This window comes from Streptococcus mitis SK564 (assembly GCF_000148525.1).
In the GTDB taxonomy this organism is placed as follows: domain Bacteria; phylum Bacillota; class Bacilli; order Lactobacillales; family Streptococcaceae; genus Streptococcus; species Streptococcus mitis_H.
Genome location: NZ_AEDU01000006.1, coordinates 56,745 through 114,415, shown reverse-complemented (window position 1 = coordinate 114,415; position 57,671 = coordinate 56,745). Strand labels below are relative to the sequence as shown.

Here is a 57,671-nt window from a genome sequence, read left to right as displayed (position 1 = left end):
TACCATAAGAGATTATCCCGTCACCTATTTGATTTAGTCGTAATGATACAGTTTTTCCTGAAAGTTCAATTAAATCTTCCCACTTCGTATTTTCCTCGTTTTTATTATAGTAACTATTGATTACTTCTACCTGCTTAATCGAATCCTCCCTGTGTAAGTTTATAAGATTCATAGTGTCTAAAAATGCTGAGGTAGAAATATCAAAAGAATTCTCAGGTAAGAGTCCCAACTGAACAAGTTCTATAGCGCTAGAAAATTTTACAAAAGAATAGTTAAAAATATCATCGATATCCTCAAATAAATCATTTATAATTTGTTTATTCCTGGATAATAAAGAATTTACAAGGGTAGTTTTTCCCGAACCATTTTTCCCAACAATACAATATACAGAGTCAATTTCATCGGTATAATTTAATCTAGTTATTGGGTTCAATTTCTTATATCTCATTTCAAATTTCCTTTACTATACACTCAAAGTGAACCGTTTGACAATATAATTCTAGTCTACTTAAAACTACTTCTACATCACTCATGTCAATTTCACCTACATCTGGATATCTAGCAGCATTATCTATAGTTACTTTTAAAGAACCTTGAAATGGGCCTTTTCTCAACTGTTTTCCAATAATATATCTAAAATCAAGTTGACTGTCCATATTATCATAAATGTTCAGTAAATGTCTAATACTTGATAATCCAGGGGAAAGTGGGTGCTCTTGACACCACTGTGTAATATCTCCATCTACAGAGTATGGAATGAAAATTCGAAGTACATCTTTCAGTATAATTTTATATCTCCAGGTTTGACGCCCTGCCCAAATAAAATCTAAATTCTTAGCTTCGATCACCTTAAATACAGTGGCTAAATAAATTGCAGCATTTTTATTAGTTATAAATATAATATCCCCTGACTTTGGTGAATTACTTTTCAAATTATTATCACGCTCACTATATCCCCAAACAGAGTACAATTTGTTTTTATCTTCCTGAATTTCCATTATATCGTCCTTATTATCAACATTTTCATCTTCTAGTGCTGATATAATACTAGACTTGGAAACCTTTTTCTCTATTGTATTCGCATAGGGGTTTGTTAATCCAGCGCCTCCAGCTAATACAAACACATTTATACCGGACATCATTAACCTCATATTTCTAAAGTAATAGGAACTTATTATTGCTAATAAAAATTATATCATAATATTTTATGTTATTTCTAATGAAGTTTCGTTTTTTTCCGAATTTAATAATCTTTTATTTAATAATATTTTATTTGCCTTTTTGTTTTCCTTTTGAACAGTTCAGCTTAAATTCTTGTCAATTGAGAATTTTCATCTCAAAGGCTCATTTTTCTTTGCTAAGATATATATAATTTAAAAGAAAAAATATTCAAAGGATATTATGACATAGTAAAAATCATTGTAAAAATATAGAGAATAATTTAAAAATGAATTGAGTAAAACTGAGTTATTTCACTTGAAATATAGTGTTGAAATACTAAGTCTAATTTTAAATAATGAAGAGTCCTATCCAAATTTGGATAGGGAAGAAGTATATTGAAGAATCCAAACCTAAAAATCATAACTCTAGATTTCTCAAAGTTAAGTTTCCGAAAAATTAATTTAAAAACAACTAAAGGAAATAAAAAAACTCTTTTTAAAGCACCAATTGAATTAATGGAGCTTCTAGCAAATTGGAAAGTTAAACAACAAGAAGAGCTCAAACTTTTCGGGCTGAGGCAAACACAAAAACAGTTTGTTTTTACATATAATGACAGGAATAATAACATTAATCTTCCTCTCCATATCGACTATCTAAACTATAGAATGAAATCAGTTAGACATAGACATCCCGAATTAGCACCTGCATCTCCTCACAAATTGAGACACACAGGTGCCACATTAGCAAAACTAGCTGGAGTTTCTCTTGAAGAAATTTCTGAAGCGCTAACCCATAGTGACAAGGAAATTACAAAGACCTATGTTAACACTAAAGATAAAGTTAATCAGACCGTAGGTGATATTGCATTTCGTAGCTTAAAAAATTGATGGGGTGAAATTTAGATTTTTGAAACAAAAAAGACATCCAAGAGAAAATTTTTGAATGTCTGTAAACGTTGATATAATCGTATTGATTAACGTCTTGAGAATTGTGATGCTTTGCAATCTTTCTTATGATCTGGTTTCCTAAATACTTTGAGTACACTTATGGTATTGATGCCCCTAAGCATCTAAAAACTCTGGTGGAAAAAGGTTATGTTCTTGTCGAAACTGCTTTTGATTCACTTGACCATCTGAATGCTACTATGAAAAAGAATATTCTGAAAAGCAAGGGAATTACAGGCCTTTCTAAAATGAAGGCTGCAGATTTGGATCAAGCCCTTCATGCCAACTTTTCAGAAGAGGAATTGGCAAGTCACTTTTCGATTCGTGGCTACAAATTAACTCCAAAAGGAGAGGAAATCCTGGAACAAAACCAGGACATTGTCGACCGTCATCCAAAGAAAAATCTTTAAGTAAGCCACTTTTTGGTTAACCTCCTCTTGAACTACCTTGTCACTAATATTTGAAATCCACTTCCTTTTAGGGTACAATGGTAGAAATGAATTTTTGAGAGGAACAGAATGAAAAAACTAGCAACCCTTCTTTTACTGTCCACTGTAGCCCTAGCTGGATGTAGCAGCATCCAACGTAGTTTGCGTGGTGATGATTATGTGGATTCCAGCCTTGCTGCTGAAGAAAGTTCTAAAGCAGCTGCCCAATCTACCAAGGACTTAAACGATGCTTTAACAAACGAGAATGCCAATTTCCCTCAACTTTCTAAGGAAGTTGCTGAAGATGAAGCCGAAGTGATTCTCCACACAAGCCAAGGTGATATCCGCATTAAGCTCTTCCCTAAACTCGCTCCTCTAGCGGTTGAAAACTTCCTCACTCATGCAAAAGAAGGCTACTATAACGGCATTACCTTCCACCGTGTCATCGATGGCTTCATGGTTCAAACTGGAGATCCAAAAGGGGACGGTACAGGTGGTCAGTCCATCTGGCATGACAAGGATAAGACTAAAGACAAGGGAACTGGTTTCAAAAACGAGATTACTCCTTATCTCTATAACATCCGTGGTGCTCTTGCGATGGCAAATACTGGCCAACCAAACACCAATGGTAGCCAGTTCTTCATCAACCAAAACTCTACAGATACCTCTGCTAAACTCCCTACAAGCAAGTATCCAAAGAAAATCATCGAAGCCTATAAAGAAGGGGGAAACCCTAGTCTAGATGGCAAACACCCAGTCTTTGGCCAAGTCATTGACGGAATGGATGTTGTAGATAAGATTGCTAAAGCCGAAAAAGATGAGAAAGACAAACCAACGACTGCTATTACTATCGATAGCATTGAAGTGGTGAAAGACTACGATTTCAAATCTTAAAAATCAAAAATACAGTACCCACATTCGGTACTGTATTTCTTTTATATTCATTTTTAAGTTAGCTTGTTAAAATCCCAGATTTGATCCATCCAACCTTCATAGAAGTCTGGTTCGTGACAAACCATAAGAATCGATCCCTTGTATTCTTTGAGAGCACGTTTGAGTTCATCCTTGGCATCCACATCCAAATGGTTGGTCGGCTCGTCCAGCACTAAAACGTTGTTTTCACGATTCATCAAGAGACAAAAGCGAACCTTGGCTTGTTCCCCACCTGACAAGACCTGAATTTGGCTTTCGATATGCTTGGTTGTCAAACCGCAACGAGCAAGGGCTGCACGAACTTCAGCTTGGTTAAGGGCAGGAAAGGCATTCCATACAGCCTCTAGGGGTGTTTGACGATTGCCCCCTTCTACTTCTTGCTCAAAATAACCAAGTTCTAGGTAATCACCGCGTTCAACTTCCCCAGCAATTGGCGGAATAATCCCCAAGAGAGACTTCAAGAGAGTTGTTTTCCCGATACCATTGGCACCGATAATAGCAACCTTTTGATTGCGTTCAAAGGTAAGATTTAAAGGCTTAGTCAGAGGACGGTCGTAACCAATCTGCAAATCCTTGGCTTGGAAGATAAAGCGCCCTGGTGTACGAGCCGGTTTGAAATCAAAGGATGGTTTTGGTTTCTCACTTTGGAGTTCGATAATATCCATCTTATCCAATTTCTTCTGACGGGACATGGCCATGTTTCGTGTTGCAACACGCGCTTTATTTCGAGCAACAAAGTCCTTGAGGTCGGCAATCTCTTTCTGCTGACGTTCGTAGGCCGCTTCTAGCTGAGATTTCTTCATGGCATAGACTTCTTGGAATTGGTAGTAGTCACCAGAGTAACGCGTCAACTGTTGATTTTCCACATGATAGACGATATTGATCACGTCGTTCAGGAATGGGATATCATGTGAGATAAGGACAAAGGCATTTTCATAGTTTTGGAGATAGCGCTTGAGCCAGTCGATATGCTCGGCATCCAAGTAGTTGGTCGGCTCGTCCAAAAGCAAGATATCGGGCTTTTCAAGGAGAAGCTTAGCCAAAAGCACCTTAGTTCTTTGCCCACCTGACAAAGAGGTTACATCTGTATCCATGCCAAAGTCCATGACACCAAGGGCACGCGCTACTTCATCAATCTTAGCATCCAAGGTATAGAAATCACGACTCTCTAAACGGTCTTGGAGTTCTCCCACTTCTTCCATGAGAGCATCAACGTCCGCTCCATCTTCAGCCATTTCCATATAGAGGTCATTGATACGGGCTTCTGCTTTGAAAAGCTCATCAAAGGCTGTACGGAGAACATCACGTACCGACTGCCCTTCAGCAAGGACGGAGTGCTGATCCAAGTAACCGGCAGTCACATATTTGGACCACTCAACCTTCCCTTCATCTGGCAGCATTTTACCAGTCACGATACTCATAAAGGTTGATTTTCCTTCACCATTGGCACCGACCAGACCGATATGTTCTCCCTTGAGGAGACGGAAGGACACATCTTCAAAAATTGCACGGTCACCAAAACCGTGACTCAGATTTTTAACTTCTAAAATACTCATTTTAATTCCTTATCTTGTTTTTATGTAATCGTTTATATAGGAGCCAAGCCAGATAGCCACCCAAGGTATTGGTCCACAAATCATCAATTTCAAAGACGCGATTAAAATCAAAGAAAAAGTCCAAGACTAACTGCGTACACTCGATTCCAAGACTCACTAGAAAACTGAAAAGAAGAACTCTTTTTGTTTTCCTTAAGTTTGGAAAGAGATAAAGGAGTTGAAAGATCAGAGGAAAAAGCAAGAAGACATTGAGGATATTTTGCAAAAAAATCCAATATAATTGTCCCATATCACCCACTTCGCCCAGTTTCCAGAAAGAATTGAAAGGAGTCAAAAGAAAAACCAGGCGTCCAAGATGCTGAATACCTGGAGTTTCCACTCCCACGGGAGAATGTTCTTGAGGAGTAAAACAAAAGTAGACGATACAAATGCTATAGAAAATGACCCCCAAGACCAAAATATGATTATGAGTTTTCTTCATCATTAAGGATTGACTGCTGCGACTGCTTTCTGGCGGTCACGTTTCATTGTGTTAGAGCGCAATTGTCCACAAGCTGCATCAATATCAGTACCGTGCTCTTGACGAACCACACAGTTGACCCCTTTTTTCTTAAGCGTATCATAAAAGGCCAGGACGCGCTCTTTCGGACTACGGCTATATTGGTCATGCTCACTAACTGGGTTATAAGGAATTAAGTTTACATAAGACAATTTCTTGATATTCTTGAGCAATTCAGCCAATTCCAAGGCTTGTTCTACACCATCATTGACTTCATTGAGCATGATATACTCAAAGGTCACACGACGATTAGTTGTCTCAATGTAGTACTCAATAGCAGCAAAGAGTTTTTCAATCGGAAAGGCACGGTTAATCTTCATGATGCTTGAGCGTAATTCATTGTTAGGTGCGTGAAGAGAAACGGCAAGATTGACCTGAACTCCTTCATTAGCAAAATCTCGAATTTTATGGGCCAAACCTGAGGTTGAAACCGTAATGTGACGAGCACCGATTGCCATTCCCTTATCATCATTAATGGTACGAACGAAATTCAAGACATTATTGTAGTTATCAAAGGGCTCACCGATTCCCATGACAACGATATGGCTGACACGCTCATCCTGACCACGCTCATCAAAGTATTTCTGAACCAGCATGATTTGCGCTACAATTTCACCGTTATTGAGGTCACGTTGCTTCTTAATTAAACCAGAGGCACAGAAGGTACAACCGATATTACAGCCGACCTGAGTGGTCACACAGACAGATAAACCGTAGTGTTGACGCATGAGTACTGTCTCAATCAGCATTCCATCTGGCAATTCAAAAAGATATTTAACTGTCCCATCAGCAGACTCTTGAACGATACGCTGTTTCAAGGGATTGACCACAAACTGGTCATTAAGCTTAGCAATCAAATCCTTGGAAAGGTTGGTCATCTCTTCAAATGACTGGACACGTTTACGGTAGAGCCATTCCCAGATTTGATCTGCACGGAATTTCTTTTCTCCTTGCTCTAAAACCCATTCCTGCATGGTTTGACGTGTTAAACTATAAATTGACGGTTTCATTTCTTCTCCTTATTCTCTACTCACTTCTGACGAATGACAAAATGACGTTGCCCCTTGTCCTCTTTCTGAGAATGCTGGTCTTTCTGACGACGTCTATTTTTCTTATCTGCATTCGGTTTTCGTTTGGTTTGAGTCGGTTTCTTTCCTTTTTTAGAAGATGTTTCTTCTTCCTTCTTACGCATTTTCTTGTCAAATGATGCTCGCTTAGGGGCTTCATTTTCTAAGACAAAATAGGCACAACCATAACTACAATACTCTAAAAGGTAGTCTTGTAAACGACTGATTTTTTCAAGTTTTTCTTCTGTTCGATCATCCTTGTAAAAACCTCGTAGGCGAAGCTGTTCGTTGCTCCAGTCTCCCACGATATAATCAAACTTGGTTAAGACTTCTGAAAAACGCTGATTAAAAGCCGTCACATCAAAGGCATCCTTGATATTTTCCACCAAGGAAAAAACTATCCCTTCCGTTTCGACCTTGTCCCCATGTAAATGGAACTCAGGACCAGGAAACTTGTTATAGTTGTATAATTCAGGTGCAATTTCTTTTCGCATAGATATCCTTTTTCCACGATTACTTAATACTTTATTCTACCATAATTTCTAGCAGTTAGCACGTTTCTCATAAAAATGAAAAAAGTCTGACGATTTTGTCAGACTCGAATCATATGACCTAAAAAAATCATATAACCTAAAAAAGAGAAGAACCATTCTTCCCTCCATATACCATTATTTAGCGGCTGCGTACAATTCATCTACTTTGTTCCAGTTGATCACTGAGAAGAAAGCTTTGATATAGTCAGGACGTACGTTACGGTATTTCACGTAGTAAGCATGTTCCCAAACGTCCAATCCCAAGATTGGTTTTTTACCTTCTGAGATTGGTGTGTCTTGGTTTGCTGTTGAAGTCACTTCAAGCTTCCCTTCTTTGTTGACAACCAACCATGCCCAGCCAGAACCAAAACGAGTTGTTGCTGCTGCAGTGAAGGCTGCTTGGAATTCTTCAAATGAACCAAATGTTGCATCGATTGCTGCTGCAAGTTCTGCTGAAGGAGCTGTTTTCTCAGGAGTCATCAATTCCCAGAAAAGAGCGTGGTTCAAGTGTCCACCACCATTGTTGATAAGCGCTTGACGGATATCAGCTGGGATAGATTCTACATCAGCAAGCAAGGCTTCAAGATCTTCACCGATTTCAGGGTGTTTTTCAAGAGCTGCATTAGCATTGTTGACATAAGTTTGATGGTGTTTGTCATGGTGCAAGTGCATTGTTTCCGCATCGATGTATGGTTCCAAAGCGTCGTATGCATATGGAAGATCTGGTAAGATAATAGCCATCTGTAATACCTCTTTTTCTTTCTATATGAAAATGATAACGCAAACATTCACTTTTTTCAAGTTTTTTGCTTATAGATGAAGAAATCACTGAAATACTTTCTAATCATACTCTTCGAAAATCTATTCAAACTGCATCAACGTCACCTTGCCATACGTATGGTTACTGACTTCGTCAGTTCTATCCACAACCTCAAAACAGTGTTTTGAGCTGACTTCGTCAGTCTTATCTACAATCTCAAAGCAGTGTTTTGAGCTGACTTCGTCAGTCTTATCTACAATCTCAAAGCAGTGCTTTGAGCAACCTGCGGCTAGTTTGCTCTTTGATTTTCATTGAGTATAAAACAAGCAATTCAGTAAGAAACCCACGACAAGATAATCTTGACGTGGGTTGTAGTTTCAAAAATAGTATCAATTTACCTGACTAGCAATCTGTAAGAGTGCCTTTTCAAAAAGGAAACCTTTTTCATAAAGACCTGTCTTAATCTGATAGTCTGTCTCAATCAAATAGGAAATAGCTTGCTTCAAAAAACTCAAGGAAAGTCCTCGCGAATCTCTTAATGCAAACTTGATTTGATAGGGATTGGGAGTGCGTCCTAGATAACTACCTAAACTATTTGCAATCTGCGCTTCTATTTGGCCAGACTCCGACAAAATTTTTACCTGAGTAAAAGTCCGAAATTGTCCCAGCATGACTGCAATCAACTTGATTTCGTCTTCCCCTTGCAAGGTCAAGTCTCTAACCAAGTCGCGAGCCTGGTCCATCTTTTTAGTCAGAATAAACTGAGTTAAATCAAAAATATTGTCCTGTAAGGTCTTGGGAATAGCGTTGACAATATCCTCTTCCTCGATAACAGAATCCGCCTTATAGGACTGTAAAAAGAGCAGATTTTTCTGGATTTCGCTAAATTGAAACCCCGACTTTACAAGGAGATTTTCAAAAGAATGATTGGCAAACTGCAGACCTTGTTTCTGACTCCACTTTTGGAAATACTGGCGCAGTTCTTGTTCTTTGGCTTCTACTGCGTCAAAAACCTTGGCATCACGCTTAAGTAATTTGACCAACCGTCTTTTGCTATCCAGCTTTCCTTCCGCAAAGATCAACAATTTGGTTGTTGGAGAAGGATTGTCAAGATATTCCTCAAACGACTTGAGCTCATCATCTGTTAAAAAGCGCTTTTTAGCAGTTGTGATATCGACAAAATGGTCTAATATCACGATTTTCTCATCCGCAAAGAAGGGAAGGCTGACCAACTCCAGTTCCACATCCTTGTAGACCACTTCTTTCATATCAAAGTAGGCAAAGTTGAGGTCAGCAGAATCATAACCAATCTGTTTCAACACTTGACTCTTCATCACTTCAAACTGGCCCTGATCTGTCCCTGTAAATAGGCTCAGACTCGGTAAATTTGCTAAAGTCAACTTCTGACTTTCTTCAATGGCTAGCATCTTCTCTCCTTTCTTCTGATTTTTTGATTTAATTTAGTCAATATAGCGCAATTTTCCACGGAAATCTTCCAAGCTCTCGTACCCTTTTTCCGCCATGATTGCTTTCAGTTCATTAGTAATACGTTCAAAAGCACCAACTCCTTCTTTGTGAAGGGTGGTTCCTACCTGTACCATACTCGCTCCACAGAGAATATGTTCAAAGGCATCACGACCAGTCAACACGCCACCTGTTCCAATGATTTGAATTTGAGGATTTAAGCGTTGATAAAAGGCATGAACATTAGCTAGAGCAGTCGGTTTGATATACTCTCCACCGATGCCACCGAAACCATTTTTAGGACGAATAACAACAGACTCATCTTCTATATAAAGGCCGTTTCCGATAGAGTTAACACAGTTGACAAACTTGAGTGGGTACTTGTTGAAAATAGCTGCCGCTTGATCAAAGTGAACAATATCAAAATATGGTGGCAATTTAATTCCAAGAGGTTTGGTGAAGTAGGCAAATACTTCTGTCAAAATCCGGTCTGTTGTCTCAAAATCATAGGCAATCTGAGGTTTACCTGGAACATTTGGGCAAGAAAGGTTTAGCTCAGTCAGACCACGAAAGTCACTCTCTTGGACTTTTTTCAAGATAGTATGGGTTTCCTCTGGAGACATGCCGACCAGAGATAGGAAGAAAGTTCGATTTGACTCTTTTTCTTGCAAATCCAAAAGATAGTCCAGATAATAATCTAAGCCATTATTTGGCAAGCCCATAGAGTTGATAGAACCAAGTGGAACATCTTGATAGCGTGGCTCAGGGTTCCCCTGACGAAAGTCCAAGGTCGCTGTCTTGGTCACAAAAGTTCCTGCCTCTGAGTTTTTAACTCCTTCCAGCTCCTCTATCGTCATACAAGCCACACCTGCTGCATTCATCAAACAATTGTCAAACTCAAAACCAGCAATTTGTGATTTTGTTGATACCATGATTCTGATCCTCCAGATTCCTTTTATTGCTAATATTATACCATATTTTCAGCTTTTCTCTGTGAGAAAGTCATTTATAAGAAAAATGTTCGTTTTTTATCCACTTTCAAAAAATTCCAATTTCAAACAATCCCAAAAATCAAATTGAAAGAATTTTTAGAAAATTTTTGTTTTTCTCTTTACAGTTAAAAAAAATTCTGCTATAATGACACACATAATTAAATTAGAATTTAAGGAGAACGATATGACATCTGCTAAAGAATATATCCAAAGCGTGTTTGAAACTGTAAAAGCTCGTAACGGGCACGAGGCTGAATTCCTCCAAGCTGTTGAAGAATTTTTCAACACTTTGGAGCCTGTATTTGAAAAACACCCTGAGTATATCGAAGAAAATATCTTGGCACGTATTACTGAACCTGAGCGCGTGATTTCTTTCCGTGTTCCTTGGGTTGACCGTGATGGAAAAGTTCAAGTCAACCGCGGTTACCGTGTTCAATTTAACTCAGCTGTTGGACCATACAAAGGCGGACTTCGTTTCCACCCAACTGTAAATCAAGGGATTTTGAAATTCCTTGGATTTGAACAAATCTTTAAAAACGTCTTGACTGGACTTCCTATTGGTGGAGGTAAAGGTGGATCAGACTTCGATCCTAAAGGTAAAACAGATGCTGAAGTGATGCGCTTCTGCCAAAGCTTCATGACTGAATTGCAAAAACACATCGGACCATCACTTGACGTACCTGCTGGTGATATCGGTGTTGGTGGACGTGAGATTGGTTACCTTTATGGTCAATACAAACGCCTTAACCAATTTGATGCTGGTGTCTTGACTGGTAAACCTCTTGGATTTGGTGGTAGCTTGATTCGTCCAGAAGCAACTGGTTACGGTTTGGTTTACTATACTGAAGAAATGCTCAAAGCTAACGGTAACAGCTTTGCTGGTAAGAAAGTGGTTATTTCAGGTTCTGGTAACGTTGCCCAATACGCTCTCCAAAAAGCAACTGAACTCGGTGCAACTGTTATCTCTGTATCTGACTCAAACGGTTATGTCATCGATGAAAATGGTATCGACTTCGATCTTTTGGTTGATGTTAAAGAAAAACGTCGTGCTCGTTTGACTGAGTATGCAGCTGAGAAAGCGACTGCTACTTATCATGAAGGTTCTGTATGGACTTACGCTGGTAACTACGATATCGCTCTTCCATGTGCAACTCAAAACGAAATCAATGGTGAAGCAGCTAAACGTTTGGTTGCTCAAGGCGTTATCTGTGTATCTGAAGGTGCCAACATGCCAAGCGATCTTGATGCCATCAAAGTTTACAAAGAAAATGGTATCTTCTACGGACCTGCCAAAGCTGCCAACGCTGGTGGTGTAGCCGTTTCAGCCCTTGAAATGAGCCAAAACAGTCTTCGCCTCTCATGGACTCGTGAAGAAGTTGATGGACGTCTTAAAGACATCATGACAAACATCTTTAACACAGCTAAAACAACTTCAGAAACATACGGTCTTGATAAAGACTACCTTGCAGGAGCTAACATTGCTGCCTTTGAAAATGTAGCAAACGCTATGATTGCACAAGGTATTGTTTAAGATTTATTCGCTCAATCCCCGATCGCTTCGATTGGGGATTTTTTGGTTGACTTAAACAGTTAGAAAATTACTTACTCGCCCCCTTTTTTGCCCCTTTTTAAACAAAAAGAAAAACCACTACTCCTAAGAATAGCGGTTTAATCATGTCTTTAAGCTACTAATGTAGTCGCTCTATTATTTGGCGTTTTTTCTTTTAAAGACTTTTTGCCCAGTTTAACTTCTAAAGAAAGCCAAATGATATTCTCCATTCAATTTAACTGCTACTTTCTCGTAGATAGACTGATTTTTTAAAGAACAAATTTCTCCATATTTCCAACTTTCGTGCTCCCCTGATAATCTAGTGACTGACTTCACTTGATTATCTAAATTAGCAACTGTAGCACTAAGCTCTTCTTTTGGAATAATTTCTTCAGTAATTGTAAATAATTGTTCCCCTATCTTCAACTCTCTGGCTTCTTGCTCATTGATAGCAAATCCTCCTACTAAGCGAACATTAAATAAGTCAGAAACTTTTAGGAGTTCTTCTTTAGAAATATTATCAACTAGTCTACATTTATAGAAAGTACTATCAATTTTTATGGCAAATTCTCTATTCTTGGTCTGATATAAGTCACCAATCTCCAACAAATCATTCTTTATTTCATTATTGGAATCATCGTAAGATATTTCATAAGTATCATCATGATTGCTTACTTTACTTTCAATATCTTCATATGAAATTAATTGATTAGTTACACCATAATGCTCTCCTTTATAATCGAATCGATTATAACTTAAGTCAAGAAATTTAACATCATACTTCTCATATGTACATCCAGACAATCCAAGTAAACTTAAGAAAAAAATGACGGAAAGATAGATCTTTTTGAATTTCATAGTTCTCCTCCTAATTTTCTATAGTTACATTATCAAAAATCAATAACGCCTCTCTCCAATATGTCTTTACAGACCTATTTTGGATATGAAGTAAAGTCAAAACAATTCCCAAACTTCCATCCAAAAATTTAATACTCCCTTCATTTCAATCATAGTATATAATTAAACACCTTTTCTGCTTACAACTACTAAATTAGCAACAAACAATAATACAACATAAAAAGTTAAAGCTAATAAATAGGTTGTGCTTCTAAAATTATTTTCTAAAATTATATTAACTGGTAAAATTACTGGAATCCAAAAAATATTAAGAAAAACTTTATTTGTTGCAAATACTATAAATAAACTTTCTACAACAGCTATAAGTAAATTGCCGCCTTTCGCAATAAACAATGTCAATAGCATATGGAAATGACTTAACAATATTAGTAATAACCAACTAACTATTCCTACGTAAAAATAATATGAAAAGTGTTCTAACTCTATACCTACAACTACCCATAAAGGAATAGTGAGTAAAGATAATAGTAAATCTAACACAAAAAGTTTCGCTCCCCATATACTGGATATATTTCTCCCGCTTCTAATATTCTGATATTTATTAGCATTGATTTCTTGTTCAGATACTAATAAAGTGATTATCGTAGTTATCATACAATAGCCTAACATCGGTAAAAATATAATATTTTCCAATACAATTGTGTTATTTACAGATAATATGTAAATTGGAATTGTCAATAGTTGTATAGTAGACAAAATCAAAATAATGTATAGTTGATACGAACCTTTAAATTTAATCATTTCACTTTTTAGCAATTGGATCATTACTTAACCTCCAATTTAACATTAACAAAGAAACAATAAATAGAATCAATGATAGAAATACGGCAAATACTACCATTTTAACGTCTGTTACATGATTTGTTAAATCTAAATCTCCTGACGGTTTTATATACATAAGACTATAAGCAATTTTATAATGATATGTAAAAGGAAAGAAGAACCAAAAGCTACTTTGAGCGATAAAAGGTGCAACCAAAAAACAAATCAAGGAGTTAATAGATACTAAGATATAGGGGTTGATCCATTTCGAAAATAGATACAAGAGTGGCAATACCCATATGGATGTTATCGAAATAAGTACTAAACAAATTAAGTCACCAATTATATTAAATGATATTAAGTCGGCATACAAAAAATTACTTGTAAATAATAATATAGCTAAAAACCATACGTTAGAAATGAGTAAATCTTTTAATTTCAAAAGTATCTTTACGATATATATTTTTATGCTATCATTTCGAAAGTATATATTCTGGAAGTTTCCTGCAGCTTCTTCTGCTTTATAATCATATAAAAATAACAATCCAATAAGTGTATACAAAAAGACGGCTTCCCACCAATATATTGAAAAACTTTCTATAATGCTCGGTCCAACAAGTAATACCGCTATTAAAATCGACAAGCTCGGAGCTATTATCAAGAATTTTTTGGATGTATTTTTTCGCTGTTTTAACCATTCTGATTTAACTATTTTTATCATATTGCGTCACCTCCATGAACAATTCTAAAAAATAAAGATTCTAAATCATCACTTTGAACATTCGAACCGTCGTAAAAAATGTGACCATCATGTAAAATAACAACTTTATCTGCCACTTTACTAACTTCATACAGTTGATGGCTAGATAAAAGAATTGTCATTCCTGATTTCTTTAAAGAAATCATTAAATTCAATAATTCCTTTATACCATCTGGATCCAATCCATTGGTAGGTTCATCTAAAATGAGCAAATCTGGACTAGTAATTATTGCCATACCTAATCCCAAACGTTGTTTCATGCCTAAAGAAAAGCTCCCTGCTTTCTTCTTTCCCGTATTAGATAGCCCAATCAAGTTTAATACTTCATTAATTCGTTCGTCAGAAATGTCATATAACAATGCTCTTGTTTTTAAATTATCAAAAGCAGATAAGTTCATATAGATAGCAGGAGTTTCAATAAGCGCTCCAATCTCATATATGCCCGCATTTTTTCCCCCATTAAAGATAACCGTACCACTATCAGCGTTTTCAAGACCAAAAATAATCTTCATAATTGTTGATTTTCCAGCACCATTGATACCTAATAATCCACAAATACTTCCCTCTTTTATTTCAAAAGAAATATTTTTCAGCACTTCTCTATCCTTGTATGATTTTCTAAGTTTTTGAACTTGTATATTCATAACTATAATTCCTCCTTTATTTATACTTGTATGTTACACTTTATTTTTCAAAATTTGTTCAGATTTTCCAATTTTAAAAAATAAAAAAATAGACAGTCCTCAATTTAGAAAACCATCTATTTTTATACATAACTATTATATGGAAGCTATCTAATATATCCCTATAGAATTATTTTTTAATAAGCAACGTCACTTGAGCACCACCTCTATCTGGATTTGATAAAAACAATTCTCCAAAATGTCTAGTTGCAACTTGTTTAGCAAATGCTAACCCTAAACCATAGTGCTTATTATTCCTACCTTTATTCTCAGTATAAAATAACTTATCTGCATTTAATAAGGACTGTTCAGTAAAAGGCATACCATTATTCCACACTCCAAAATTAATATACTCTGTTTCCTCAATGATAGTAAGCGTAACTTTTTTTCTCCAGAACTATATCTTGCTGCATTTGCTAAAATATTAATTAATGCCCTATTTAAATTAAAACGATTTCCCTTAAAAAACATTAATTTTGTAGTATTAATAATTTTGAAATCAACCTTTGCATTATTCATTACAGATTTCGCCTCTACTGACAGATCACTTAAAAAATCAGATAAATATATCTGTTCCCCATAATCTTTATCTTCAATTAGTAATCTTGAATAATCAATCATTGAACTAAAGTATCTTTCAAAAATCACTATACTGTTATTCATTGACTGAGTATATTCCTTCTGTTGATCAGTCAGGTTAGTTAATTCAAGCAACTCTAAATTTCCTTTTAGTACTGTTAAAGGAGTTTTTACATCATGAGCTAATGCACCAACTTGAAAAGATAAATCTTCCTTCTCCCTTCTCTCTGATTTGAGTAGATTAGTTAACTCGTCGTCCTTTTGATATAATACAGAAAGAATTTCATCGAACTCTTGTATTTGAGCAGGAATGTTTTTATCTTTAAATGTTAACTGTCCCATGTTTAAAGTCTTTTTTTGTATGAGGAGAAAATTATTTGAAAATTCTTTTATTAATCTTGTAAGTGACCAAATGAGTAAAATTGTTTCGATAACGAAGAAAAATAAATAAGAAAATAGATTAAATGAAAAGTGACGCAAATTCGGATTAACAAACTCATGTATCATGGGTTGCCTGACAGTAAGTACAATCTCTGAATTAGCGTAATACCCATAATACACTGCATCATTACTTATGGATTCATTTTTAGCAAAAACTTCTCGATAGGCTGGCAAATCCTTTTTTTGATAGTTGCCCTCTTCAATTGTACCCGTCTTGCGATTAAATACAACATAGTCAAATATAGAGTTATTCATTGCTTGGACTACATCACTTAAATTGCTGCTATCACTCACTGAAATTTCCATTTTAGAGCCGTATACATTTAATTGTCCAGTAAAAACAAGTAAATAAGTAAATATAAAAAATAAAAGTATACTCAGTAACGTACCTGTTACTAGTTCTAAAACAGTCCTTATTATGCGCCCTCTAATTGTACTCTTCTTACTCATGCCACTTGTATCCCATACCTCTAACTGTTTTTATAGGATTAATTCCATACGATGAGAATTTTAATCTTATTTGATAGATATACTCAGATATTGAACGAAAGAGGGTTTCAGCATCATCATCATAAACATTTTCATATATATCTTGTACAGTAAAAATTTTTCTTGGATTGCTAGATAATAGCTCTATGATATCATATTCCCTACTTGTAAAAGCAAGACTATCTCCATTAATACAAACAATTTTTTCTTGTAAATAAATCGTTATTGGGGATAATTCTCGAACAATTTGATTACTTAATTCACCTTGTTTGTATCGTTCTTCTCGTTTGAGATTTGCAGCAACTTTGGCAATTAATTGATTGATGCTGAAAGGTTTTGTAATATAGTCATCTCCTCCTAAATTCAACCCTGATACTATATCATCTTCGGTATCTTTTGCACTAACAAAAATAATAGGAGATCTTACTTTATTTCTAATCTGCTTACAAATTTGCATACCATCTATATTAGGCATCATTACATCTAATAAAATCAAATCAAATCCTTTGAAATTATTAATATTGATTGGTACGGTGACTTCTTGATACGTCGTTACCTGATAGTTTTTCATCTCTAAAATAGTTCGCATCAGTTTCAAAATTTCAAAATCGTCATCTACAACTAATATCTTATACATTCTATCACCTCAAAATATTTTAGAGAACTATCTGCAAAGCTCCGTATTCTTGACAAAGAATAGTCTCAATACATCAATTTGTAATTGTTCTTTATTTTTTAAATTATATTTTTAAAAAATAGTACAAATCTATTTTACACTATCTTGAACAAAATTCGTAATATTTAATAATCTAATTTGAGTGCCGTCAATGTCATTTCTTATCCAGCAGAAATAACCATAACTTTCACATCTATATGTGAATAATCCTCCCCCTTAAGTTCTCCAACGTAATGTTTCAATGCTTCTTGATTATTTTAATCTAGACCATCATCACCTACTGAAGCAACAATTATTGAACCTTGACATTTGAGATTGTATCAGAGAAAATTCAGATTTTATTCAGAGAAAAAATCATCTTTACACTACTAGTGAAATTCAAATTTAAGAAAGAATCAATTTCTAAAATTTTTCATGTCCTAAAAAATAGAATAAGTTTTGAACTGGTTCAGATTATTTTCTATCCCCTCTTCCACTTATATCCTGTCCAGCATGCTAAGACAAGTAAAGCAAGGTTAAAAATGATAAAGAAATGTAACCTTTTCTACTTTTCTTTTCAAGATAGGTTGAGAGTTCCTCTCATCCTCAATAAATAAAAATTCAGTCTCACTATATTTAGTCTCACTAACTTCAGTCTCACTAGGGGCTAAATGTGAGACGGGGGCCGTTTCATTTTCAACCTGCTCTAGTCTTTTTTAACACTAGGCCTGTTTGAATTACCTACTGGGGTAGAAGATAATTCCCCTAAGTAAATCTTATTAGCTAGTCTTCCTTTCTCACTTGAAGACTGTTGGACTTCATCAATTAAGTCATTTTCTTTAAGAATTTTTTTGATGGACAGTAATTTTGACTTCGAACAACCTAATAGCTTCATCAGTTTAGAATTAGAAAATACTAAATAGACTGCTCCTTCTTCATCTATCCAAACACGACTGAGAGATAATTCTAAACGATCTTTTAAAATAGAATAAGCCACCTTTACTTCTAGTTTCATATCCATATATTTCTCATCCTCAAAAAGAATTTTAGGTAATTTATAATACCGTTCTGAAGTTTGGTATTGATTTGCGGTAATTCGTTTCATAGCACTCCTCCAAGTTCTTTGAGTGTTAAATCTCCACTTGATTCCAATCGAACCAAGCCACTTTTTTCTAATTCAGCCATAAGAGAGATGGCTTCAACAATGTCAATTCCCATTTCACGTACTAAAAATGAAATGACAATATAGCGTGATGATTGTAATTCTTTTGTCATTTTTCCTCCTGAAAATAAAAAAAGGAGAACAATATTCAACTGTTCTCCAAAATAATTTTATTAAAAAGAAAAACCCTGCCAAATTAAATTTTGGTAGGGTTTTTGGTAGGAAACTAAATTTATTTATCAGTTTCTAAAATGTGTTCACGATTCTAAAAGGCTGATACTATAGTATTCCGAATTCTAATTGGTATATGCCTCTTATTTAAGAGTAACTGAAGCTCCAGCTTCTTCCAATTTAGCTTTGATTTCTTCAGCTTCTGCAGTTGCAACGCCTTCTTTAACAAGTGCTGGTGCACCGTCAACAAGTTCTTTAGCTTCTTTAAGTCCAAGACCTGTGATTTCACGTACAACTTTGATAACGCCAACTTTTTTGTCGCCTGCAGATGTCAATTCAACGTCGAATGAATCTTTAGCAGCACCAGCGTCAGCAGCACCAGCTGCAGCAACAGCTACAGGAGCAGCTGCAGTTACACCAAATTCTTCTTCGATAGCTTTTACAAGGTCGTTCAATTCAAGGATTGAAGCTTCTTTAATTTCAGCAATAATGTTTTCAATGTTCAATGCCATTGTTATTTCCTCCAAATATGTTTTAAATTTATAATAGATTTTCGTAGCTAGGCTACGCTGCGTAGCTTAAGATTAAGCTGCGTCTTCTTTGTTGTCTGCAACCGCTTTGACTGCAAGAGCAACGTTGCGCACTGGCGCTTGAAGTACAGAAAGGAGCATAGAAAGAAGTCCTTCGCGGTTTGGAAGAGTTGCAAGTGCAAGAATCTCTTCTTTAGATGCGACAGCGCCTTCGATTGCACCACCTTTAATTTCAAGTGCCTCAGCGTTTTTAGAAAAGTCGTTCAAGATTTTCGCTGGTGCGATAACATCTTCGTTAGAAAATGCTACTGCAGATGGTCCAACAAATACAGATGCAAGATCTTCAAGACCAGCTTTTTCAGCTGCACGACGCAAGATTGAGTTTTTAATGACTTTGTACTCAACTTCGCTTCCACGAAGCTCACGACGAAGAACTGTATCTTGCTCAACTGTCAAACCACGAGCGTCAACAACGACGATAGATGCAGCAGCTTTCATTTTTTCAGCTACTACGTCAACTAGTTCCGCTTTTTTAGCAATAATTGCTTCACTCATTAGTGTGTTCACCTCCGTTATTATTTTGCTTGGGGAAATTTTTCCAAAAGAAAAACGCGCCCAAACCTAGACACGAAAGTACAATACGCTTCTTTTTACATGATACGTTTTGTCCTCGGTAGGATACTTATGAGTCGAGCTCCCCTACTGTCTTAGGCAGTTTTTTCAAACCGTATATAAGTATAGCATAGTCAAAAAAAGAATGCAAGATTTTTGCAAACTTTTTTTAAAATTTTTCGTGATAGTAACTTCTCAAAGTAACTTCCACTTGCCTGACCAAAGTGGAAATTAGTCTAAAACGGATTTTTATGGTGGAATTAAGTGTGAGACGTTTGAGTTAGAAATGAGGTCTACTATGACAAAACATAAACACCTTACCCTTTCAGACCGTAATGATATCCAATTAGGCTTAGAGCGCGGTGAAACCTTCAAAGCTATCGGACAATCCATTCTAAAAGACCCAACCACTGTTTCCAAAGAAGTCAAACGAAACAGACAAGTCCGAGAGTCTACGTGTGATAACCTTCCTTGCCCTCTACTCGATAAGGCTCCCTTTGTCTGTAATGGATGCCCTAAAAGAAGACAAAATTGTGGCTATAAGAAGATTTTCTACCTTGCTAAACAAGCTCAAAAACAGTACGAACAAACTCTTGTTGAGGCTCGTGAAGGCACTCCCCTTAATTCTAAGACCTTCTGGGACATGGACAAAGTCATTTCTGATGGTGTTAAAAAAGGACAACACATCTATCATATCCTCAAAACTCATAACCTCGATGTCAGCTCCTCAACTGTCTATCGACACATCCGAAAAGGATACCTATCTATCGCTCCTATTGACCTAGCCAGAGCCGTTAAATTTAAAGAGAGACGGAAAAGTAAGCTACCTTCTATCCCTAAAGAAGCTAAAAAAGGCCGTTCCTATGAGGATTTCCAAAACTATTTAACCCTTAATCAACTAGACTCTTGGTTGGAAATGGACACAGTTCTGGGCAGGATGGGAGGTAAAGTCCTACTGACCTTCAATCTGTCTTTCTGTAACTTTATCTTCGCTAGGCTTCTGGATAATAAAACTGCCCTTGAGGTTACCAAACACCTCTATGATATTAAGAACACCCTTCATGAAGCTGACAAAGACTTCTTCCAACTCTTTCCTATCATTCTTACTGATAATGGTGGAGAGTTTGCCAGAGTTGATGATATCGAAATGGATGTGCGAGGAGAGAGTAAACTCTTCTTTTGTGACCCCAATCGCTCTGACCAGAAAGGGAGAATTGAGAAAAATCACACCTTGATTCGCGACATTCTACCTAAGGGAACTTCTTTTGACAACTTAACTCAAGAGGACATCAATCTCGTCTGCTCTCATGTCAACAGTGTCAAACGTGCTGCTTTGAATGGAAAGTCGGCCTATGAACTCTTTGCCTTTACTTACGGAGAAGAACTTCCTAAGCTTCTCGGCATTTCTAAAATACCTGCAGAAGACGTCTGCCAGTCGTCTAAATTACTCCAACATAAGTTCTAAAAACTAACCTTTAACCCTATTCAAACGTCTCACACTAACTTCCACCATAGCGGAACTTAATCTGAAACGCTTTCAGATGAGGGGATTTTATGCGCTCTTTTTTTCGATTCCTTTTGGCTACAAAAGCGATGAAATCAAGCATTAGTAAAACCAGTGGAACTTACCCTGACACGGATTTCCACTGGTTTTTAGGATTTTTATCAGACTAACTTCCACTTGGATTAGTAGTGGAACTTAGTTTGGGAATTTACCAATTTTTCGTGATTTTTCTTTTAAAGTTCTACTGTTAGGACTTGACCTTGCTTAACAACCTGTTCTCCACCGATATAGACATCATCAACATCACTGGATTTAACAGCATAGACGAGATGAGAAAGCATATTTTCCTGAGGTTGGAGATGAATTTTGCCTTGTGGTTGAATAACGAGAAAATCTGCTTGCTTGCCGACTTCTAGACTTCCTATCTGATTTTCCATTCCTAGAACCTTAGCCCCTTCGATTGTCAGTGCCTTGAGAGCTGTTTCGATAGGAAATTGGCTGGCATCCCCACTTTTCATCTTCTGAAGAAGGGCTGCAGTCCGTCCTTCCTCAAACATATCTAGATTGTTATTGGAAGCAACCGAGTCAGTCGCAATTCCTACTGCCACTCCTGTTTTTTGCAGTTGAATGATAGGAGCAATCCCTGATGCCAATTTGAGGTTACTAATAGGATTATGGGCGATAGCCACTTGAGAAGTCGCCAAGCGCTCAATGTCTCGATCGTTTAATTCGACCCCGTGAGCAAAGACAGACGGATGCTCTAAGTAACCCAGTTCTTCTAAAAAGGCGAGGGGGCGTTTGCCGTATCGTTTCAGGATAATGCCTGACTCCTCCTTGGTCTCCGCCACGTGGATATGGATGGGAACGTCCAGCTCTTTTGCCATTTTCAAGCTCTCTTCCAGCAAGTCTCTACTACAGCTGTAAGGAGAATGTGGGGCTACCATAACCTTGAAATTTGGATTTTTATATCCAATTATTTCCTCAATGATTGCTCGAGTTCTGCTTATAGTTTCAGCAGTTGTCTCTGCCTCTGAAGAAAAAAGAGTCGGTGAGAAATAACAACGCATCTTGGAAGTTTTCACTGCCTGATAAATCCGCTCAATATCCACACCATTGGGATTATACATATCATTAAAGGTTGTTGTACCTGACTGGAGCATCTCTATCAAAGCTTCTTTGACCGCCTTGATAGTTATGTCGGGAGTCAACTCAGCTTCTGCTGGCCAGATATAGTCATTAAGCCATTCATGGAGATTGCTGTCATCCCGAATCCCTCGCAAGCCTGTCATAGCAGAATGGGTATGGCAATTAACCAATCCAGGCATAATCCAGGCTCCCTGATAGTCTATAATCTGCTCAGCTTGCTCTAAAATCTCTGGCTTCTCTTGACCGACATAGACAATTTGAGAATCCTTAACTGATAAGATTCCATCCAGATAAACATGGAAATCTTGGTCACAAGTCACGATATTTACATGCTGATAGACTTTCATTCTAGGCTCCTTTTCTATAAGACAATTTACAGTGAATAATTTTTCTAGCTATTGTAACAAAAAAGTCACCCGAAGGCAACTTTTTTCGTCTATAAAATTTCAAAAGAGGAAGGCTTATTCTGAGCTAAAAGCTGCAGCTTGCTGCATTTGGTAATACTTGCCTTTTCTAGCCATGAGGTCCTGATGGTTCCCATACTCCACGATATCGCCATCCACCAAGACAAGAATCAAATCTGCATCTTGAATGGTTGACAAACGATGGGCAATGATAAAGCTTGTGCGCCCCTTCATGAGCTTAGCAAAGGCATCCTGTACCAGCACTTCTGTCCGCGTATCGATGGAGGAAGTCGCCTCGTCTAAGATAAGAATCTTAGGGATAGCTAGAAAGACTCGGGCGATGGTCAAGAGCTGGGCTTGACCGACAGATAGTGATTCTCCTGCATTTTCCAACTTGGTATCGTATCCCTGTGGCAACTGCTGGATGAAAAAGTCTGCATTGGCTGCTTTGGCAGCAGCAATCACCTGCTCCCGACTGGCTTCAGGATTTCCAAAGGCAATATTATCATGAATAGTTCCTTGCTTGAGCCAGGTTTCTTGGAGCACCATGCCAAACTGCTGTCTCAATGACGCTCGGGTATAATCATAAATAGATTGCCCATCCAGCAGGATATCTCCTGAATTAATAGGGTAAAAACGCATAAGGAGATTGATCAGAGTTGACTTTCCAGCACCTGTTGGACCAACGATGGCCACCTTGCTACCAGCTGGGATATCGATAGACAAGTCCTTAATCAAGATCTTTTCTGGATGGTAGCCAAAAGAGACCTGTTTAAAGGAAATGGCTCCCTTAACCTGGTCACTGGTCAAGACTTCCTTACCTGTTTCAGCTACCTCAGGACTTTCTAAGATAGCATAGACGCGCTCTGCACAAGCCAGAGCACTTTGCAACTCGGCTAGAACTGAAGAAATATCATTAAAGGGTTTGGTGTACTGTTGGACGTAATTCAAAAAAGTCACTAAACGTCCGATGGTCAAGGTGGACCCCATCATGATACGATAGGCTCCCACTCCAGCAAGAAGAGCATAGATGAGTGCATTAACAAAGCGAGTCGAAGGATTGACCGTTGAAGAATAAAAGATGGCTGACTGAGAATAACCTGCGTAATTTTCATTCGCCTCATGAAGTCTTTGGATAAACTCTGTCTGAGCATTAAAGGACTGGATAATGGTCTGCTGGCTAAGCGATTCTTCAATCAACTGAGTCTGAATCCCCCTCGTCTCTGTTTGCTTCTGGAAGAGATGATAGGAGCGTTTGGCAATAAAGCGTGAAATCACCATGGATAGTGGGGTCAACAGCAAGACCAAGAGGGTCATGAGGAGATGGATTTGGAGCATTGCTAGAATACTAACCAAAATCATCAAGACACCAATGAAAAATTGGTTAAAAATCATGGTCAAGCCGGCTGCCAACTGTTCGATGTCTGTGGTCACACGACTGACCATCTCTCCACTGCCTTGCCGATCTACAAAAGCAATCGGCAAACGATGGAGCTTATGAATGATTCGCTCTCGCAAATCTTTAGTATAAGAGAAGATTAAGCGATTATAAAGAAGAGGATTGGCCCATTGTACCAGTGTATTTCCTATGACCACCAAGATCATCTGGATGAAAATCTGCCAAAAAACTGGTGAAGAACCATCCACTAGGACTTGGTCAATGACCTGACCAATCAGGATAGGTAGGTAAATTGATAAGCCAACTTGGGCAATAGTTCCTAGAAAGGCTAGGAAAAGGAGGAAGGGATGGCTTGCTAAATCCTTAGCCAAACGTGTGAGCGTCTGGTTTGCAGTTTGTCGTCTCATACTAGTCCTCCTTACCATGTTGGGATGCATTGATTTCACGATAGACTTTGCTGGATTTCATCAAGTCCTCGTGCTTGCCGATAGCTAGGAGCTCCCCTTTTTCCAAGAGGAGAATCTGGTCAGCTATCTGTAAAGTCGAGGTTCGTTGAGATATCAAGATTAAACTTGTATTTGGCAAATTTTCTCGGATAGCTTTCAAGAGCCTGGACTCGGTAATGGTGTCGAGGGCCGAAGTCGCATCATCTAAGATGAGAAACGGAGCCTGGCGCAAGACTGCTCGTGCGATAGACAGCCTTTGTTTTTGTCCACCTGAGAAATTTCGACCTCCTCCCTCAACTAGGTCATCCAAGAGTCCTTCCTTTTCACTGACAAAATCCTTTGCTTGCGCAATTTCCAAGGCCTGCCAGAGTTCTTGGTCAGTGACTTCTTGATGTAAACCTAGAGTCAAGTTGGAACGAATAGTCCCCTTAAAGAGTTCGACCTTTTGAGGAACATAGGCAATCCAAGACCGCCACTGCTCAAGATTACGAGGACTACATCCATCTCGATAAAGGTCAATGCTTCCCTTATCTATTGAATAAAGACCAAGTAAGACTTGCACCAGGCTTGATTTACCAGAACCAGTTCCCCCAATGATACCCAGGTTTTGCCCTTGCTTCATATCAAAGGAAATGTCTCTTAGAGAAGGTTGAGCTGCATCAGGATAGGTAAAGGTCAATTCTTGGACTTGTAAAACCTGCTCGCTGGTAACTTGCTTTTGTTCTAACTCTGAGCGGATGTCTTCGGGAGCTTCGACAAAGACCTCCTCAATTCGCTTGGCTGAGATATAGGACTGGTTGAGAGAATTTATCAGCATGGCTAGCTTGACCAATTCCACCAAGATCTGCAATAGATAATTGATAAGAGCAATCAAGGCACCTTGACTAAGCAAGCCTCCTTGAATAGAAACATATCCCTGCCAGATAACAACGAGGAGAGTTCCATTAACAATCAGATAGGTCAGAGGAGTTAATAAACTAGACCAGAAACCTGTCTTTTCTTGTAATCTAGCATAGACTTGGTTAAGAGTTTGAAAAATCTGTAACTCTCGTTTTTCTTGTCCAAAAGCTCGAATAACCCGCATCCCTTGTAATTGCTGGCGTGTTTCCTGAACCAGTTGATCTGTTTTCTTTCTCAGACTGCTGTAGAGAGGATTGACCAGTCTAGAGAGCCCTACAATAACAATAGTCAAAATGACAACCATGACCAAGAACCAGAAAGTCAGCTCAGCTGAGATTCGATAGGCCATAAAAATGGCACCAAAAACGATAATAGGCGCTCGCAAAAAGAGACGCAGGAATTGATTAATACCAGTCTGAATCTGATAGGTGTCCGAAGTCAAGCGAGTAACCAAGCTAGAAGTTGTCAAACGGTCTCTGCTGTCCTTGGGCAAGGAAAGAATATGACGATAGAGATCGTTTGTCAATTCCTTGGCAAATCCAACCGCAGCCTTAGCTGAGTAGAACTGGGCTATTAAGGCCACTACAACACCAATCACTGCAAAAATAAGGAGCAGGCCAATCAGCATCCAGAGATGACTCTGATTTCTCTGGGGCAAGGATTGGTCAACAATCCCAGCAATCACCATGGGAACCAAGAGTTCAAAAACAGCTTCTAACAGCTTGAACAAGGGTGCTAAAATTGATTCCTTGATGTAGGGTTTAAAGTAAGATAATAGGTGTTTCATAGATCCCTTCTATTCGTTTTCTAGAAATGAAGAAAGTGGGAAGCACCCACCATCTCTGATTTATTTGTTTAAGTAAGGCAGTAGATAGCCATATCCTGCTTCTTCCATCTCATCCTTGGCCACGAAGCGCAAGGAAGCAGAATTGATACAGTAGCGGAGGCCACCTAACTCCCGAGGTCCATCTGTGAAAACATGACCCAAGTGAGCATTACCTGAACGAGAACGAACCTCAATTCGCTCCATTCCATGGCTGAGATCCTTGTAATAATGAATCAATTCCTTGGAAATCGGACGGCTAAAACTTGGCCAACCACAACCTGAGGCAAACTTATCCTTGGCAAAAAAGAGTGGCTCACCCGTCGTGATATCTACATAAATTCCCTCTTCAAAGGTTTGGTCATAGACATTGGTAAATGGAGCCTCTGTAGCAGCTTCTTGGGTAACACGATAGGACTCTTCAGTTAAGCTTTCCTTTAACACTTCTTGGCTAGGCTTTTCATAGTTAGAGGCGTCAATCAAGGGCTTCTCAGCATCGGTCACATCGATATGACAGTAACCCGAAGGATTTTTCTTAAGATAGTCTTGGTGGTAGTCTTCTGCCATAATGTAGTGACGAAGTTTCTCCACCTCTACTGCAATCTTTCTCCCAAGCATGCGCTCCTGCTCCCGCACCACTGTGTAGATAACTGGCAAGTCTGCTTCATCCTGATAATAAATCCCAGTTCGATATTGGCGACCACGGTCATTTCCTTGTTGATTGACTGATAATGGATCAATAACACGGAAATAATAAAGTAAAATCTCTCTGAGTGATACTGTCTTCTCATCATAAATCACTTGAACCGTTTCTGCATGGTCTGTTTCCTTGAGCAGCTGGTAATTGGTCGTTTCGACTTGACCATTAGCGTAGCCAACACTAGTTGCTAGCACTCCAGAAATGCGTGAAAAATATTCCTCTAGGCCCCAAAAACAACCACCTGCTAGATAAATTTCTGCCATCTTTATTTCTCCTTTATCAAGTTTTTAACTCGAATTCTTTTCAAAAAAAGGATAGGAAGCCCTCTAGTCAAGAGTTTCCCCATCCTATCATCTATTCTTTATTTTGCTTCGACACGGACACCTTGGGTATCAACTTTCAAGTCATGAAGTTTTCCTTTGAAGGGTTGCTTTTCCAATTCAGCCTTAATCGTTGGCATCTTGTCATGAGAAGCCAAAACCATAACTGTCGGCCCAGCACCAGAAAGGTAGGTTGCATAGGCACCATTTTCTTTGGCTACTTGCTTAATCGTCGCAAATTCTCTCACCAAGTCCTGACGATAGCGCTCGTGGAAGAGGTCTCCCTCGATTGCTTGTCCAGCGGTCACCATGTCTCCTGCCAACAAGGCTGCAACCGCCACATTGGCGATAGAACTAGCTGCAACAGCTTCCTTATAGGACAATTTCTTAGGCAAGACACCACGGCTGTCTCGAGTACGCAATTCATAGTTTGGAATGTAGGCTAGGAAATCACACTCTGGGAAGTCTGCTACGATAGCTGAAACTTGCCCTTCAACAGAGCTGGCAACAACGAGATTACCATAAATGGCTGGAGCCACATTGTCAGGATGCCCTTCAATCTTGGTCGCTAACTGCAACTTTTCATGGTCAGACAAGTTGAGTTGACCCAGTTGGTTGGCTAGTTCAATCCCAGCTACAATAACCGAGCTGGAAGAACCCAAACCACGCGCCAAGGGAACATCACTGGTCATTTTCAAACGTCTTGGTTGCAAGTCTGGTACAATTTGCAAAGCAATTTTGAGCAAGAGATTACGCTCGTCATGTGGTATCCATTTGCCAATCTGGTGTTCAATCAACCACTCATCCCGTTCTTCGCAGACCTCTATTTGAAGATACTTGGTTACAGCTACACCGACCGAGTCAAATCCTGGCCCGATATTGGCACTGGTTGCAGGTACAATAATTTTCATCTTATTCTCCTAGCACTTTGAAGGTATTCAAGAGGTCAAATTCTGAAACCTTCTTCAATTCAGTTGAAACATTTTCAAGTTGCGCTTTATTAATCTTGTGTGTAATAATCACAACACGCGCCATATCCCCCTCTTTGCCGTCTTGGAGGATTTGCTTGAAGGAAATATCTTGAGCATTAAAGATTTCAGCCAACTTCAAGACCTGACCTTTTGAGTCTGGAGCCAAGATTGAGAAATAGTAATTTGCTTTAACATCTTCAGGATTTGCCAAGACCAAGTCACGGCTGTATTCGTTGAAATCTTTTCCAATTGTTCCATCATTCAAGCGACGAACGATACGGACAATATCTGCTACAACACTTGTTGCAGTTGGTTTTTGACCCGCACCTGGTCCGTAGTACATAGACTCACCAATACCGATAGATTCTACAAAGATAGCGTTCATTACGCCATTCACACTGGCAAGTGGATGCGCTTTAGGAAGGAAAGTTGGAGTTACTTCTGCAGCAATTCCTGAAGGAGTTTCCTCAATAGAACCAACCAATTTCACTACATAGCCAAGTTCTTGGGCTACAGCTACGTCTTCTGGTGTGATGTTGCGGATTCCCTTGTGGGCTACATCGTCAAAGGCAACCTTCATGCCAAAGGCAAATTGGCTCAAAATCACCATCTTGTAGGCTGCATCAATCCCATCCACGTCATTTGTCGGATCGCTTTCTGCAAAACCAAGTCTTTGCGCTTCCGCAAGAGCATCATCGTAAGACCAGCCTTCTTCCACCATCTTGGTCATCATGAAGTTGGAAGTTCCGTTAACGACTCCAAGCACGCGCGTGACTTTATCAGAAGCCAAGGAATTTGCTAAAGTACGAAGAATTGGAATCCCACCAGCTACTGCTGCTTCGTAGTAAAGTGCTACCTTATTAGCTTGAGCGATTTCTAACAATTCTGCACCGTGGACAGCCAAAAGGTCCTTATTGGCAGTAACAACGTGTTTGCCAGCTTCCAAGGCACGAGTGATAAAGGTTTTAGCAGGTTCGATACGTCCCATCAATTCCACTACAATGGTAATGTCTTGGTCTGACAAAATATCATCTACATTGGTTACAAAATTAAAGTCATTCCCTGCTGCAAGCAAGCGATTCTTTTCATCTTCATCCTTGACCAATACCTTAGCAACTTCAATCTCTGAATGTGCTGATTGATTGATTTTTTCTCCATTTTCCTTTAGGAGGAAAGGCACGCCACTTGCAACGGTACCAAATCCTAGTAAAGCAATTTTAACTGTCATGTTTGTCTCCTCGAAATTTTCTAATATAGCCATTATAACAGAATTTTGTGAAAATTCCTATTATAGTAAATCACTATTTCAGTCTAGAAAAGAAAAAAACGAATCAAACGATTCGCTCTTCTTAAAATCTAGAAATAGCTTTCCAGAAAGGATTATCCAATCTTTTGTAGATTGATCACTGCATCGTGATTGATCAAGACTTGGCCATACTCTTGCAAGACTGAACGACTGATATCACTATCGTCTGCAAACTCGCGCATACGGGCCAACAGCCAAGCTGGATATGGACTTGGATGATTTTCAATATCCACTAAAATGGTCAAATAATAGCGCTCATTCATCTTGTAGAGTTCAGAAGTTTCCATATCAAAAGTCACTGTCTTGGCAAAAGCCACCAAGTCAGCCAACTTAGCAAAAGAAAGGATGTAATAGATGTAAGGTTCTTTCTTGCTCTCAACTTCTTGTTCAGCCTGCTCTTGCTCTTCTTCCTTAGCTTCGACTTGCTCTAGAGATTGAATGGCTTCGATGTCATCCTTGGTTTTGTCCGCGATGCTTTTTTCTAAGGTTTTGATAAATTCATCGGGCGACATTTGAGCCAATTCTTCCATGTCTGGCAAATCCGATAAATCTTCAAAATCTAGATTTTGGTCAATCTTTGATTTGGTTACAAAGACATCAACCTTATCAGGTTTTGGAGTCACACGGAAGCTCAACATGCCTGTATCCAGAAAGCTATCAGGCATCTCTAACTCATCCAAGATAGCATAAAAGAACTCTTCTGTTTTTTCTTGAGGAACGAGAAAGTCTGCAATCTCCATTCCTCGATCCATCAAATCCTCTAAAGACATCGTGATTTTTAAAGTAGTATCACTAATTTGTTTCATTTTCATTGCTAGTAACCTCATACTTTCAGTCCTATCTATTATACTAGATTTTTACGATTTTATCAAAAGAATGAAGCGAGAATGTGATATAATACTAGAGACCATTTTACAATACAAGAAAGAAAGTACAATGAAAAATATAAAAGTTAATGCACTGGCTAGCTTACTAGTCAATGTTCTCAATATCGTTTTTCCGCTGATAACTAATCCCTATCTGACACGGATTCTCAGCAAATCCAACTACGGTTATTTCAATACTGCCAATACCTGGGCTAGCTTTATCATTCCTTTAGCCGCCTTCGGAATCTACAACTACGGAATTCGAGCTATCAGTAAGGTCAAGGATGATAAAAATAAAATCAACTATGTTTTCTCTAAATTATTCTATATCTCCATTATTACATCTGTTCTAACAACAAGTATCTATTTCCTATTTATTTACCTGGATAATAGTATTGAAAATTTAAAAGAACTCTACTATATACTTGGTGTCCAGGCTCTCTTCCAATTCCTTTATATCGAGTGGATGAACGAGGCTTATGAAAATTATGCTTTTATCTTATACAAAACCTTGGTTATTCGTATTGCCATGTTGGTCGCTATCTTTACCTTTGTTAAAACTGCAGATGATATCGTTCCTTATGCCATTGTCATGAGTGCGACAACTATCCTCAACTACCTGCTCAGTTTTCTTTGGATCAAGAGAGAAGTTTCCTTTGTCAAGATTGGTCTTGTCGAATTAATCAAAGCATCTAAGCCACTCTTGACCATGTTGCTTCTAGCTAATGCCAACATGCTCTACACCTTACTCGATAGAATGTTTATCACCAAAGGGCCTGATGAAAACTATATTTCTTATTATACCATTGCTTTCAGCATCGTTATGTTGATTGCCAGTGTCCTGAGTGGAGCTATCAACGTCAGTATTCCACGTCTCGGCTACTATCTCGGTAAGAAAGACTACGAATCTTATAAAAATCTTCTGAACCAAGGAGCCGCCCTCTTTTATTTCCTTATCATTCCAACCAGTATTGGGATTATGGTATTAGGGAACTACGCTGCAGTCATCTATTCTTCTGAAAAATACCTTGAAGCTGGTATTGTGACTAGTGTCTTCGCTTTTCGGACTATCATTTGGGCCATTGAGTTAATCCTTGGTAAACAAATTATCTTCATCAACGACCACGAAAATCGTTTAACAGCCTTTTACTTTATTGGTGGCGGCGCTAATATCCTACTCAACAGTCTCTTGTATTTCAATAATATTTTTGCACCAGAGTACTACATTGCTACTACTATTATTGCAGAAACTGTAGTTGTTCTACTAGAAATTTACTTTATCAAGAAACATCATCTGCTTGACTTAAAAGAAATCTTTACTACTTTAACACGCTATACTATTGTATCGCTCGGATTCATTCCGATCTATTTTGCGTTTAAATTCCTTTTCCAAATCAACTCTTATATAGTCAACCTCAATATGATACTCATGGTTCTCTCGACTGTTGCAACTTGTGGTATCTATTATCTCTTGACACTCTTTATCGCCAAAGATAAAACATTCCACTATGCACTCAATCTTGCTCTTGCTAAGATTAAAAGAAATTAAAAAATAACCTACCTATCGAAAACAAGGAATATTCCAGTAGATAGGTAGGCTATTTATTTTATCGAATTATCAAATCAAAGTAATTTGCTCATAAATTAATCAATCCAGTAATTTTTATCAGTTCCTGGATTTTGATTTTCAATAGGCGGAGGAGTCATATAGTCTTCACCAAACTCGTAAACCAGAATCTCATGGAATTTTCTAGGAACCTTCACAAGAATGTTCTCATATGGCATTTCAATTGTATCATATAACCACTCTTTCTTAATTCCACTTGGATAGTAAGAGTCATAAGTAGTACATGCAAGATCTGTAGCCTGCTCAACATCATATTGCAAAACTAACTTCTCCAATTTTTCATTCCATTTCTGTGGAGAAGTCAGTCTGAAAATTGCAGATGCAAAATAACGTGGTAAATTCTTGACACCTCCATTATCTATTTTGACTCCTTTAAAATTCAGAGACGAAAGTCTAATAAATTGTTTATAAAGTCTCATCTTTTTTCTATCACGTTCATCTGTAACAACTCCATCGTATGGAAAAATGTCAACACAAGTACCTAGAACAACCGATTTATCTAAAAGATTAGCATCTCTTCTTGTCCTCACATCATAAACTCTCATATATGTATAAGGATAGCCTTTTGTTTCTCTATATGAAATTAATCTGTAGTAGGGATGTTTTTCATTTTTTAATATCTCATAGAGTTTTTCAAATTCATCACGCGCTAAGGAAATATCTGTATCATCATCCCAAGGAATAAAACCTTTATGGCGTACAGCTCCTAGTAAGGTTCCAAAATCAATAAAATACTTGATTTCATGTTCCTCACACAATTCATGCAAATAGTTTAAAATATCTAATTCAATTTGTTTAATTTCTTCAAGAGTCAAAATTTTCTCTGACATCTATTATTCACTCCTAATCTTTTTACATTGAGTCAATGATTTCTTCATTTCAATGACATCATTGGGATACCTTAATAATTTTCCACAATTGAAAATCATGATGAGAGAACCTTAGCTCAACTGGTGGTAATTGCATGTAGTTTCCGTAGTCCGAGGTCAGAATTTCATGATAATTTTTTGGAATCATAAATTCCTTACCTTCGAATGTTCCAGTAGTAACTTGTTCTAGCCATTCGCGTCTCCACACTGGTTTGTTCATATCCTTGTAGATAAGATAATCCACTTCCTCATAATCCGACACTTTACGTGATTTAGCAAGCTCATCAATGCCTCTAATATACTTATTCGTATTTGTGAAATAGAAGATAATGACTGATATATAGCGAATTAAAGAGTTTAATAGGCTTTTAGTATTGGTAATCCCTTTAAATGTATAACAGCTTAATTGACGTTTTTTTATAAGTCTCGTCATTTTATCTTTAAAAACCGAGTCATCCTCGTAACCATCTACAGGGAAAATATCCACATAAATTCCCATATTTGAATCAATGCGAACATCTTCTTCTAGCAAGTAGGTATGGTTATCCTGCACTTTCATGAAGGGATAGACATAGTTGAGATTATTTTTATAAGACATCACTTCGTAACGTTCATCAGGGTTAGCGATAAGATAGTCTTGCAACTTTTCATAATCTTCTCGTAACATACAGATATCCATGTCATCATCCCAAGGAATAAAACCTTTATGACGAACCGCACCGATAAGACTGCCATAAGCTAGGAAATATTTGACACCAATTTTCTGACAAGTTTCATGAATGTATTCCATGATTCCTAGTTCCATCTGTTGAATCTCTCTAATATCAGTTACTTCCTGATAACGAATACCTTCATCACGTTTGCAAACAACTAATCCATAACCAATAATCAACCAAAAGATAATATTAATAAAGTTAGTTGAGTACATAATCTGACTTTCAAATAATTGACCGAACAAGATGCCAAAGAAAAGAATCATAATCAACTTTTCAGAGTTCTTTTTAGAAACAATCAAATAAGTCAAAAAGCGCTTAAATATATATCCTAGTAGAAGTAGAAAGGATACTAAACCTAAAATTCCAGAACTAACAAATATCGTTACCAAAATGTTATGGAAATTTCCACCAATAAGAGAATTTTGAATCTCAAATTTACTGAAATATTTTGTGTAATAATCTGGAACATTTCGTACACCATAACCAAAAATTGGTTTCTCACTTCCCATTTTTATAGCATTTTTCCAAATATAAGTTCTACCACTAGGTGTTGTTTCTATTAGATGAAGTTCTCCTGTTTTTTTTATAACTGAAGAATCCGTTTCTGCATAAGATTGTCCTTTATTTAAGTCTAATACAGTTGCTTTCCCCGAGGATATGTAGATAGAGGTTACATAACTCAATCCGATATTAGCAGCAGAAACAAGTAAAACAGAAACTATAAAGATTAGAAATCGCTTAGCTAACTTGCCCCTGTTAATAAAGAAACTATAAAACCCAAGCATTAACACTAAAGATAATAAAGCTCCTCTACTTTGCATGGTTGCAAAATAAACTAATTGAATCACATTATTCAGTTTAAGATAGACAGAATATTTACTTCCTTTATGAATCAAATACATAGCCAAAACAATGCTAATGTATGAAAATATCGCACTAGCATTTGGATTGACAATCCCCCACAGACGTCCATTCATAACACCATAGTAATAAGATTGTTGTCCAATTTTAAATAGGATAAGGACTCTACTTACCAATAAACCAAACGCAAAAATCGCAGAAGAAAAAGAAATAATTTGAATAGTGTAAGCAATCCAATCAAATAATTTCTTCAATTGACCTGATTCTAACATGGTAAATAATAAAATATAGGTTACCATAAAGAGGATCTCAATCACATTTCCAATCAAATGTCCAGAGCGATTGAAAATAGCTGATAAGAGATGACTTCCAGCTAAGAGTCCAAATAAGGATAGAAATTTACGATCTACTGTGATTTTTTTCCACTTAAACAATAAGGTATAGCAAATATAAAGCACTACAATCGCTGACAATCCTTTATAAAGGGGATTTGCTATCTTATAAACCAGTGAACTCATACTTAAAATCGAAATGAAAACAAAGAGATATGCAATCCATAGTTTTGATTTTTCAAAGTATTCATCCATTTTTGAAAAATTCATTTTCAACTCCTTCTCATAATATTAGTTTCTGAATCCAACAATTTTTTTATATATCCATGGAGAAAAGACAAGTGCCAGGACAGCTATCTTACGAAATCTAGTGAAATAAGCATCCTTCCAGATTTCGTATCGATGCTGAATAATCCAAGCTCTTAGTTCTACTTTCTCCTTTTGATACTGTTCAGATGAAGTAAAGATAATTTTATCGTAAACTGTGATGTACGACCAACATTCTCTATTTTTTAATTCATACTTTAAATTAGGAAATACTTGTGATACTTGAGTAATGATGTTCTTATAAACTTCTATCGTATCAAATACATACCGATTAACAGATGTTGTCGCACTTCCCTCACGATGATCATAATAATAAATTGGTTTATCAATGAATACGCTACTACATCTTGTCTTTAGTAGCAATTCTGTTAAAAATAAGGCATCTTCTGCTAGATGGTAGTCTGTATTAAATTTACCATCTGCCAGCAGGTCTCTATTAAATAGTTTTGCGACTGGAAAGAATGATGTCCTAGTGGTCATCAGTAATTCTTTCATGGTTTCTTCTGTTGACCAAAGTTCTTTTCTACCAGAATACAAGGGTAAGTCTGTCACTATTCCATTTCTGATATGGTGTAGAGGAGCAATCACAAAACCCACATTTTCTCCCTCAACTGCACTAGCTAAAGTAGCTAGGTAATCATTGGCGACGAAATCATCGCTATCAATAAAAGTTATCCATGCACCTGTCGCTAGCTGAATTCCAACATTTCTGGCATTAGAAACACCAGCATTTTCGATATGGTAAACCTTAATATTTTCGTACTGATTTGCTAAATGATCACAGATTTGTCCACTAGAATCAGAAGAACCATCATTTATTAGGATTAACTCAAAATGGGCATAAGTCTGTTGAAGAATTGATTCCACACATCGCTCCAGATAAGCTTCTACATTGTAGACTGGAACGATAACGCTAATTTTTTCACCCATCATGTTCCGTATTCTCCCTTGTACTCTCTATAACTCTTATCCATATCAGCGACAACAGCATCATGATGTGGTAGCTGCTTATCTGCTGGTGGAGGTGTCATATAATCACCAAAAGCAGTGCTAAGATAGGCATCGTAGTCAACTGGAATAGGCATCTCTGTTCCTTCAAAGGGCAGGAAAAGATTATCCTCAAAAGATGCGATTGGGTACTTGTTTCTCATGTAGCCAGGACCCGAGCATAATTCTGTTATGCCATCGCTCTCAGTCAAACCATACTTGGTCATTTCTTTTTCAGCTTTTTTCCAAATGCGATAACGGAGAGATTTTGGAGTCAACCCCAGTAAAATACGGCTTCCCCATTTCATAAGTGCACCATGCTTTTCTGGAATAGTTTGCGCACAAAAAAGAGAATAAATCAGTGCCCAACGAACCTGTTTTTTCCGCTCAGCTGGATTTTTCGGATAATAATCCAAAGGCAAGACATCCAAGGCCAGACCATGTGGCAAATCCAAATCTTGCTGGTAAGGTTTAATACAGGTCGTTTCCTTGTCACGAATAGTAATAAAAAGATTACGGTCGACAAAATCCTTGTTACTCTTTGACAAGAAATAACGCTCATCTGCATAACGAGGCCATAATTCTGCCAATTTTTCATAGTCCTTACGGGGCATAAAAAAGTCTAGGTCGTCATCCCAAGGAATGAAACCCTTGTTTCGAAGGGCACCAATAGCGCCTCCCCCACAGAGATAGCAAAGCAAATCATGTTCTTTACAAAAAGCCACAAAATATTCAGCCATCTCCAGACTACGAGCCTGAATTGCTTTTAAATCAGTCATATTGTTCATTATTCTTTCTATCGTATCGTTTCATTATACCACAAATAAGGGGTGAAAATCTATTGTAGACTGTAAAAAATCAAAGCCTGATTGCTAGATAAATAGCCTTCAAACTTTGATTCTCCTATCTTATTTTACCTCAAGCCCATCTGAGATAATTTATTCTGATATTTGTTTTGATCAACCAGTAACCCCAATCCTCCATAGACATCATAGGCATCGACCCAATCACCTAGTTCTGGAACTGTTAATCTCTCAATGCCATTTTGCGCTCCATCTAGGAAGGATAAGCCATTGGTCAGTAGGAAACTATAAGGAACATTCGTAGAGGTCATGCCAAAGACCTTACCAAGTGCTTCTGATCCAGTAAAGAGTTTAGTTGGATCCTTGAGTTGTTGCAGAACAGCTGTCAAAACTTGCTGTTGTCTCTTGGTACGACCGTAATCACCTTCATCATCATCACGGAAGCGAGCATAGTTGAGCAAGGTTGATCCGTTCATCTGCTGTTTCCCAACTTTGATGGTTTGGGTTGGAGATTCAGTCTCAGTAGCATGCAAATCATCTCCGACTGTAGCTTCTGTTAATGGACGCCCATTCAATGTTGAAAATTGTGCATCAATTGTCACACCCTCAGGGAAAAGCGTATCAATCGCTGTTGCAAAGGCCTGAAAGTCAACCAAGGCATAGTACTTAATGTCCAAGTCAAAATTATCTTTCAAGACTTGACGAACCATTTCTGCCCCTTTTTGCCCCTCTTGTTCTCCTAACTCATAGGCTACGTTTAACTTGTTATCCGTCTGTTTTCTACCGTTAATGACTTGGCTATAACCGTCTATATAAACCAAATTGTCACGCATGAAGCTGACCAGCTTAATTTTCTTATCTGAGCCGCCAACATTTAATACCATAATAGAGTCCGTCCGCGTCTCAGCACTATTTTGACCGATTCGCCCATCTGTACCCATGATCAAAATATTAACACCATCTCTGGTATCCTGACCATTAAAAACTTCAACTTGAGCTGCCCTGGCATTGGCAATTTTATCTGGATTAGCATTGGTATAACCTTTTAAGAACATAAAAATCATACCCAATGCTAGACAAGCTAAGATAGCCAGTAATCCTGCAAAAATACGCCCCCAACGTAGCTTACGCTTTTTAGTTTTTTTCTTTGGAAGAGAATTGATCTTCTGGTATCTCTCAGAACGACTACGGCTATTATAAGAAGGAATCGAAGTGTTAGCACTTGTCTTTCTATAATCCTCTGTCAATTCCTGACTTTCTGAGGGAGCGTCACCACTAGCCATATTTAACTTACCTTGCAAGTAAGCAAACTCTTTTTTCTCTCGCTCATTGAGGTAATGAATGTTCTTAAAGAGATAGTCATAACGTAACTGCTCGTGGTGGCTTAAGGGATTTTCTTTACTCATCTTCTCTCCTTTCCATGGTCTGATATTGGATAAATAGGATAGGCGCCCAGTACTTTATACTGGATTCCTATGGCTTCTAATTCTTTTTGGGCAAAGTGAACCAAGTCCTTATCAGCATAGTCCACATCTATAATGAAAAAGTATTCGCCCAACGCTGTCTTGAGTGGACGACTTTCAATTTTTGTCAGGTCAATTCCTCTCCAAGCAAAGGTCGAAAGAGCCTTATAAAGTGCACCTGGAAGGTTGTCAGGTAAGGTCAAGGCCAAACTCATTTTTTCAGTTTGTGCTTTTAAGGGAATACGAGGCTTTTCAGCTCCTAGAACCCAAAAACGTGTGAAATTGGCTTCCATTTCCTGAATATCCTCGGCAATCAGTTCCAAGCCATATTCTTCAGCAGAACTTCTAGGTGCAATTGCTGCAAAGGGCTGGTCTGGATGGTCGGAAATAAAGCGGGCCGCATAAGCTGTACTAGCTGTCACCTCAATTTGAGCATCTGGATACTGTTCATCGATGAATTTCTTTCCTTGAGCCAAGGCCTGTGGATGTGAAAAAATCTTTTCAATCTTAGTATGGCCTGGAACCACCATCAACTGCTGATGAATAGGCTGAACGATTTCTGCTACTGCTTGAATGCGAGCCTGATGAAAAAGGTAGTCCAAGGTTTCATGAACACTACCCTCAATAGAATTTTCAACTGGCACCACAGAATAGTCCACCAAGCCTTGCTCATAGGCCTTGATGACATCTGTAATATTGGCAAAGGCCTGCAATTCCTCCTGAGGAAAAGCTGTCTGCACAACGTGGTGTGAAAATGATCCCTTGGGACCTAGATAAGCAATTTTCATCTCAGTTCCTCTATAATTTCCTCTGGGCTTAACTCGGTCACATCCAAAACCCGACTGGCTACTTCCTCATACCAAGCCTGTCTTTCTTGGAAAATAGCTGCTAGTTCTTCCTTGCTATTCTTTAGAAAAAGCGGGCGCTGATTTTCCTTATCAGCTGCGATACGTTGGTAGAGGGTTTCAAAATCAGCTTTCAGATAGATATTATCAGAATTGGTCTTGAGTAAGTCACGATTTCGTTGAGAAACGACCACTCCTCCACCAGTTGACACGACTTGGTCTCTTTGTAGTAAATCAGCTAGGACTTCTGATTCTATCTGACGAAAGGCCGCTTCTCCCTTTTCCGAGAAAAATTCCGCAATAGACATGCCTAAGCGCTTCTCAATCAGGGCATCCATATCAAGGTAATTAGGGTCCAAGCCTCTTGCAATAGTCGATTTGCCAGCCCCCATAAATCCGAGTAATACCTTAGCCATGAATCAAGCTCTCCAAATCATCAAAGAAGCTAGGATAGCTGGTATTGATAGCTTCAGCACGATCAAGTTCCACTTCTCCATCTGCAACCAAGAGGGCTGCGATAGCTGTCATCATGCCGATACGGTGGTCACCAAACGTATTGACTCTAGCACCGTGAAGGGCTGATTTTCCTTTGATAATCATTCCATCTACCGTCGGAGTAATATCTGCTCCCATACTATTTAAAGCGTCTGCCACAACCTGAATGCGGTCTGTTTCCTTAACCTTGAGCTCCTCAGCATCCTTGATAACTGTTACACCTTGGGCCTGGGTCGCCAGAAGAGCGATAATTGGCAATTCATCAATTAAACGTGGAATCAAAGCGCCACCAATCTCTGTTCCTTTTAAGTTAGAAGACTCAACAGTTAAGGTAGCAGATTTAGCGACTGGATTGATTTCAGTTATTTCCAATTTTCCACCCATGGCGCGAATGACATCAATGATACCTGTACGCGTTTCGTTAATACCAACATTCTTCAGCACTAGACGAGAATTCGGAACAATCAAACCTGCGACTAGCCAAAAGGCTGCACTGGAAATATCTCCTGGAACAACCACCTTTTGTCCTGTCAATTTTTGTGGTCCTTGGACTGTGATTTTCTTACCGTCCACACTTAAATGACCACCAAATTGTTGCAGCATATCTTCAGTATGATTACGGGTACACTCTTTTTCGATAATAACAGACTCCCCCTGAGCCTGCAAGGCTGCAAACATCAAGGATGACTTCACTTGAGCAGAGGCAATCGGTAACTCATAATGAATAGGTCTTAGGTTTTTAGTCCCCTTTAAATGAAGAGGAGGCAGGTCTCGCTCAGTTTGTCCCGAAATGCTGACGCCCATTTTTTTCAGTGGAATCGTCACACGGTCCATAGGACGTTTGGAAAGACTGTCATCGCCAAACATCTCTACTTCAAAATCTGCACCAGCAAGGACACCTGAAATCAGGCGAATAGAGGTGCCAGAATTTCCCATATCAAGGGCATTTTGCGGAGCTTTTAGCCCGTCCATACCGACACCTTGAATGGTAATAACCCCATCTTTATCCTCAATCTCAACACCAAGGTCACGAAAAACTTGAATAGTTGAGAGCACGTCCTCGCCACGCAAAATATCATAAACCTTTGTCTCACCCTCAGCCAAACTTCCAAAGATAATGGAACGGTGACTGATAGACTTGTCACCTGGAACGCGGATACTGCCATGTAAGTGGCGAATGTTTGTTTTTAGTTTCATACTGGACCTCATACTTGCAATACTTTTACCTATTTTATCATAAAAAGCCAGAAATTCCTTAAAAATTCCTGACTTTAGGATTGTTATTTTCTTATTTTAGCAATTCTGAAACTGGTTCGAAAACAATTTTTTCAATGTCAGAAAGGTAAATTGCCAATTGTTGTTGCTTGGTAAAGAATTCTGATAAGAGGCTATTCCCCTGAATCTGCTTGCCAAAGCCTTCCATTTTCGATTGGAAGGAAGCATCTGGCATTTGCCCTGTCTGTGCTAGTTTTTGAATTTCCTCTTGAAAGGCAACATATTCTGTAAAGATTTTGCTTGCCTCAGCATCTGCTGCAATCGCATCTTTAGCTGCTTTAACAGCCTTATATTCTGGTAATTCGCGTAGACCGCGACTGAGTTCGTTTGCACTATCGTAAATATTTGACATGATTTTCTCCTTATTTGATAACGACTGTGTAGTCAGTGTTTTCTGTTATTAAATGCTCAGCTCTTTCCAAGTCTTGAGCATTTTTAAATGAAATTTGTAGAATCCCGTGAATATCTTCACGGTTTTCCTCGTTGATATGAATATTGACCAAGGAAGTTCCACGTAGCAATTCCAAAATCCTCAAGATAACATCTTCTTCATCGGGAACATCGACATAGAGATCATAAGAGCTATCCACTCCACCACGCTTATGGATTTCCATGGCCTGACGTTGCTCACGCGCTTGATTGAAAAAGTTCCAGATTTGCTCTTCATCTCCCTTGCTGATGGCTTGCCCAATCGCTTCCAACCGTTCCTTGAAATCCTCAATGCGGTCTAGAATAGTCTCACGATTGGACAAGAGAATGGAGGTCCACATACCTGGTTCGCTTTCCGCAATTCGGGTCATATCTCGAAAACCACCTGCCACAAAGCGCCTTGCCATCTCATGCTCTTGAGCATAGACCGCAGTCTGCTCCATGAGACTAGAAGCCAAAATATGAGGAAAATGGCTAATCTGAGAAGTCACACGATCATGCTCCTTGGCATCAATCTCGATAAAACGAGCATGAAGACCTGAAAGCAGGTCCCTCATTTCCTCAAGTGTGTCCTGACTTGTCAGGCTCGAAGGTGTAAAGATATAATAGGCATTTTCAAAAAGATTGACATCCGCAGAAGCAGCCCCTGTCTTGTGACTACCAGCCATGGGATGAGCCCCGACAAAGCGAACAGGTTTGCCAGCCAAATATTGCTCCGCCGCATCCACAATGGCTGACTTGGTCGAACCAGCATCTGAAATAATAACGCCTTCTTTCAAGTCCAAGTTGGCCAACTCCTTAATAAAGGAAATGGTTTGCTTTATTGGCAAGCTGAGAATGATGATATCTGCCAAAGGAGCAAAACTGGCAAAATCATCTGTTGCACGGTCAATCATGCCTTCTTTCAAGGCGATATCCCTCGAAGCTTGACTGCGATTATAACCTAAAATTTTATAATCTGGATGATCGCGTTTGATACCGAGTGCCATAGAGGCACCAATCAGACCAAGGCCTGCGATATAGATTGTTTTTGCCATAGGAACTCCTTAATAGTTCTTTGTATAGTCTCGATGTTTGGCTACTGCTTCTTTTAGTTCCTCAAGATTATCTGATGAGAATTTTTCGAGGATTTCTTGTGCCAGAACCGTTGCCACAACGGCTTCCATGACCACACCTGCAGCTGGAAGAGCAGTCGGATCACTTCTCTCCACAGTTGCCTTGTAGGGTTCATGGGTTTCGATATCCACACTCATAAGTGGTTTGTAGAGAGTAGGAATTGGTTTCATGACACCACGAACAACAATGGGTTGCCCATTGGTCATACCACCTTCAAAGCCACCCAGATTGTTGGTACGGCGAGTATAACCATCTTCTTTAGACCAGAGAATTTCGTCCATAACTTGGCTGCCTTTACGATAACCAGCTTCAAAGCCAAGACCAAATTCCACCCCTTTAAAGGCATTGATAGAGACAACAGCTTGGGCCAATCTTGCATCTAATTTTCTGTCCCATTGGACATAGGAACCAAGACCAACTGGAACACCTCCAACGACTGTCTCCACAACCCCACCTATGGTATCACCGTCACGTTTGATTTGGTCAATATAATCCTTGATTTCCTGTTCTCTTTCTTGGTTGACAATAGAAACTTCGGACTGGGCAGCTCGTTCCTTAATCTCAGCGACTGTTAGATTTTCAGGAACATCGATTTCCTTGCCACCAAAGACCACGACATGGTTGGCAATCTCCATATCCAGCTCAGCCAAGAGGCGTTTGGCTACTGCGCCAACTGCCACCCGCATGGTGGTTTCACGAGCAGATGAGCGCTCCAAGGAATTACGCAAATCGTCAAAACGGTACTTGATGCCCCCTACCAAGTCGGCGTGACCAGGACGAGGATGGGTGATTTTTCGTTTGCTTTTAAGGCGGTCTTCAATGTCCTCCGCAGACATGATATCCAGCCATTTTTGGTGGTCTTTATTGATGACATCCATGGTAATAGGAGCCCCTGTCGTCTTCCCATGGCGAACACCCGAAGTAAAGATAACTTGGTCGCTCTCAATCTTCATACGACCACCGCGGCCGTAGCCACCCTGACGACGTTTAAGGTCCTCATTGATATCCTCAGCTGTCAAAGGAAGTCCAGCTGGAATTCCCTCAATAATAGCCGTCAGACGGGGGCCGTGTGATTCTCCTGCAGTTAAATATCTCATACGTTCTCCTTATTTTACCAAATAGTCTTTCATCTCTTCCAAAGAAACTGGGTGGATAGTCGCTGAACCAAGCTCTGGCACCAAGACCAATTTCAAGGTATTGCCACGCGCCTTCTTATCATGAGTCAAAGCCTGATAAAGCTTGTCAACATCCCAGTTTTCATAGTCAACAGGCAAGCCAAATTTCTGACACATATCTGTAATGGACTGAGTTATGCCAGCTGGCATAAGGCCTTTTTCCTCAGCTACCTTGGAAATCTGAACCATGCCCATGGCCACAGCTTCACCATGCATGACCTTGCCATATCCGGCCGTCGCTTCAATGGCGTGACCAATGGTGTGGCCAAAATTGAGGTAAAGACGAACACCATTGTCCAACTCATCCTCAACTACCATCTTGCGCTTAACCTGACAAGAATGTTCAATCAAGGTCTCTGCATATTCCAGTATGCTCTCAACAGAACCATCCAGCTCCGTCAAGAGAGCCCAAAGTTCTGGATCCTCAATCAAGCCATACTTGATAACTTCACCCATTCCTTCAATCAACTCTCTTTTTCCGAGGGTTTCAAGAACAAGTGGGTCAATCAGAACCCCATCTGGCTGGGCAAAGGTACCCACCATATTTTTAGCAAATGGAGTATTGACGCCCGTCTTTCCACCGATTGAAGAATCCACCTGGGCAGTCAAACTAGTCGGAATCTGAACAAAGTGAATGCCCCGCATATAGGTAGAGGCTACAAAACCAGCCAAGTCCCCAACGACACCGCCACCAAGAGCCACGATTCCATCGCTACGAGTCAGACCTTGCTTGACTAAAAATTCATAGACTTTCTGGACAGTGGTTAAATTCTTTCTTTCTTCCCCTTCTAAAAAGTCAAAAACTGCTACCTGAAAACCAGCATCTTCTAGGCTGAGCTTGACCTTCTCTGCATAAAGAGAAGCTACATGGTTGTCTGTCACAATGACTACCTTTTGTGGTTGCCAGAGTTCTCGCAACCATTGACCAGCCTGAGCCAGACAACCTTTTTCAATCTGAATATCATAAGGATGATGAGGAATATCGATTCTGATTTTCATAGGAGAATCTCCTTTTCTTTATTGGTATTTTTCTGTTAAAGACTGCCAAATTTCTTCTGTCGGCATTTCCTTGCCTGTCCACAGTTGAAAAGCTTCTGCAGCTTGATAGAGCAACATTCCCAGACCATTGACGGCTGAATTACCCTGACTTCTGGCCCATTTCAAAAATGGTGTTTCAAAGGGTTGGTAAATGATATCTGCCACCAAGATGGTTTCTGGCAAATTGATGCTTTCAGGAACTGGGGATGATTGACCATCCATGCCCACACTAGTGGCATTAACCAGTAAATCCGACTCGGCAATCCTTTCTTGCAGTTCAGAAACATCTTCTAAAGCATACAAGTCCGCTTTAAAGCCTGTTTGCTCCTGTAACTTGTCTAGATAAGGTCTTGTTTTTTCCATGGAAACTGAACGAACAAAGACCGAAATCTGACTGACGCCGTCCAAAATAGCTTGCGCCAAAATGGACTTAGCCGCACCACCTGCACCCAGCAGGGTCATCTTCTTACCTGTAATTGTAAAAGAAGGCAAGCTCTTAAAAAATCCCTTGCCATCTGTATTATATCCAATTAAATTACCATTATCATTGACAACCGTATTGACCGCACCAATCAAGCGCGCTTCGTCTCTCAATTCATCCAAATAAGGAATCACTTGCTCCTTATAGGGCATGGACAGGTTGATACCAAACATCTGGTAGCGACGAATATTAGCCACTGTTTCTGCCAAGTCACTCGCTTCAATCTCCCAAGCTACATAAGCACCATTGGTAGCTGTCGCCTCAAAGGCCCTATTGTGGATAAAGGGCGAAATAGAATGCTTAATAGGATTGGCAACAACGGCAGCTAAACGTGTATAGCCATCAAGCTTCATCCAAAATCTCCCTGATTTTTTTCATGCTAGCTAGAGAAATCTGACCAGGAGCACTAGCTTCATCCAGACTGGCAAAAGACCAACTCGAACCCGTCACATCCGCAGTGATACGAGAGACCTTGCCCACCTTACCCATAGAAATGGTCACATATTCCTGTTCAGGATTGAGGGTTTTAAAGCCTCGTGTATAGTTCATCAAGTCTAGCACATCCTGCTCCGTATGAGCCATCACCGCAACCTTGACAAGTTTTGGATTTAGGCTCGTCAACTCTGACAAGATTTCCATCATATTTTCAGGTGTTTCTTGGAAATTGTGGTAACTCAAAACGAGATTTGGGAAGTCCAACATTTCCTCAAAAACATCCTTGTAGCTATAGTACTCAAAATCAATATAGTCTGGTTGATAGAGTTGCGCCACTTCCTTGATTAGATGGATATATTCTTCTGGAGAAAGGTCGATTTCTCCCCCTTCAGAGCGAGTTCGCAGGGTGAAAACCAACTCACGACCTGCAAATTTTTCAAAAATAGCTGGAGCTACCTGCAAAATCGCTTCTTTAGGCAGATAGTCGGCACGCCATTCAATAATATCAGCATCTTGATACCTTGTGGCATCCAGAGCCTGAGCCTCCTCTAAACTTCTTGGCATTACTGAAACGATTAATTTCATTTACTAACCTTCATACTAATCACCTTGAGGTAATTACTACTTTCATCTTTTTTATTATAGGCGAAATCTGCTGGAAGACCGTATTTGTTTAAAATCTGGTAACTTCTTCCTGCAAAGCCTTTATCAATCTGTTCTGTAAATTTCTGGCGAGATACATTGGCAGCATTGGTACTGGCAATAATAATACCGCCCGGATTTAAAATCTCAAGGCTCTGGGAAATCAACTTATGATAATCCTTGGCCACAGAGAACGTTTGTTTTTTGTTCCGAGCAAAGCTAGGCGGATCTAGGACAATCACATCATAGGTCAAGTCTTTTCGTTTGGCATACTTGAAATACTCAAAAACATCCATGACTATAAAACGATGCTCGTCTGTACTGATTCCATTTGCATGAAAATGCCCTTGAGACAATTCTCGTGAACGTTTGGCTAGGTCGACCGAAGTAGTCTGGCTTGCTCCTCCCATGGCCGCAGCTACTGAAAATGCTGCTGTGTAAGAAAACATATTGAGCAAGGATTTGCCCATAGCCAAACCATCAACTAGACTACCACGAACCTCGTGCTGGTCTAGGAAAATTCCTGTCATCAAGCCATCATTCATAAATACTTGATACAGAACCCCATTTTCCAGAACAGTGAAAAAGTCAGGTGCTTCTTGACCATAAACATGAGCAGATTCATAGTCTAGACCCTTAAAGCGGATTTTCTCATAGGCCCCTAAGACCTCAGGAAAAACCTGTCTAAAGGCTTCTGAGATGGTCTGACGAATCTGATAAACATAAGAGTTATACCAAGAAAAGACAGCATAGTCGCCATAAAGGTCCACTGTCAGACCGCCAAAGCCATCTCCCTCTTGGTTGAAGAGACGAAAGGCAGTTGTCAAATCATCTTGATAGTAGGCGCTTCTCTTTTCTTTCGCTTGTCTAAACAGCGTTTCAAAGAAAGCTTGATTGAAAGCCACCTTGTCCTTACTAACAAACCAGCCCAAGCCCTTGTTTTGCTGAGAAAGGTAGGCAGTACCAAGAAAGGTTCCTTCCTGACTCTGCACTTCTACTTCCTGATCCTTGAGATTGACATTCTCAAGATCACTAGCTTCTAGTAAAACTAGCCCTTTAGCGAGCTTCTTTTCAACCCTTTTGCTAACTCTTATTCTATTCATAACTACCATTATATCAAACTTTTAGACAATTCTCAAAAAAGAAACTACCCTTGCTTTTTTACTCTTCTTTTAAAAAATGGTATACTAATACTAATAAAAAATTAGGAAGTAAATGTGTGAAAAGCAATTTTAACAAAATCCAAAAAGCCATGGGTACCAGACTGGGTTTTGTCCTAACCCTTTTAATCCTATATTGGCTCAAAACCTTATTAGCCTATACCGTTGACTTTAATTTAGATATTCAAGTAGGTAAGTTGCAGGGAAATTACCTTGCCTTTATCGCCTTTTTCAACCCCCTTCCTCTAGGACTACTCCTGCTGGCTCTAGCCCTCTATGCTCGCTCAACCAAGATCTTTTATGGTCTGAGTATAGCTATTTATAGCCTTTTATTCATTTGGCTTTATTCTAATGTCTTTTACTATCGAGAATTTAGTGACTTTATCACGGCCAATACCATGAAGGTGGTCAGCAAGGTGTCTGTAGGCACTGCAGAACTAGAGTTACTGCGTCCTTGGGATTTCATCTATTTTATGGATTTCCCATTGCTAGCTTTCCTTTTCTATAAAAAATTCATCCAGCTGGATAGGAGACCTTTCAAATTCCGCTCCAGTGTTGCTATCACTGCTCTCTCAGCCCTGCTCTTTTCAGCTAACCTTTTCTTGGCTGAAATTGAGCGTCCCGATCTCCTGTCGCGAGGATTTTCGAATTATTATGTTGTTCGCGCCCTCAGTTTGCCAGCCTTTTTAGGCTATAGTGCCAACCAATCCTATAGCGCCAACAAAGAACGTGCCAAGGCCTCTGAGACCGACCTTCAACCTATAACAGATTATATTCAAGAACATTCGGCTAAGCCCAATCCAGACTATTTTGGCTTGGCCAAAGGAAAAAATGTGATTTATCTCCACTTGGAGAGTTTCCAACAGTTCCTGCTTGACTATAAACTCAACATAGATGGAACTGATCATGAAGTCACTCCCTTCCTTAATTCCCTCTACCATTCGCAATCAACCCTAGCCTTTTCGAATATCTTTAACCAAGTCAAGGCTGGTAAGACCTCAGATGCGGAAACCATGCTGGAAACCGGTTTATTTGGCCTTGACCAAGGTTCCTTCATGGTCAACTACGGAGGTACCAATACCCAGCAGGCAGCTCCTTTTATCCTATCAAAAAACGGCTATCAATCGAGTGCCGTCTTTCACGGTAATATCGGGACCTTCTGGAACCGAAATACGACCTACAAACAATGGGGTTACCAATGCTTCTTTGATGCTTCCTACTTCACCAAGCAAGACAGTAGCAATTCTTTCCAATATGGTTTAAATGATAAAATCATGATGAAAGATTCTATTCAGTATCTGGAGCATTTACAGCAACCTTTTTATGCTAAGTATATCACGGTGTCCAATCACTATCCTTATGCTAGCAATCTGACTGGCGATGAGCTTGGTTTCCCCTTAGCTAAAACCAAAGATGAAACAATCAACGGCTACTTCCAAACAGCTAACTATCTAGATAGTGCTATCAAGGCCTTCTTTGACTATCTCAAAGAAAGTGGCCTCTATGAAAAATCCATCATCGTCATCTACGGAGACCATTATGGTATTTCCAACTCCCGCAATCCTGAGCTGGCACCCTTGATTGGAAAGACTTCTGAGAACTGGTCTAATTACGACAATGCCATGTTGCAACGAGTGCCTTTTATGGTGGTCATGCCCGGCTATGAAAAAGGACAAATCATCAATACCTACGGTGGGCAAATCGATATCTTACCGACTCTCGAACACCTCCTTGGTATTGAGTCCAATTCCTTCCTTCAAGTCGGCCAAGACCTCCTATCACCAGACCATCAAGAAATCGTTGCCTTTCGGACTGCTAATTCCTTCGTCACACCCAAATATACCAGCTACGACGGACGAACCTACTATACTGAGAGCGGTCTTGAAATCAGCAATCTTGATGAACAAGCTCAGACTGAACTAGAAATCGTTCGGCAGGCAGCCAGCCAACAGCTAAAAATCAGCGACCAGATTCAAACTGGCGATTTGATCCGTTTCTACCAAGCAGATCATCTTGGAAAAGTTGATACAGAAAGTATTTCTTATCTCAATTCTTTACCAATTCTTCAAAAGATTGAGCAGGAAAAAGGTAGTCAATCAACCAGTCTCTTTAGCCAACGACAAGGTAAGACCAGTACTGACCTGTTCAAAGCTCCAAGTTACCAAGAACTCCATCCAGAGTCTGCAGAAACTGAATCAAAATCACAATAAAAATGCTCTTCCGTCTTGGAGGAGCATTTCTTTTTATAAAATAAAATTCAACGAAAACCAAAGAGGAAACTAGCCTCAGGTTAACTGTGAGGTTGTAGGTAGAGAGGTTGTATCAGCAATATATGTCTGTCAAATTTAGTGACGAAGATAGTAGAAGAAATATTAGGATATAAATCAGCTTCAGCAGGTATCTGGAAAATTTAATTTTATAGAAAAGCCTTTTGTTACAAACTCAATATACTATCAATAAATAATATTATAGAAGCAACAATAATTATAATTTCACCTATTTGCATAATCCTATTTCGAACTTTAAATATATTTTCTATCAAAAATACTTGAAAAAGACACATTATAGGAATTAACGTTTTTGAAATTGAAAAATATCCAAATAAATAAACTATAAACAACAAAAATAGAACTATGTTATATTTCTTATTCATGACATTCCCCTCTTTATTTTTTGATTACCAATCTTAATCATTTACAACTACATTATAACAAACTACGAAATCCTTGTTAACAAATATTGCCATTTTTTAAAATTTTTTGTGATTCGAATGTGATAAACTACTTTGATATTGATTTTAGATGACTTTTCGTCTATACTTAGGTGTGAACACAATGTGATACTTACAGTTCTCCTTTCGCTTTACAATTGGCTTGAACACCTTTATTGTATCGCGTTTGGAGTTTTTTTGGTATAACCTTCGACGCACACCCGCATAGCGGGTGTTTTTTTGTCTAGCACCTAACGGAGCGAGACGGACTGAAAGTCACATAATTAAAAAAGTTGGAGCTCAGTACTCCAACAATTACTATTAAAATGTTTGGCGTTTTGCTTTACGCTCTGCACGACCGCGAGCACGATTTTCGGTACGCTTGGTCTTACGGCGTTTTTCATCAACCGCCCATTGAATTTTCTTCTTATAGCCCGGTTTGACTTTTTTCTTTTTCTTTTTAACCAAACCAATCATTTCGATATCGAGCTTATCTTGTTTTTTCTCACGGTTAGCACGACGATCACGGTCATAAGTATCTTGAAATTCCCCGTCTTTGACCATCTTAGGAGTAAACTTGATTCCCAATTTCTCCAACTCACGGATATCCGAGTCATCACTTGGCTGGTAAAGGGTAATAGCTGTACCTGGTAGGCCGTTTCGTCCAGTTCGACCAACACGGTGCACAAAGAAAGATAAGTCTTGCGGAATGGCATCATTGATGACATGACTGACACCTTCAATGTCAATCCCACGCGCTGCCAAGTCTGTTGCGACAATGTACTCAAAATCCAGATTTTTCACCTGATTCATGATTCGCTTACGTTCACGAGGAGCAATATCTCCATGAATCTTCGCTACCTTCAATCCTTGAGCAGTCAGATATGCATGCAATTCATCAGCACGCGTTTTGGTGTTAACAAAAATCATTGCCAAATACGGTTGCATCAACTGAGTTAACTGGTAAATTTGAGCATTCTTGTCACGTCCCTTAGTAGAAATCAACCAATTATCAATGGTATCAGAAATGACCGTTTTGGTCTTGATTTTCTCCATGACAGGATTTGACAAGTATTTTTTCAAGAATGGTTGCAACTTTTGTGGAATAGTCGCTGAGAAAACCATGAATTGCAGGTCTTTTGGAAGGCTGCCAGCAATCTTATCAACAGTTTCCAAGAATCCCATATCCAAGGTCATGTCTGCCTCATCGACCACAAAGGTCTTGGCCTTGTGAATAGCCAAATCACCGGATTTAACCAAGTCGTAGATACGGCCTGGTGTTCCAATAACAATATGAGGCTGATTGCTTGCCAATTTCTCAATCTGGCGAGCCTTATCCGTACCACCCACATAATTAACCACACGAACTTCGACATCTGAGTGAGCTGCAATCTGACGCGCTGCTTGGTAAATTTGAGTAGCCAACTCACGACTCGGTGCAGTAATCACTGCTTGTACACTATCGCTAGCTTCATCTAATTGCTGGAAAATCGGCAATAGGAAAGTGTGAGTCTTACCCGAACCTGTTTTTGATTCACCGACTAGGTCACGACCTACCAAAACAATAGGAATCAACTTGTCTTGCACCTCTGTTGGAGTTGTAAATTTCAACTCCTCCAAGGCTTCTCTAATATAGTTTTTAAATTGAAATTTCGTAAATGACATAATATCCTCGATTCTATCTATCTTACCAATTATACCATATTTTATTCCATTTCAGTAGCCTCACTTATTTATACTCAATGAAAATCAAAGAGCAAACTAGGAAGCTAGCCGCAGGCTGTACTTGAGTACGGCAAGGGGAAGATGACGTGGTTTGAATTTGATTTTCGAAGAGTATTAGGCTATTTCCAGTAGCTTTTCTAATCAGAAAAAGGCTGGAATTTCATGATTCCAACCTCTTTTCAGTCGTTATTTCCAGTTTAAAATAGCATTCAAACCATAGTGATCACTCACTTGTGGACTCTTGTTACCATCAAATACGACATGTAAATGTTCTACGGCTAACTCTTGGGTAGTAAAAATATAATCGATTCGTAGAGGTTCTGTGTTCCCCTTCCAGCCATCAATTTCTGGTGGAACAGTATAGCTACCACTTTTCTCTTGAGCAACTTCAAATGCGTCTTGTAAGCCTAATGGACTTGCTAAAATAGCTTGGTATCCTTCCTGACCTGCTGGATTGTTGAAATCTCCAGCAAGCAAAAGTGGCTTGTTCAATTCTTTCAAGACAGACTCAAATCGTGCCCATTCTCCTTGGAAACCTTTATCCCACCAAGAAAGGTGGACACTTGCAACTGCAAGCTCTTTACCATCAACCACAGTTTCAGCCAAGGCAACACGTCGAGTATGATAGTCTGTTGGATCATCCACATCTGAAACCAAAATTTCTCTGGCTTCAATAGGTGTTTTAGACAAGATAGCCACACCTTCGTGGTAGCGATCATAACCGATATGGTTATAGGCCCAAGTCCAGTAGTAATTTTTCCCTTGCTCAGATAACTTTTCAACCAAGAGTCTAACATAGTGATCTTGGTGAATAGGCTCAGCTGCTGGCAAAGCTTGATAAAGGTCATTGACCTCCACCTCTGAAGAGGTGATCTCCTGATTGATTTCTTGGAAACAAATCAAATCATAGTCCTTTTCAAGAATATCCTCAAGCAAAATCTGGAATTTTTCCTCTGCTTCTTTCTCCATCCAACTATGAGTATTGAGTGTTAAAAATTTCATTCTTTTCTCCCAAAATAAGAGGTTGGAATACAGCTTCCAACCTCAAGTATATTACAATTCTACTTTAGCAACTGCTGTTTTAGCTGCAAGAGAACCTGTTTTTTCTAATTTAACTGATTTAATTGCATCACCATTTGTGAAGACAACTACTGTTGAAGTTTCACGTCCTGCTACACGGATAGCATCCAAGTCAGCTGTGACAAGGAGATCTCCTGCTGCAACTTTTTGTCCTTCAGCAACATGAACTGTAAATGGTTTACCTTCAAGACTTACTGTGTCCAAACCAATGTGAACCAATACTTCAAGACCTGCTTCAGTCACAAGACCAAGAGCATGTTTTGTAGGGAAGATGCTTGATACAGTACCTGAAACTGGAGATACAATGTTTCCATTTGCAGGTTCTACTGCAAATCCATCACCCATCATTTTTTGAGCAAATACTGGATCTTTTACTTGTTCCAAAGCAACAACTTGACCATCAGCTACTGAGTATACTTCCTCAGTAAGACCTTTATAGTGAACAGTGTTTTGTTGCGCTTCTGTCATTTGACTTGGAAGAGTTTCAGGAATGATTTCACCTGAATCAAGGATATCTTGGATATCAGATTTCAATACGTCAGCTTTTGGACCGTAGATAGCTTGAACCCCTTGTCCTTTCATGACAAGACCCATAGCTCCTTCTGCTTTCCATTGCTCTGCATTTCCTACTTTATCTGCATCTTTAACAGTTACACGAAGACGAGTCATACATGCGTCAACATCAACGATGTTTGCACGTCCACCAAGAAGGTTAATAATGTTTACAGCTTGAGAACCTGCTGCAACTTTCACTTCACTGCTAGATTCTTCTGAACCTTCAGCAGTTTCGTAGTTTCCGTTACGTCCTGGAGTTGCGTAGTTGAATTTTTGAATCATGAAGTTTGCGATAAAGTACATGATTACGGCAAAGAGAACAGTTACCCAGATAAAGTTAACAATATCCATACCGATACCAGCGCTAATCGCAATAGGTGTACGAGTCAAGAACTCGATTGAACCGAATGAGTGCATACGTAGGTTTACTACGTCAGCCATAGCGAAGGCAGCACCTTGAACAAGTGAGTAAACAAGATACATAGGTGTTGCTACAAACATGAACATGTATTCGATTGGTTCAGTAACCCCTGTCAAGAATGTTGCAAGAGCTGTCGCAATCATCATACCTTTATATTGATGTTTCTTGTCAGCATCAACATTACGGTAGATAGCCACGATCACACCCATCAAGATACCGAATGAACCGATCATTTGTCCAACTTTGAAACGAGCTGGATGAACAGTATCTAACAATTGTTGGTAGTGACTTGCATCTGTACCTTTAAGGTTAACAAGGTCTGTTACCCATGCAAGCCAAAGTGGATCTTGACCAAATACTTGGCTACCTTTTGCTGCACCAGTTAAGACCTCATAAGTACCACCAAGAGCTGTGTAGTTCATTGGGATAGTCAACATGTGGTGAAGACCAAATGGCAAGAGCAAACGTTCCAATGTACCATACAAGAATGGTGCAAGGATTGGAGCAGTTTCTTGTGAGTTAGCAATCCAGATACCAAAGCTATTGATACCAGTTTGCACAAGTGGCCAGAAAGCTGAAAGTACAATTGCAGCAATTATTGAACGAAGAATAACTACAAACGGTACAAAACGTTTTCCGTTAAAGAATGAAAGTGCATCAGGAAGCTTACGGAAGTTATAGTATTTATTGTAAGCAGTTGCTCCAATAAAACCAGAAATAATCCCTACGAAGACACCCATGTTCAATGCTGGGGCTTCCATAACACTAATGAAGTAATCAGCAACTTTGATTTGCCCACCCAATAGTGTTGAAACCATAGCATCTGGATTTTTCAACATATCGCCTGATACACCAAAGATTGTACCAGTGATACGGTTAATCAAGATGAAGGCAAGACCAGCGGCGAAAGCACCACCAGCACGTTCTTTAGCCCAGCTTCCTCCAATAGCGAGGGCGAACAAGATATGAAGGTTAACGATAACTCCCCAACCGATTTGCTCTAGTACACCACCAGTAATAACGAGTGGTGCAAAGGTTGGGTTAATCATCACGATAGACTTACCGATTGAAATCATCAAACCAGCAGCCGGCATAACCGCGATAACCACCATCAAAGCCTTACCGAATTTTTGCCAAAATTCGAAAGACAAGACATTTTTGAATGTATCTTTCATCATTCAAATCTCCTTTATTTTTATTTAGGCAAACGTTTTACGAAAACGTTTGCACCTTTTATGATTTAATTATACCACTTTAATTTTTTTTGTAAAGGCTTTTATTCAAAAAATACTCTTTTTTCAAAAAAATTTCTAGTGCCAAATTTCAAGTTCAAGTTAGCAATCAAGAAGTCTTCTCTGGGAGACTTCTTTATACTCTTCGAAAATCTCTTCAAACCACGTCAGCCCTATCTGCAACCTCAAAACAGTGTTTTGAGCAACCTGCGGCTATTTTCCTAGTTTGCTCTTTGATTTCCATTGAGTATTAGAAGTCCCTTTTCTAAAATTTTTGTAGCAAAAAAGGAGATTTTACAACCTCCTCATAAAAGTAATTATTTTACCTAAATCTTCAAGAATCGGCGCATTGAAATTCCTGATCCCAGTGAACCAATGAAAATCCCAATCACAAATAATAGAGCAATCATCAGAGGAGTAAATACCTCTGGCGCGATCATAGACAGATTTTGTCCGACCAACGATTTGTTGACAGTTTGGTAAACCATTCGATAAACAATAAAGACCAACACTGATGGCGCAGTTGCTCCAAGCAAACCAATGAAGGCACCTTCAAGTAAGAAAGGTCCACGGATATAACTGTTCTTAGCACCAACCAAGCGCATGATTTGAATTTCGCGACTGCGAGAAATAATGGTAATACGAATGGTATTTGAAATCAAGAAAACTGCAATGAAAATCAAAAGTCCTGCAATAACTAATCCCCAAACACGGATAAATGATGCTAGTTGGAATAGGCGTTCTGTATTGGCACCACCATCCTGAACCTCAGACACACCTTCAATTTTTTTAGCATCTTCAGCCACAGTTTTTACATCACTTGGCGTATTTGTATCAACGATATAGGCATCATAGAGGGGGTTGGCATCTCCTTCGAAAATTTTCCAGTTATCACCCATTGTCTCGGTTAACTTTTCATATTGTTCTTCTTTACTTGAAAAAGTAACACTCTTAACAGTAGACATCCCCTTCAAAGCATTGTATACCTTGTGGTAGTCATTATTTGTAACAGTTTGACCTTCTTTTTCAATAGTCTCGCTATTATCAGCTACATCCTTGCGAATATAAACTATCACTCGAACATTATTTTCAATATCTGTAGCTAGTTTCGCTGTATTGAAAATAACAGAAGCAAATATGGCAACCAAGGTCAAAGTAATCATGACTGAGCTGACAGCAGCCACTGTCATCCAACCATTTCGTTTCAAACTTTTTAGTGATTCAAATAAATGGCGAAAAAATCTACTAATCATCGTATCCATACTCTCCTTTTGATTCGTCACGAACGACACGGCCATTTTCAATGGCAATGACACGGTGGCGCAAGGTATTTACAATCTGGCTATTATGAGTCGCCATCAAAATAGTTGTCCCTTGTAGGTTAATCCGTTCCAAGAGATTCATAATTTCCCATGAATTATCCGGATCCAGGTTTCCTGTTGGTTCATCGGCTATCAATACTTTGGGATTATTTACAATGGCACGTGCAATCGCAATCCGCTGTTGCTCTCCACCTGAGAGCTCATTTGGGAAAGAACGAACCTTGTGCTTCAATCCAACTAAGTCTAAAACTTCCATCACACGTTTTTTGATATTACGGCGATTTTCACCGATTACTTCCATAGCGTAAGCAATATTTTCATAGACAGTTTTCTTTGGCAACAGTTTATAATCCTGGAAGACAACCCCAACACTACGACGTAGAAGCGGGACGTCTTTCTTTTTGATCTTAACCAGATTAAAACCAGCAACTGATAGGCTTCCTTTATCGATTTTTACTTCACGATACAGAGAACGAATAAAAGTTGACTTCCCTGCTCCTGAAGGTCCTACGATGTAAGCAAATTCCCCTGGTTGAACACTGACCGAAACACCGCGTAGGGCAGTCGTTCCGTTGTCGTATTTTTTGACGACATCTCTCATTTCAATGATTGACATGTGACTTCCTTTCTATATTAGCTAATTCGCCACTTGAGATAGGCATCGATAAAACCATCTAGGTCCCCATCCATAACCTTATCTACCTGAGCAACCTCAAAGCTAGTTCGGTGATCTTTTACCATAGTATAAGGCGTGAAGACATAAGAACGGATTTGGCTTCCCCATGTGATTTCTTTTTTCTCACCCTTTAGGGAATCTACCTCCGCAGCTTTCTTCTCTTGCTCCATTTGATAGAGCTTAGCCTGCAACATCTTCATAGCTCGATCTCTATTTCCATACTGGGTACGATCCACTGTTGACTGGACAACAATTCCAGTTGGAATGTGGGTCAGACGCACACCTGTTGAAACCTTGTTGACGTTTTGTCCACCGGCACCACCTGAACGGAAGGTATCCATCTTGATATCATCTTCACGGATTTCCACTTCAATAGTATCA

The 57,671-nt window shown here is 39.0% G+C and carries 53 protein-coding genes, 3 pseudogenes and 1 other annotated feature (2 of these 57 cut by a window edge); of the genes and pseudogenes, 7 read left to right on the top strand and 49 right to left on the bottom strand.

Annotated features, from left to right (window positions below; all coding sequences use genetic code 11):
• Positions 1-448, bottom strand: partial view of an AAA family ATPase gene (locus SMSK564_RS04210; protein ID WP_001269568.1) — the 5' end (the start) only. Its footprint begins 1,202 nt before the window's first position; 448 of the gene's 1,650 nt are visible here — the first part of the coding sequence; it begins with the start codon at positions 446-448; its stop codon lies beyond the left edge, outside the window.
• A gap of 1 nt (position 449) precedes the next feature.
• Positions 450-1,139: a hypothetical protein gene (locus SMSK564_RS04205; protein WP_000014351.1), complete on the bottom strand. Its 690-nt coding sequence runs from the start codon at positions 1,137-1,139 to the stop codon at positions 450-452.
• Between the two features lie 420 nt (positions 1,140-1,559).
• Here SMSK564_RS04205 and SMSK564_RS04200 point away from each other — a divergent pair.
• From SMSK564_RS04200 to SMSK564_RS04195, 3 genes and pseudogenes are all read left to right on the top strand, one after another.
• Positions 1,560-2,048, top strand: a pseudogene (locus tag SMSK564_RS04200) (tyrosine-type recombinase/integrase); the annotation flags it as partial.
• A gap of 125 nt (positions 2,049-2,173) precedes the next feature.
• Positions 2,174-2,515, top strand: coding sequence for a hypothetical protein (locus SMSK564_RS13410; protein WP_004236126.1), 342 nt, complete (start codon positions 2,174-2,176; stop codon positions 2,513-2,515).
• 108 nt (positions 2,516-2,623) lie between these two features.
• Positions 2,624-3,427, top strand: coding sequence for a peptidylprolyl isomerase (locus tag SMSK564_RS04195; protein ID WP_000731913.1), 804 nt, complete (start codon positions 2,624-2,626; stop codon positions 3,425-3,427).
• Between the two features lie 53 nt (positions 3,428-3,480).
• Here SMSK564_RS04195 and SMSK564_RS04190 read toward each other — a convergent pair whose 3' ends face one another.
• The 7 genes from SMSK564_RS04190 to SMSK564_RS04160 form a co-directional block, all read right to left on the bottom strand.
• Positions 3,481-5,022, bottom strand: a complete 1,542-nt coding sequence (locus SMSK564_RS04190) for an ABC-F family ATP-binding cassette domain-containing protein (protein ID WP_000025377.1) — start codon at positions 5,020-5,022, stop codon at positions 3,481-3,483.
• Between the two features lies 1 nt (position 5,023).
• On the bottom strand, positions 5,024-5,506 hold the full coding sequence (locus SMSK564_RS04185; protein WP_000976596.1) for a VanZ family protein: 483 nt from the start codon (positions 5,504-5,506) through the stop codon (positions 5,024-5,026).
• Positions 5,506-6,591, bottom strand: coding sequence for a dual-specificity RNA methyltransferase RlmN (gene rlmN, locus SMSK564_RS04180; RefSeq protein WP_000804760.1), 1,086 nt, complete (start codon positions 6,589-6,591; stop codon positions 5,506-5,508). The genes SMSK564_RS04185 and rlmN overlap by 1 nt, the downstream gene beginning before the upstream one ends.
• Positions 6,592-6,611: 20 nt before the next feature.
• Positions 6,612-7,142: a YutD family protein gene (locus tag SMSK564_RS04175; protein WP_001224357.1), complete on the bottom strand. Its 531-nt coding sequence runs from the start codon at positions 7,140-7,142 to the stop codon at positions 6,612-6,614.
• Positions 7,143-7,316: 174 nt separating this feature from the next.
• Positions 7,317-7,922: a superoxide dismutase SodA gene (sodA, locus tag SMSK564_RS04170; protein WP_000974733.1), complete on the bottom strand. Its 606-nt coding sequence runs from the start codon at positions 7,920-7,922 to the stop codon at positions 7,317-7,319.
• Positions 7,923-8,330: 408 nt separating this feature from the next.
• The gene (gene holA / locus SMSK564_RS04165; protein WP_000879632.1) at positions 8,331-9,368 is read right to left on the bottom strand and encodes a DNA polymerase III subunit delta; all 1,038 of its coding nucleotides are present in this window, start codon (positions 9,366-9,368) and stop codon (positions 8,331-8,333) included.
• Between the two features lie 33 nt (positions 9,369-9,401).
• Positions 9,402-10,337 carry a dihydroorotate oxidase gene (locus SMSK564_RS04160; RefSeq protein ID WP_000255145.1) on the bottom strand — a complete coding sequence of 312 codons (936 nt, stop codon included), beginning with the start codon at positions 10,335-10,337 and terminating at the stop codon, positions 9,402-9,404.
• A gap of 244 nt (positions 10,338-10,581) precedes the next feature.
• Between SMSK564_RS04160 and gdhA the strand changes: the two genes are divergently transcribed.
• The gene (gene gdhA, locus SMSK564_RS04155) at positions 10,582-11,928 is read left to right on the top strand and encodes an NADP-specific glutamate dehydrogenase (RefSeq protein ID WP_000199532.1); all 1,347 of its coding nucleotides are present in this window, start codon (positions 10,582-10,584) and stop codon (positions 11,926-11,928) included.
• A 213-nt stretch (positions 11,929-12,141) separates the two neighbouring features.
• Here the strand turns inward: gdhA and SMSK564_RS04150 are convergent, their stop codons facing one another.
• From SMSK564_RS04150 to rplJ, 11 genes and pseudogenes are all read right to left on the bottom strand, one after another.
• Entirely contained in the window at positions 12,142-12,804 is a 663-nt protein-coding gene (locus SMSK564_RS04150) for a NisI/SpaI family lantibiotic immunity lipoprotein (RefSeq protein WP_000669431.1), read from the bottom strand.
• Positions 12,805-12,966: 162 nt separating this feature from the next.
• A complete protein-coding gene (locus SMSK564_RS04145) occupies positions 12,967-13,629 on the bottom strand; it encodes an ABC-2 family transporter permease (protein ID WP_000615441.1) in 663 nt (220 codons plus the stop codon).
• Positions 13,607-14,347, bottom strand: a complete 741-nt coding sequence (locus SMSK564_RS04140) for a lantibiotic immunity ABC transporter MutE/EpiE family permease subunit (protein WP_000591079.1) — start codon at positions 14,345-14,347, stop codon at positions 13,607-13,609. Before SMSK564_RS04140 ends, SMSK564_RS04145 begins: the two co-directional genes overlap by 23 nt.
• Entirely contained in the window at positions 14,344-15,030 is a 687-nt protein-coding gene (locus SMSK564_RS04135; RefSeq protein ID WP_001025881.1) for an ABC transporter ATP-binding protein, read from the bottom strand. Before SMSK564_RS04135 ends, SMSK564_RS04140 begins: the two co-directional genes overlap by 4 nt.
• Positions 15,031-15,199: 169 nt before the next feature.
• A complete protein-coding gene (locus SMSK564_RS13565; RefSeq protein ID WP_369665114.1) occupies positions 15,200-15,406 on the bottom strand; it encodes an ATP-binding protein in 207 nt (68 codons plus the stop codon).
• Positions 15,364-16,539 carry a histidine kinase dimerization/phospho-acceptor domain-containing protein gene (locus SMSK564_RS04130; protein ID WP_255260760.1) on the bottom strand — a complete coding sequence of 392 codons (1,176 nt, stop codon included), beginning with the start codon at positions 16,537-16,539 and terminating at the stop codon, positions 15,364-15,366. The genes SMSK564_RS13565 and SMSK564_RS04130 overlap by 43 nt, the downstream gene beginning before the upstream one ends.
• Positions 16,532-17,215 carry a response regulator transcription factor gene (locus tag SMSK564_RS04125; protein ID WP_000276746.1) on the bottom strand — a complete coding sequence of 228 codons (684 nt, stop codon included), beginning with the start codon at positions 17,213-17,215 and terminating at the stop codon, positions 16,532-16,534. The genes SMSK564_RS04130 and SMSK564_RS04125 overlap by 8 nt, the downstream gene beginning before the upstream one ends.
• A 572-nt stretch (positions 17,216-17,787) precedes the next feature.
• Positions 17,788-18,338, bottom strand: a pseudogene (locus SMSK564_RS04120) (replication initiator protein A); the annotation flags it as partial.
• Entirely contained in the window at positions 18,335-18,508 is a 174-nt protein-coding gene (locus SMSK564_RS12525) for a hypothetical protein (RefSeq protein ID WP_000159608.1), read from the bottom strand. The pseudogene SMSK564_RS04120 and the gene SMSK564_RS12525, both read right to left, overlap by 4 nt.
• A gap of 201 nt (positions 18,509-18,709) precedes the next feature.
• Positions 18,710-19,078, bottom strand: a complete 369-nt coding sequence (gene rplL / locus SMSK564_RS04115; protein ID WP_001196965.1) for a 50S ribosomal protein L7/L12 — start codon at positions 19,076-19,078, stop codon at positions 18,710-18,712.
• 72 nt (positions 19,079-19,150) lie between these two features.
• Entirely contained in the window at positions 19,151-19,651 is a 501-nt protein-coding gene (gene rplJ, locus SMSK564_RS04110; RefSeq protein WP_001287277.1) for a 50S ribosomal protein L10, read from the bottom strand.
• 39 nt (positions 19,652-19,690) lie between these two features.
• Positions 19,691-19,826: a sequence feature (ribosomal protein L10 leader region), on the bottom strand.
• Positions 19,827-20,006: 180 nt separating this feature from the next.
• Here rplJ and SMSK564_RS04105 point away from each other — a divergent pair.
• Complete coding sequence (locus tag SMSK564_RS04105) at positions 20,007-21,173, top strand: IS30 family transposase (RefSeq protein WP_000160546.1); 1,167 nt, start codon at positions 20,007-20,009, stop codon at positions 21,171-21,173.
• Between the two features lie 272 nt (positions 21,174-21,445).
• On the opposite strand, the gene SMSK564_RS04100 is transcribed toward SMSK564_RS04105, so the two are convergent.
• The 7 genes from SMSK564_RS04100 to mecA form a co-directional block, all read right to left on the bottom strand.
• Complete coding sequence (locus SMSK564_RS04100; RefSeq protein ID WP_000870432.1) at positions 21,446-22,705, bottom strand: TRZ/ATZ family protein; 1,260 nt, start codon at positions 22,703-22,705, stop codon at positions 21,446-21,448.
• Positions 22,706-22,819: 114 nt separating this feature from the next.
• Positions 22,820-24,568: an ABC transporter ATP-binding protein gene (locus SMSK564_RS04095; RefSeq protein WP_001254293.1), complete on the bottom strand. Its 1,749-nt coding sequence runs from the start codon at positions 24,566-24,568 to the stop codon at positions 22,820-22,822.
• 1 nt (position 24,569) lies between these two features.
• A complete protein-coding gene (locus SMSK564_RS04090; protein WP_000681729.1) occupies positions 24,570-26,294 on the bottom strand; it encodes an ABC transporter ATP-binding protein in 1,725 nt (574 codons plus the stop codon).
• A gap of 60 nt (positions 26,295-26,354) precedes the next feature.
• Entirely contained in the window at positions 26,355-27,293 is a 939-nt protein-coding gene (gene msrB / locus SMSK564_RS04085; RefSeq protein WP_000818192.1) for a peptide-methionine (R)-S-oxide reductase MsrB, read from the bottom strand.
• 98 nt (positions 27,294-27,391) lie between these two features.
• Positions 27,392-28,261 (bottom strand): homoserine kinase, encoded by an 870-nt coding sequence (gene thrB / locus SMSK564_RS04080; RefSeq protein ID WP_000692442.1) that lies wholly within the window; start codon positions 28,259-28,261, stop codon positions 27,392-27,394.
• 1 nt (position 28,262) lies between these two features.
• Positions 28,263-29,549 (bottom strand): homoserine dehydrogenase, encoded by a 1,287-nt coding sequence (locus SMSK564_RS04075; RefSeq protein ID WP_000216352.1) that lies wholly within the window; start codon positions 29,547-29,549, stop codon positions 28,263-28,265.
• A gap of 152 nt (positions 29,550-29,701) precedes the next feature.
• On the bottom strand, positions 29,702-30,439 hold the full coding sequence (gene mecA / locus SMSK564_RS04070; RefSeq protein WP_000782683.1) for an adaptor protein MecA: 738 nt from the start codon (positions 30,437-30,439) through the stop codon (positions 29,702-29,704).
• 124 nt (positions 30,440-30,563) lie between these two features.
• On the opposite strand from mecA, the gene SMSK564_RS04065 reads away from it, so the two are divergent.
• Complete coding sequence (locus SMSK564_RS04065) at positions 30,564-32,042, top strand: oligosaccharide flippase family protein (protein ID WP_000789714.1); 1,479 nt, start codon at positions 30,564-30,566, stop codon at positions 32,040-32,042.
• A gap of 95 nt (positions 32,043-32,137) precedes the next feature.
• On the opposite strand, the gene SMSK564_RS04060 is transcribed toward SMSK564_RS04065, so the two are convergent.
• The 15 genes from SMSK564_RS04060 to SMSK564_RS03990 all read right to left on the bottom strand — a co-directional run bounded on the left by SMSK564_RS04060 (position 32,138) and on the right by SMSK564_RS03990 (position 47,512).
• A complete protein-coding gene (locus SMSK564_RS04060) occupies positions 32,138-32,950 on the bottom strand; it encodes a LicD family protein (RefSeq protein WP_001290854.1) in 813 nt (270 codons plus the stop codon).
• A 58-nt stretch (positions 32,951-33,008) separates the two neighbouring features.
• The gene (locus SMSK564_RS04055; protein WP_001011689.1) at positions 33,009-35,168 is read right to left on the bottom strand and encodes a LicD family protein; all 2,160 of its coding nucleotides are present in this window, start codon (positions 35,166-35,168) and stop codon (positions 33,009-33,011) included.
• A gap of 21 nt (positions 35,169-35,189) precedes the next feature.
• Positions 35,190-36,158, bottom strand: a complete 969-nt coding sequence (locus SMSK564_RS04050; protein WP_000971792.1) for a glycosyltransferase family 2 protein — start codon at positions 36,156-36,158, stop codon at positions 35,190-35,192.
• Positions 36,155-37,000, bottom strand: coding sequence for a LicD family protein (locus SMSK564_RS04045; protein WP_001061994.1), 846 nt, complete (start codon positions 36,998-37,000; stop codon positions 36,155-36,157). Before SMSK564_RS04045 ends, SMSK564_RS04050 begins: the two co-directional genes overlap by 4 nt.
• Positions 37,001-37,125: 125 nt before the next feature.
• Complete coding sequence (locus tag SMSK564_RS04040; protein WP_000032336.1) at positions 37,126-38,421, bottom strand: LCP family protein; 1,296 nt, start codon at positions 38,419-38,421, stop codon at positions 37,126-37,128.
• Positions 38,418-39,266 (bottom strand): prephenate dehydratase, encoded by an 849-nt coding sequence (pheA, locus tag SMSK564_RS04035; RefSeq protein WP_000686441.1) that lies wholly within the window; start codon positions 39,264-39,266, stop codon positions 38,418-38,420. The genes SMSK564_RS04040 and pheA overlap by 4 nt, the downstream gene beginning before the upstream one ends.
• Positions 39,263-39,739, bottom strand: a complete 477-nt coding sequence (locus SMSK564_RS04030) for a shikimate kinase (RefSeq protein ID WP_001151369.1) — start codon at positions 39,737-39,739, stop codon at positions 39,263-39,265. The genes pheA and SMSK564_RS04030 overlap by 4 nt, the downstream gene beginning before the upstream one ends.
• On the bottom strand, positions 39,732-41,015 hold the full coding sequence (gene aroA / locus SMSK564_RS04025; RefSeq protein WP_004236106.1) for a 3-phosphoshikimate 1-carboxyvinyltransferase: 1,284 nt from the start codon (positions 41,013-41,015) through the stop codon (positions 39,732-39,734). Before aroA ends, SMSK564_RS04030 begins: the two co-directional genes overlap by 8 nt.
• A 91-nt stretch (positions 41,016-41,106) precedes the next feature.
• Positions 41,107-41,445, bottom strand: coding sequence for a YlbF/YmcA family competence regulator (locus SMSK564_RS04020; RefSeq protein WP_000065968.1), 339 nt, complete (start codon positions 41,443-41,445; stop codon positions 41,107-41,109).
• Between the two features lie 10 nt (positions 41,446-41,455).
• On the bottom strand, positions 41,456-42,559 hold the full coding sequence (locus tag SMSK564_RS04015; protein ID WP_001140496.1) for a prephenate dehydrogenase: 1,104 nt from the start codon (positions 42,557-42,559) through the stop codon (positions 41,456-41,458).
• 9 nt (positions 42,560-42,568) lie between these two features.
• Entirely contained in the window at positions 42,569-43,735 is a 1,167-nt protein-coding gene (aroC, locus tag SMSK564_RS04010) for a chorismate synthase (protein ID WP_001269847.1), read from the bottom strand.
• A 9-nt stretch (positions 43,736-43,744) separates the two neighbouring features.
• Positions 43,745-44,812 carry a 3-dehydroquinate synthase gene (gene aroB, locus SMSK564_RS04005; RefSeq protein WP_000702138.1) on the bottom strand — a complete coding sequence of 356 codons (1,068 nt, stop codon included), beginning with the start codon at positions 44,810-44,812 and terminating at the stop codon, positions 43,745-43,747.
• Between the two features lie 18 nt (positions 44,813-44,830).
• Positions 44,831-45,685: a shikimate dehydrogenase gene (locus tag SMSK564_RS04000; RefSeq protein ID WP_000762470.1), complete on the bottom strand. Its 855-nt coding sequence runs from the start codon at positions 45,683-45,685 to the stop codon at positions 44,831-44,833.
• A complete protein-coding gene (gene aroD / locus SMSK564_RS03995; protein WP_000767770.1) occupies positions 45,675-46,352 on the bottom strand; it encodes a type I 3-dehydroquinate dehydratase in 678 nt (225 codons plus the stop codon). Before aroD ends, SMSK564_RS04000 begins: the two co-directional genes overlap by 11 nt.
• A complete protein-coding gene (locus tag SMSK564_RS03990) occupies positions 46,349-47,512 on the bottom strand; it encodes a class I SAM-dependent rRNA methyltransferase (RefSeq protein ID WP_004236101.1) in 1,164 nt (387 codons plus the stop codon). Before SMSK564_RS03990 ends, aroD begins: the two co-directional genes overlap by 4 nt.
• 149 nt (positions 47,513-47,661) lie before the next feature.
• Between SMSK564_RS03990 and SMSK564_RS03985 the strand changes: the two genes are divergently transcribed.
• Entirely contained in the window at positions 47,662-49,779 is a 2,118-nt protein-coding gene (locus SMSK564_RS03985) for an LTA synthase family protein (protein WP_029690287.1), read from the top strand.
• Positions 49,780-50,369: 590 nt separating this feature from the next.
• Here SMSK564_RS03985 and SMSK564_RS13560 read toward each other — a convergent pair.
• The 7 genes and pseudogenes from SMSK564_RS13560 to prfB all read right to left on the bottom strand — a co-directional run.
• Positions 50,370-50,456, bottom strand: a pseudogene (locus SMSK564_RS13560) (IS200/IS605 family transposase); the annotation flags it as partial.
• A 144-nt stretch (positions 50,457-50,600) separates the two neighbouring features.
• Complete coding sequence (locus SMSK564_RS03980) at positions 50,601-51,944, bottom strand: DEAD/DEAH box helicase (protein WP_004236099.1); 1,344 nt, start codon at positions 51,942-51,944, stop codon at positions 50,601-50,603.
• 246 nt (positions 51,945-52,190) lie between these two features.
• Positions 52,191-53,006, bottom strand: coding sequence for an endonuclease/exonuclease/phosphatase family protein (locus SMSK564_RS03975; protein WP_000670826.1), 816 nt, complete (start codon positions 53,004-53,006; stop codon positions 52,191-52,193).
• Between the two features lie 51 nt (positions 53,007-53,057).
• A complete protein-coding gene (locus SMSK564_RS03970; protein ID WP_000974070.1) occupies positions 53,058-55,238 on the bottom strand; it encodes a PTS transporter subunit IIBC in 2,181 nt (726 codons plus the stop codon).
• Positions 55,239-55,618: 380 nt separating this feature from the next.
• Positions 55,619-56,545, bottom strand: a complete 927-nt coding sequence (gene ftsX / locus SMSK564_RS03965; protein WP_000625542.1) for a permease-like cell division protein FtsX — start codon at positions 56,543-56,545, stop codon at positions 55,619-55,621.
• Entirely contained in the window at positions 56,538-57,230 is a 693-nt protein-coding gene (ftsE, locus tag SMSK564_RS03960; protein ID WP_000022265.1) for a cell division ATP-binding protein FtsE, read from the bottom strand. Before ftsE ends, ftsX begins: the two co-directional genes overlap by 8 nt.
• A 17-nt stretch (positions 57,231-57,247) precedes the next feature.
• Positions 57,248-57,671, bottom strand: a protein-coding gene (prfB, locus tag SMSK564_RS03955; protein ID WP_100104218.1) for a peptide chain release factor 2; it runs 672 nt beyond the window's last position. Within the gene, positions 57,248-57,671 belong to an annotated coding region that runs on past the window's edge; the region does not span the whole gene.

What these genes read in the sequence shown, in the direction of transcription:
- pheA (WP_000686441.1), bottom strand. Translation starts at nt 39,266, where the DNA reads ATGAAAATTGCTTATCTAGGTCCCAAGGGATCATTTTCACACCACGTT.
- SMSK564_RS04090 (WP_000681729.1), bottom strand. Translation starts at nt 26,294, where the DNA reads ATGAAACACCTATTATCTTACTTTAAACCCTACATCAAGGAATCAATT.
- SMSK564_RS04140 (WP_000591079.1), bottom strand. Translation starts at nt 14,347, where the DNA reads ATGATAAAAATAGTTAAATCAGAATGGTTAAAACAGCGAAAAAATACA.
- sodA (WP_000974733.1), bottom strand. Translation starts at nt 7,922, where the DNA reads ATGGCTATTATCTTACCAGATCTTCCATATGCATACGACGCTTTGGAA.
- aroA (WP_004236106.1), bottom strand. Translation starts at nt 41,015, where the DNA reads ATGAAACTAAAAACAAACATTCGCCACTTACATGGCAGTATCCGCGTT.
- SMSK564_RS04130 (WP_255260760.1), bottom strand. Translation starts at nt 16,539, where the DNA reads ATGAGTAAGAAGAGTACAATTAGAGGGCGCATAATAAGGACTGTTTTA.
- SMSK564_RS13410 (WP_004236126.1), top strand. Translation starts at nt 2,174, where the DNA reads ATGATCTGGTTTCCTAAATACTTTGAGTACACTTATGGTATTGATGCC.
- SMSK564_RS04050 (WP_000971792.1), bottom strand. Translation starts at nt 36,158, where the DNA reads ATGATGGGTGAAAAAATTAGCGTTATCGTTCCAGTCTACAATGTAGAA.
- SMSK564_RS04000 (WP_000762470.1), bottom strand. Translation starts at nt 45,685, where the DNA reads ATGAAGCTTGATGGCTATACACGTTTAGCTGCCGTTGTTGCCAATCCT.
- SMSK564_RS04065 (WP_000789714.1), top strand. Translation starts at nt 30,564, where the DNA reads ATGAAAAATATAAAAGTTAATGCACTGGCTAGCTTACTAGTCAATGTT.
- SMSK564_RS04040 (WP_000032336.1), bottom strand. Translation starts at nt 38,421, where the DNA reads ATGAGTAAAGAAAATCCCTTAAGCCACCACGAGCAGTTACGTTATGAC.
- ftsE (WP_000022265.1), bottom strand. Translation starts at nt 57,230, where the DNA reads ATGTCAATCATTGAAATGAGAGATGTCGTCAAAAAATACGACAACGGA.
- SMSK564_RS04020 (WP_000065968.1), bottom strand. Translation starts at nt 41,445, where the DNA reads ATGTCAAATATTTACGATAGTGCAAACGAACTCAGTCGCGGTCTACGC.
- SMSK564_RS12525 (WP_000159608.1), bottom strand. Translation starts at nt 18,508, where the DNA reads ATGACAAAAGAATTACAATCATCACGCTATATTGTCATTTCATTTTTA.
- SMSK564_RS03985 (WP_029690287.1), top strand. Translation starts at nt 47,662, where the DNA reads ATGGGTACCAGACTGGGTTTTGTCCTAACCCTTTTAATCCTATATTGG.
- SMSK564_RS04030 (WP_001151369.1), bottom strand. Translation starts at nt 39,739, where the DNA reads ATGGCTAAGGTATTACTCGGATTTATGGGGGCTGGCAAATCGACTATT.
- aroC (WP_001269847.1), bottom strand. Translation starts at nt 43,735, where the DNA reads ATGAGATATTTAACTGCAGGAGAATCACACGGCCCCCGTCTGACGGCT.
- ftsX (WP_000625542.1), bottom strand. Translation starts at nt 56,545, where the DNA reads ATGATTAGTAGATTTTTTCGCCATTTATTTGAATCACTAAAAAGTTTG.
- SMSK564_RS04135 (WP_001025881.1), bottom strand. Translation starts at nt 15,030, where the DNA reads ATGAATATACAAGTTCAAAAACTTAGAAAATCATACAAGGATAGAGAA.
- SMSK564_RS04015 (WP_001140496.1), bottom strand. Translation starts at nt 42,559, where the DNA reads ATGGCAAAAACAATCTATATCGCAGGCCTTGGTCTGATTGGTGCCTCT.
- SMSK564_RS03990 (WP_004236101.1), bottom strand. Translation starts at nt 47,512, where the DNA reads ATGAATAGAATAAGAGTTAGCAAAAGGGTTGAAAAGAAGCTCGCTAAA.
- SMSK564_RS03975 (WP_000670826.1), bottom strand. Translation starts at nt 53,006, where the DNA reads ATGAAATTTTTAACACTCAATACTCATAGTTGGATGGAGAAAGAAGCA.
- SMSK564_RS04190 (WP_000025377.1), bottom strand. Translation starts at nt 5,022, where the DNA reads ATGAGTATTTTAGAAGTTAAAAATCTGAGTCACGGTTTTGGTGACCGT.
- SMSK564_RS04055 (WP_001011689.1), bottom strand. Translation starts at nt 35,168, where the DNA reads ATGAATTTTTCAAAAATGGATGAATACTTTGAAAAATCAAAACTATGG.
- SMSK564_RS04075 (WP_000216352.1), bottom strand. Translation starts at nt 29,549, where the DNA reads ATGACAGTTAAAATTGCTTTACTAGGATTTGGTACCGTTGCAAGTGGC.
- SMSK564_RS04175 (WP_001224357.1), bottom strand. Translation starts at nt 7,142, where the DNA reads ATGCGAAAAGAAATTGCACCTGAATTATACAACTATAACAAGTTTCCT.
- aroB (WP_000702138.1), bottom strand. Translation starts at nt 44,812, where the DNA reads ATGAAAATCAGAATCGATATTCCTCATCATCCTTATGATATTCAGATT.
- rplJ (WP_001287277.1), bottom strand. Translation starts at nt 19,651, where the DNA reads ATGAGTGAAGCAATTATTGCTAAAAAAGCGGAACTAGTTGACGTAGTA.
- SMSK564_RS04185 (WP_000976596.1), bottom strand. Translation starts at nt 5,506, where the DNA reads ATGATGAAGAAAACTCATAATCATATTTTGGTCTTGGGGGTCATTTTC.
- SMSK564_RS04150 (WP_000669431.1), bottom strand. Translation starts at nt 12,804, where the DNA reads ATGAAATTCAAAAAGATCTATCTTTCCGTCATTTTTTTCTTAAGTTTA.
- SMSK564_RS04125 (WP_000276746.1), bottom strand. Translation starts at nt 17,215, where the DNA reads ATGTATAAGATATTAGTTGTAGATGACGATTTTGAAATTTTGAAACTG.
- thrB (WP_000692442.1), bottom strand. Translation starts at nt 28,261, where the DNA reads ATGAAAATTATTGTACCTGCAACCAGTGCCAATATCGGGCCAGGATTT.
- rplL (WP_001196965.1), bottom strand. Translation starts at nt 19,078, where the DNA reads ATGGCATTGAACATTGAAAACATTATTGCTGAAATTAAAGAAGCTTCA.
- aroD (WP_000767770.1), bottom strand. Translation starts at nt 46,352, where the DNA reads ATGAAATTAATCGTTTCAGTAATGCCAAGAAGTTTAGAGGAGGCTCAG.
- SMSK564_RS04145 (WP_000615441.1), bottom strand. Translation starts at nt 13,629, where the DNA reads ATGATCCAATTGCTAAAAAGTGAAATGATTAAATTTAAAGGTTCGTAT.
- SMSK564_RS04105 (WP_000160546.1), top strand. Translation starts at nt 20,007, where the DNA reads ATGACAAAACATAAACACCTTACCCTTTCAGACCGTAATGATATCCAA.
- gdhA (WP_000199532.1), top strand. Translation starts at nt 10,582, where the DNA reads ATGACATCTGCTAAAGAATATATCCAAAGCGTGTTTGAAACTGTAAAA.
- SMSK564_RS04100 (WP_000870432.1), bottom strand. Translation starts at nt 22,705, where the DNA reads ATGAAAGTCTATCAGCATGTAAATATCGTGACTTGTGACCAAGATTTC.
- msrB (WP_000818192.1), bottom strand. Translation starts at nt 27,293, where the DNA reads ATGGCAGAAATTTATCTAGCAGGTGGTTGTTTTTGGGGCCTAGAGGAA.
- mecA (WP_000782683.1), bottom strand. Translation starts at nt 30,439, where the DNA reads ATGAAAATGAAACAAATTAGTGATACTACTTTAAAAATCACGATGTCT.
- SMSK564_RS04195 (WP_000731913.1), top strand. Translation starts at nt 2,624, where the DNA reads ATGAAAAAACTAGCAACCCTTCTTTTACTGTCCACTGTAGCCCTAGCT.
- SMSK564_RS04160 (WP_000255145.1), bottom strand. Translation starts at nt 10,337, where the DNA reads ATGGTATCAACAAAATCACAAATTGCTGGTTTTGAGTTTGACAATTGT.
- SMSK564_RS03980 (WP_004236099.1), bottom strand. Translation starts at nt 51,944, where the DNA reads ATGTCATTTACGAAATTTCAATTTAAAAACTATATTAGAGAAGCCTTG.
- rlmN (WP_000804760.1), bottom strand. Translation starts at nt 6,591, where the DNA reads ATGAAACCGTCAATTTATAGTTTAACACGTCAAACCATGCAGGAATGG.
- SMSK564_RS04045 (WP_001061994.1), bottom strand. Translation starts at nt 37,000, where the DNA reads ATGAACAATATGACTGATTTAAAAGCAATTCAGGCTCGTAGTCTGGAG.
- SMSK564_RS04060 (WP_001290854.1), bottom strand. Translation starts at nt 32,950, where the DNA reads ATGTCAGAGAAAATTTTGACTCTTGAAGAAATTAAACAAATTGAATTA.
- SMSK564_RS04095 (WP_001254293.1), bottom strand. Translation starts at nt 24,568, where the DNA reads ATGAGACGACAAACTGCAAACCAGACGCTCACACGTTTGGCTAAGGAT.
- holA (WP_000879632.1), bottom strand. Translation starts at nt 9,368, where the DNA reads ATGCTAGCCATTGAAGAAAGTCAGAAGTTGACTTTAGCAAATTTACCG.
- SMSK564_RS03970 (WP_000974070.1), bottom strand. Translation starts at nt 55,238, where the DNA reads ATGATGAAAGATACATTCAAAAATGTCTTGTCTTTCGAATTTTGGCAA.
- SMSK564_RS04205 (WP_000014351.1), bottom strand. Translation starts at nt 1,139, where the DNA reads ATGTCCGGTATAAATGTGTTTGTATTAGCTGGAGGCGCTGGATTAACA.